Genomic DNA, 54443 nt, shown 5'->3' with positions numbered 1-54443 from the left:
ACATGCCAGCGCCAGCGAGTGCCAAACCGCCACCCATCACCGTGTGCTTGCGCGGCGAAAAGCGGCTCAACAGTGCCGCGATGGGCAGGGAGAAGAGCAAAATGTAGAGCGGGTTCAGGGACTGCATCCAGGATGCCGGCACGGTGAAACTGCCAATGGTTCGGTCTAGGCGCTGGTCCGAATACACCGCAAAGACGCCAGCGGTCTGTGCGAACAGACCCCAGTACGCGGTCGAGCACACAAAGAGCGGAATGAACTGGCGCACGCGCGCTCGCTCCGCCGCGGTGGTGTTCGGGGAGGTCAGCGCTTGGATGAACAATGCGGCTGCAGCCGCGACGGTACATACCAACAGGATGAGAACAAGCCGTGCCGGGGGCAGAAAAACAATTGCAAGCACGACTAGGGCGGTTGTGGACACAACGGCCGAGGCGACGGTGCGTGCTGGGGCAGTGTGGGTGGGGCGGCCGATCGCATCGCGTCCCAGTGCGTCGATAACGCGAGGGCGCAGCGCGGCATAGAAGATCGCGCCGATGATCATCAAGATTGCGGCGGCACCGAAGCCGACGTGGAAGCCGTAGCGTTCGGACAACCAGCCGGTAAGTAGCGGGCCGAAAAGTGCGCCGAGGTTAATACCGAGGTAGAAGATCTGAAACGCAGCGTCACGGCGACCCGAGGACGCCGGATACGCCATACCGAGCAGCGTGATCGCTGCGGTTTTTAGGAAACCGGAACCAAGCGCCACCAAGATGAGGCCCACGCCAACGCCCGTAAAACCAGGGATCAGCGCGAGCGCAACGTGGCCAGCGACCAGCAATCCGCAGCCGGTGAGCAAGGTGCGTTCTGGGCCTAGGACCCGGTCGCCGATCCAGCCGCCCGCAAATGTGCAGAGGTACAAACTTGCACCGTAGGCGCCGATAAGTGCCGTGGCATCGGCCTCTGCCATGCCTAGGTTTCGGTAGAGGTAGTAGACCAAAATTGCCTGCATGCCGTAGAAGCTGAAGCGCTCCCAGGCTTCCACGCCGGCAAGGGCGGCCACCACGCTTGAACGGTGTTCAATTTTTTGCATGAACAGCAGTATGCAACACCTACGGCGGTGTTAGGATCGTTTTTCACAAGAAAGTTGAACAGCGTTCAAGGAAGGCTTTAATGCACGCCCGCGACATCGCCGCCATCGACGCCGCACACATCTGGCACCCCTACGCCGAGCCCGGCCAATTCACCTACCCCGTTGCCAGTGCTGCCGGCACGAGCATCAGGCTTGTCGACGGCCGCGTGCTCATCGACGCCATGTCATCCTGGTGGGCCGCCACCCACGGCCACTCCAACCCGCGCCTGGTTGCCGCCGCAGAATCACAAATCTCCACAATGAGCCACGTCATGTTCGGGGGCCTTACGCACGAGCCTGCGGCAATGCTGACGCAACGCTTGCTCAACCTCACCGGCAACAATTTCAGCCAGGTGTTTTACTCAGACTCGGGCTCAGTTTCCGTGGAGGTGGCGATGAAGATGGCGCTGCAGTACGCCATCGGCCAAGGGCACCCCGAACGCACGACGTTTCTCACGTGGCGTTCTGGCTACCACGGTGACACGTTTGCCACGATGAGTGTGTGCGACCCGGAGGGCGGCATGCACGCCGTGTGGGGGGATGCGCTCAAGCCCCAGGTGTTTGCGGAGGTGCCGCCGGTGCGTGGGGCGTCGGCAAGCGAACATGCCCACTACCTGGATCATCTTGGTTCCCTGATTGATGAGAAGATCGCCGGGATCATTATTGAGCCGGTGGTTCAGGGCGCCGGCGGGATGCGCTTTCACGATGCGGAGCTTGTGCAGGGGGTGCGCAAGCTTTGTGATGATGCTGGCATCCCACTTATTGCCGACGAAATCGCCACCGGGTTCGGCCGCACAGGCCAACTGTTCACCACACTGTCCAACGGTGTTGTGCCCGATATTTTATGCCTGGGCAAAGCGATGACCGGTGGGTTTATGTCACTTGCGGCGACACTTGCCACCGAAACAATTGCACGCGGCATGGAGCCCAAAGCGCTTATGCACGGCCCGACGTTTATGGCCAACCCGCTCGCGTGCGCCGTGGCTGCGGAATCCGTGGCCATGTTTGCTGAAGGGACGTGGCAAATGCAGGTGCCGCGCATCGCAGCCGAGCTTGAGGCCGGGCTGCGGCCGCTGGCTTCGCTTCCGGGGGTTGCTGACGTGCGAGTACTTGGCGCAATTGGTGTTGTTGAGCTGGAACACAACGCGCCCATGCGGGAAGCAACCGAAGCGGCCATGGCCCAAGGCGTATGGATCCGCCCGTTTGGTCGACTGATTTACACCATGCCGCCGTACATCTGCACCAGCGAAGAGATCGCGCAGATCTGCCGCGGTGTTGCAGCGGCAGTGAAGGAGAGCATCGCATGATCATTGCAGTTACTGGGACAAATACGGATGTTGGGAAAACGGTCGCAACGGCTGCGATTGCAAGCGTGCTTGCGCAGCGCGGTGTTGATGTGGTTGCCGCAAAGCCCATCCAAACTGGGGAAGCGCCCGGCCACGGTGATGCATCTACCGTTGGGCGCCTTGCGGGAGTAGCAACGTTTGAGCGTTGGCGCTACCCCGAACCGCTCGCACCGAACCTTGCGGCACGGCGCGCAGGCGTTGCGACGCCAACGCTTGAAGAAGTCACAGACTGGGTGCGCAGCCTGGATGCGCCTGAGCGCGTCGTACTCGTTGAAGGTGCAGGTGGGCTGCTTGTGCGCCTAGCGGATGACTACACGCTTGCAGATATCGCGCAAGCCCTCAAAGCACCCGTAGTAGTTGTGACATCACTGGGTTTAGGCAGTCTCAACCTTGCAGAGCTCACGTGTGTACAGGCGCGAGCCATGGGCCTTGACGTCCTCGGACTGATCGGCGGCGCCATGCCCGAACACCCCGACCTGGCCACGCGCCTGAACGTTGCAGAACTGCCCTGCGTTACCGGCACACCCTACTGGGGCCACCTGCCCGTGAACTGCGGTGGGCTTGACCCGCAACAGTTCGCCGCAACCGCCTGGGAAGCGATTGGTGAGGCGGTTACTGAAGCAATAACCGAAGCGATTAATCCGCAATAAGCGGCTCGATCGTCAGCTCCGGGTGCTCCTTCTCCACGAAGGCAAGCTTCCACTTGTCGCCAAACAGGGCGATGAGCTCGCCGTCGGAACGCGTGAAGATCTCTACGCCACGCTGGCGTCCCAACTCGGGCGCGGAATCTGCGTCGGTGCGGCGTGCAACGGAGTAGGGGATTGGCTCCGTGATGGTCTCCACGTTGTACTCCAACTCCATGCGAGCCTGCATGACTTCGAACTGCATCGGGCCGACCGCGGCCATGACGGGAGCTGCGTCACCACGAGTGTCGTTGCGCAGGATCTGCACAACACCCTCGGCATCCAGCTGATCCAAGCCCTTGCGGAACTGCTTGTACTTGCCAAGGAACTTCGCACGCAGCGTGCGGAAGTACTCCGGCGCGAACTGCGGCATTGGCGGGAACTGGACCTTCTTGCCGGCAAAGATCGTGTCGCCAGGCGCAAGGGAACCCGCGTTGACCAGGCCGATGATGTCACCGGGGAAGGCGGTTTCCACCGTGTCACGGGAACGGCCGAACACCGTCAGCGCGTACTTCGTGGAAAACGTCCTGCCGGACTGGGCGTGCGTGACCTGCATGCCGCGATCAAACTCACCAGTAACCACGCGCATAAACGCCAACGTGTCACGGTGGTTGCGGTCCATACCAGCCTGCACCTTGAACACCACGCCGGAGAACTCATCGTTCAGCTCACGATCTTCTTTGCCAACGGGCGCTGGCGCGATCGCACACAGCGTGTCCAGGATCTGGTGCACGCCAAAGTTCAGCATCGCAGAGGCGAAAATGATCGGGGACGTGATGCACTGTTCGAAGAGTTGCTGGTCGTGCACGGCGCCGTCGGCAAGCAAAAGCTCCGCCTCTTCAAGTGCGGTCTCCCAGGCATCCCCCTCCTTCGCCGCAGCCTCGTCGGGAGAGTAGTGCTCCTCGGGTGCGATGGTGGAACCGCCGGCGGTGCGGATGAAGTGCACATAACCGTCCACCTCGCCATCAGCGGAAACGTGCGCAAGACCGCGGAAGTCGCCAGCTTCACCAACTGGCCAGTACAGCGGGGTCGGCTGCAGATCAATCTCGGTGACAATCTCATCCACCAGCTCCAGCGGCTCACGTCCCACGCGGTCCCACTTGTTAATCACCGTGACAATGGGCAAACCGCGGGCCTTGCACACGCGGAAGAGTTTCAAGGTTTGGGGCTCGAGGCCCTTTGCGGCGTCGATAAGCATGACAGCCGCGTCAACCGCGGAAAGCACACGGTAGGTGTCCTCGGAAAAGTCCGCGTGACCAGGAGTATCCACCAGGTTGATCACGTAGGGTTCGCCCTCGTGACCGTCCGGTGCATACTCAAACTGCAGGGCAGAAGACGCAACGGAAATACCGCGCTCTTTTTCCATATCCATCCAGTCAGAGACCGTGGACTTGCGGTTGCCCTTGCCATGCACCGCACCAGCCTCCGAAATTACGTGTGCGTGCAGCGCCAACGCCTCCGTCAACGTGGACTTACCGGCATCGGGGTGGGCGATGACGGCGAACGTGCGGCGGCGTTTGGCTTCGGCGACAGTGCTCATAAATTAAATACAGTAGTTGGTATGAGTGAAAAGAAAACTATTGGTGTTTTTCTCGGTTCCGTCCGCGAAGGCCGCTTCGGTGAAGTAGTAGCCAATTGGGTGATGGAAAAGGCACAAGACCGCGAAGGTTTTGAGTACACATTGCTGGACCTGCGCGAGTTCGACGTGCCGCACCTGGTAGCCACCATGCCGCCGGGGGCAGCAAACAAGCAATACGAGGATCCAGCGGTAACCCGCTGGTCGGAGGCCGTGGATGCCTGCGACGGCTACATCTTTGTCACCCCGGAGTACAACCACTCGGTGCCCGGCACGATGAAAAACGCCGTCGACTCACTCGGCGCTGAATGGCGAGGCAAGCCGGTGGCGTTCGTGGGCTACGGCGCGGACAGTGCGATCCGTGCGGTGGAGCACTGGCGCGTGATCGTGGCCAACTTCTCCATGTTTGACATCCGCAACCAGGTCGCACTGTCCATCTTCGACGACGTCAAGGACGGCGCATTCGCGCCGCGCGACGTGAAAGTCGAGTCTTTGGAAACGGTGCTGGGCGATATTGAGCAGCAGCTGAGCTAGCCAGGGCCAGTCAGGCCTAGTCGGCCAGCGGCACCTCAAACACAACGTCTGAGCAGGCGATACGCCTATTTGCGTTGCCGTCCCACGCAGGGGAAAAGCCGACCTCTTTGAGCTCTTCAACAACCAGGGCGGCAACTTCGGCATCTGTTTCAAGGCTCGGATTTTCGTAATCCCCAAAGCCGAAGAGGAGATCCCCTGTGTGGATGACACGGTCCACGTCCTGCTGGGTGCAGTAGGTATAGCCTCGGTGGCCGGCTTTTTCGGCCCGCTCGCCGCCATCTTCGACGGCATCGCCCTTGTCATAGCCCTCATCAAATGAGAACGAGAGGTTGCGCTTCGCCAGCGCCTCGTGCAGGGCTTCGATGCGCTTGGCGTCCTCGGAGGCCTCGGGCACAAGGCGCGCGTATTCTTCGCTGACTTCATCAATCAGCGGCGCTGGGTCGGACTCCATCTCGTCCTCCAACCAGGAGCTGATGACATCGGGGCTCCAACCGTGGCAGAGCAGGAGGGAAATCTGGCTGGTGGTTTCATCTTCGGCTTCATAAATGCCGTCGGCGGGTGGGAATGTGCTGTTGGTCATGGCGTGGTAGCTCATGCCCCACAGTCTACTTAGTTGCGTGGATCACATTCTGGGCTTTTTCTAGGCCTTCGCTGATAATCAACTGGACGGCTTTGGCGGCAAGTTCGATTTGGTCGCTCACGTCAGCGCTAATAGGCGAAAGCACCCAGTCCGGCACCGAAACCCCAGCTGGCGGGCGTGCAATGCCCACGCGAACCCGCAGGTAGTCGCGCGTGCCAAGGTGCTCGGTGAGCGATTTTAGACCGTTGTGGCCATTCTCGTTGCCGCCGCGTTTCACGCGCACTTTGCCCACAGGCAGGTCCAGCTCATCATGAACCACAATGATCCGCTCCGCCGGCACACCCAGCTTCTTCGCAAGGGGAGCAACCGCCTCACCGGAGAGGTTCATAAACGTCTGCGGCTTGATCACCGCGGCGCGGTCAATGTCCGGCAGCGCATCGACCACCATGAAACCCACGTTATGCCTTGTCGTCGCATACTTCTCCCCGGGGTTGCCAAGACCAACCACCAGCCACTCGGCTTGCTGGGGCTTCGGGGCTTTCGGGGACTTCGGGGTGCGTTTCCGTCTGAAAAATCCAAACACACCCCATAATGTACGCATGGACTTTCCCCGAGTGATCGCAGCACCCATGGCAGGCGGGCCGTCCACACCCGCGCTGGTCAACGCAGTGAGCTTCGGCTTCATCCCGCTTGGCACGTGTACGGTCGCACAGGCCCGCGAGTGGCTCGCCGCATGCACACCGCCTTTTGGTGCGAACCTCTTTGTGCCGCAGCCGGAGCCTTTGCTTGCCGACGTCCACGCCACCGCCACCCACCTCAACCAACCCATTCCCGAAGTCACCTCTGACTACGCCACTGAATACGCAGAGAAGTTCGCCCTAGTGCTTGAGGCGGCGCCCGCAGTGGTCTCGTCTACGTTCGGCTGCTTCAGTGAGGAGGAGATTGCTCAGCTGCACGCCGTTGGCGCTGAGGCGTGGGCAACCGTGACCAGCCCGGAAGAGATCTCAGAAGCAAAGCGCAGGGGAGTGGACGGCATGATCGTCCAAGGCCCGCTTGCTGGCGGGCACCGCGGCACGTGGAACCAGCACGACGACCCGGATCAACGCCCGCTGGAGGAGCTGCTTGTGTTTGCCACAGGTCCCGTGATCGCCGCCGGCGGCATCAGGTCGGCCGAAGACGTTGCCAGGGTGCAAGATAGGTTCGACGTCCCAGTCGCCTGTGGTACCGCGTTTCTTCTTGCAGATGAAGCCGGGACGAGTGCCCGCAACCGCGAACTGCTGCAAAGTGATGCGCCTGCGGTTACCTCACGCGCCTTCTCCGGGCGCTGGGCCAGCGGGGTGGAAACCGAATTCACTCGCGCCAACCCGAACCTGCCGCCGACGTACCCTTACCTGCGCCCGATGACCAGCGGTAATGACTACTGCTTGGTCGGCGCAGACCGTGGCAAGCTCATGGCCGCACCCGCACGCGAGATCGAGCAGGCGTTAACGCCGAATTAGTACACGATTAGTACACGATTAGTACACGCGCGTGGTGTTTTCAATAGCGCCGAGGCCCTCGATCTCCACGCGCACCGTCTCGCCGTTTTGGATGTAGCGCTTCGGGTTGCGTGCGTGACCCACGCCGTCCGGGGTGCCGGTAGCGATCACATCTCCTGGGGCAAGCGGGTAGATATGCGAAATGAACTCTACAAGCTTCGCCGGAGAAAACACCAGGTCATCGGTGGGGGAGTGCTGCATCTGCTCGCCATCCAGCGTGGTGGTGATGGCAGGCCCCGGGCGCCACTGAGTATCCAACCACGGGCCAAAACCGGCGGTCTTCTCTAGAGACTTGCCCTGGTGCCACTGCTGGGTGCGCTTTTGGTAGGTGCGCTGCGTGTAATCATTAATCACGGAGTAGCCCGCAATGTAGGCATCCCCGTCTTTCACGTGGCGCGCATGTTTGCCCACGATCACGGCGAGCTCGCCCTCAAAATCCAAGGACTCCGCGTTAAACTTCGGCACCTCAACATCGTCATACGGGCCGATCAGCGCCTCTGGGAACTTGATAAACAAGGTGGGCACGTCCGGGCGCTCATGCCCCATCTCCTCGATGTGCTTGGCATAGTTCAGGCCGACGCAAATGATCTTGCCCGGACGCGGGATCACGGGTGCCAGGTCGGTGGGGGTAAAGGGCGTCGGCGCAGCGTCGACAAGCGAAAGCTCTTGCCAGTTCTCCTGGGCGAGCAGCGCGCCAACGTCCTCAAACGGCAGGAGTACCACCTCCGAATCGGAGACAATGCGGGCTGCCGAAGTGCCAGTTTCAGCGCGAAGTGTAGCCAATCTCATGGGGCTACCCTAGCTGGCGAAGCACCTCATCGGCGGCGTTTGCGGCAGCAATTGTGATTTCTATCTGCTCCTTGGCGGCAAACGGCTTCAGCACATAATCCGCAGGCGCCATACGCCCCGGGGGACGGCCAATACCCACTGCCAGCTTGTTATACGTGTTCCCCACGGCCTTGGTCACGGACTTCAAGCCATTATGGCCGTGGTCGCCGCCGCCGACTCGCAGCTTGACCTCACCCAAATCAAGATCCAGCTCGTCATAGACCACGTAGAGATCCTTCGGCTGCACGCGGAAGTAATCCATCAACGCCTTGACCGGCCCGCCAGACACGTTCATGAAACTGCGCGTGCGGGCCAACACCACCTGGTCATTCGCAACCAGGCGGCCGGCGGCCAACTCCGCGATCTCCGTGTTGGTTTTCTTATGTGCAGAAAGCTGCGCAGGCATAGGTAAAACCCTGGTCAGCAGCTCATCAATCACCATCACGCCAGCGTTGTGGCGTGTGGATGCATACTGCGGACCAGGGTTTCCCAGGCCAACAATCAAGATGGTCACGCGACCATCTTAGAGGGCTTACTCAGACTCGGTCTCCTCAGCAGCCTCAGCACCAGCATCAGCGCCGCCTTCCTCAGCAGCCTCAGCCTCAGCCTCGAGCTCCTCATCAACCTGCTCGAAGGTGACGTTGACAACCAGGGTCTCCGGGTCGGAGATGAGCTCTGCGCCCTCCGGCAGCTTCACGTCGGAAGCGTGCAGGGTGTCGCCGATCTCCTTGCCCTCGATGGACACGGTGAGCTCGTCCGGGATGGACAGAGCGTCGATCTCGATCTCGATCACGTCCGCCTCCTGGAGCACAACAGCACCCGGGGCAGCCTCGCCCTCAAGAACAACCGGAACCTCGACGGTAACCTTCTCGCCGCGCTTAATGCCGAACAGGTCGATGTGGTCGATCTCCAGGGTCAGGACGTTCTGGTCCACGTGCTTCACCATGGCCAGCAGCTTCTCGCCGTCGATCTCCAGCTCAACAATGGCGTTGACGCCCTCGTTACGCACAACTGCGGTCATCTCGATGCGGTCAACCGCGAAGTGGACGTTTTCGATGCCCTTTTCGTAGAGGACGCCCGGGATCTTGCCGTCGCGACGCAGGCGGCGGGCGGAACCCTTGCCAAACTCTTCGCGCTTCTCAGCCTTCACAACCGTAGGGGTAATAGCCATCGGTATGCTCCTTTAAACTTTGGTATTCGGGCCGCGAGGACATAAAAAATCTGCGACCACTATGGACGGGTGTGCTCGTCGAGTGATCGCAGGAACGTCTGCTCTACTATCGCGTCGATAACGGCCATGACAGCCCTCGCCGAGACCGTCACATCCTAACAAGTCACCCCCGCCCAGCCAAATGGAGCCTTGCCTCAGAAGTTCCCATAGGGTGGAACGAATTTCCCAAAACCGCCCTTGTAGAATTTTTCATGTTTGAAACATGTTTGAAATAGTTTTTCTCTAAGGAGCGTGTGTTTTCCATGGCTCGCCTTGAGCGCCAGCTGCCGGATCCAAAAGAACTGTTCAGTCTGCTGAACTTCCCCCTGCCCAGCTTGAACCGCAGGGATGCGCGCTTGTCCAAGGCGGCCGACATCCCTGATCTGCGAAAGATTGCAAAGCGCAGGACCCCCACGCCGGCATTTGACTATGTCGATGGTGCCGCCGCGAGCGAATTTACCTATCGACGCTCACGCGAAGCCTTCGACTCCGTCGAACTAACCCCACGCGTGCTAGCCCCAACACCAGACATCGACCTGTCCACCACCATTGCCGGTAAGAAGACGAGCCTGCCTTTCGGCATCGCCCCAACCGGGTTCACCCGCTTCATGCACTCCGAGGGCGAAAACGGGGGAGCGGCAGCGGCTCGCCGCGCCGGGATCCCGTTCTCCCTGTCCACCATGGGCACCCGTTCCCTTGAAGAGGTTGCCGAGGTATCGCAGGAGGGCCGCCGCTGGTTCCAGCTTTACCTGTGGAAAGACAAGGAAGCGTCCCTGGACTTGGTCAAGCGTGCGTGGGACAACGGCTTCGATACCCTGCTGGTCACGGTGGACACCCCGGTGACCGGTCAGCGTCTTCGTGATGCGCGCAACGGCATGACCATCCCGCCAAAGCTCACGCTGAAAACGGTGCTGGACGCCTCCTACCGCCCGGAATGGTGGTTTAACTTCCTGACCACGGACTCGCTGAAGTTCGCGTCGCTGAGCGATTCGGCGACAGACCTGCCGTCTTTGATCAACAACATGTTTGATCCTGACCTGTCCATGGAAGACCTAGAGTGGATCCGCTCCGTCTGGCCGGGCAAGCTCTTTGTCAAGGGTGTGCTCACGCCCGAGGACGCGCTACGCATGATCGACGCCGGCGCAGACGGCCTGGTGGTATCCAACCACGGTGGCCGCCAGCTGGATAAAGCACCGCTATCTATCCAAGCCCTGCCGGGCATCCGAGAAGCGGTTGGCCCAGACGTAGAGATCATCCTGGACTCCGGCATTCTCTACGGCAGCGACATCATCGCAGCCCTTGCCCTCGGTGCAGACTTCGTACTCATTGGTCGCGCCTACCTCTACGGGCTGATGGCCGGTGGTGAGGAAGGCGTGACCCGCGTCATTGAGATCCTTGAGCAGGAGATGCGCACCTCAATGGCGCTGATGGGCATCAGCACTATTGAGCAGCTGAAGGGTTCTGGCCAGGTGAAGCCACAGTGGGATTCACAGGTGAAGTCACAGTGGCGTCCCACGCACGAAGAAACGCATCCGTCTCCTCTGCGTTAGTCACGGTGACGCGGATACCGTCATCAAACGGGCGCACCAGCACGCCGGCTTCGGCGAGGCGTGTGGCAACGTCGCGGGGATCGCTGCCAAGCTGAGCCGCCGGGATCCAGACAAAGTTGCTCTGTGATTCCGGCGTGCCAAACGGCGCAAGTGCAGCAACGACGCGCTCGCGCTGGGCAACGGTTTCTTCCACGCGGCGTGCCAGCTCATCTTCGGCAGCGAGTGAAGCAAGCGCACCCGTTTGGGCGACCATGCCCACCGAAAACGGCACTGCCACCTTGTTCAGCGCCTCAATGATCTCGGCGGGGCCAAACGCGTACCCAATGCGCGCGCCCGCTAGACCGTAGGCCTTGGAGAACGTACGCAGCCCAACCAGGTTCGGGTACTTGAGGATCTCCTCGGTAGCCACCGGGGTGTCAGCAGCCTGGTTGTACTCAAAGTAGGCCTCATCCAACGCCACGAGAACGTCCTTCGGCACCTTCGCCATAAAGTCGGTGAACTCTTGGGTGGTAATGGTGGTTGAGGTGGGGTTGTTCGGGTTGCAGACGAAGATCAGCTTCGTGCGCTCAGTTACTGCGGCGGCCAGCGCATCAAGGTCCAGCCGGTAATCCTCAGTCAACGGCGCGGTTACCGGTGTTGCACCAGCCACCTTGACAAAGATGGGGTAGGCCTCGAAGCTGCGCCAGGGAAAGACCACTTCATCCCCAGGCTGGGCCGTGATGTAGACCAACTGCTGGCACAAGGCAGACGAACCGGTACCAACCGCAATCTGTTCAGCTGGAAGAGCCAAGTGCGCGCCAATAGCCGCACGGATGTCCACTGCGCCCATATCCGGGTAGCGGTTGATCTGTGACAATGACGCCACCATTGCCTCATGAGCGCTGGGTAGCGGGCCCTCTGCAATCTCATTGGAGGACAGTTTTACTGCCTTGTCATTGCGGGCGCCGGGTACATAGGCGGCTACTTGTTCAAGATCTTTGCGGATCACTTGACCCACCTCTTTCTCACATTGCCAATGATGGTTAGTGTCAAAATCCACGCCACAAGCGTGAACAGGCCCATACGGTACTCCGGCAGGTACGCCATCATTGCCAGTACCGCAATAAAGAATACGATGCAGATCCAGTTGGAAACCGGGTACAGCGGCGCCTTGAAGTGCGACTCCTTGCCGGCTGCGTCCATGCGTTTACGAAAGTTCAGGTGCGACACGCAGATACCGGCCCAGGTGATCAGCTCCGTGCCCACGATGATGGCCAACAGCACTGCAAAGATTTTGCCTTCGAAGAAGTAGTTCAAGATGACCACCACGCCCATCAACGCGCCGTTGAACAGCAAAGCGTTGATGGGCAGCCCCTTTTCACTGGTTTTTGCAAGCGCAGCCGGGGCCTGGCCGCTTCGCGCCAGATCGCGCAGGGTGCGTGCGCCGGAATAGGTCATGGTGTTGAGCACGGAGGCGACGGCGATAACAATGACCACGTTGAGCAACGTCGCCGCGCCTTCGTATCCAACGCCAGTGAGCACACGGATGAACGGGCTTTCATTGGACTCCTGCTCATTCCACGGGGCAAGCAGCAAAATAGTGCCAATACCGCCGATGTAGAACACCAGGATGCGCCAAATCACGGAGCGCACAGCGCGGGGAATAGCGTGGTCCGGGTCGTCAGCCTCACCCGCGGCGGTACCGATGGACATGATGCCGCCAAACGTAAACGTCACCGCCACCAGAGCAAACATCACGCCGCTTATCCCATTTGGCATAAAACCGCCGTGCGCGGTGAGGTGCTGCGTGCCAATTGCCGGCTCCGGACCGAGGCCAAACACAAGCAGCAGCCCCAAGATAATCATCAGGACAAGAGCCGTGACCTTAGCCAGGGAAAGCCAGTACTCGGTCTCAGCGAACACGCTTACACGGAGCAGGTTCAGGCCTAAAACAACAATCAGGGACACCAGCGCGGTAATCCAGTGGGGGAAGCCCGGGAACCAAAAATCCAAGAAGGTACCCAGGGCGGTCATTTCCAACATGCCCACCACGATGGTGGTAAACCACCAGTTCCAGCCGGTGATAAACCCTGCCCAGCGGCCGATGTACTCACGCGAATACGCTGCGAAAGAACCAGAGGTCGGGTGCTCTACCGCCATCTCTCCCAGCATGCGCATGAGAAAGAACACGATGACGCCAACGATGGCAAAAGACACAAGCACCGCCGGACCCGCATATTGAATGGAGTCGGCGGAGCCAAGGAAAAGGCCCGTGCCAATTGCTGAGCCGAAGGCGATCATCTGCAACTGGCGGGATTTCACCCGCCGTTGCAACCCTGTTTCTTCGAGAGTGGTCATGGGCTCACTGTAGCGAGCACCCTTGACCACCCTTCGAGCGCCCTAGGGCTTAGGCTTGGCCCTCAAACAAAGTGGTAACAGAACCATTCTCAAAGATTTCATGAATGGTCTTTGCCAGAAGTGGAGCGATCGACAGCACCGTGAGGTTCTTCCAGCCCTCGGTGTTTTGCGGCAGGGTATCGGTGGTGATGACCTCTTCGGCACCGCAATCGCTCAGACGCTCACGAGCCGGGTCGGAGAACACGCCGTGGGTACATGCAATCACCACAGACTTAGCGCCTGCTTCCTTCAGCACGCCTACAGCGCCGGCGATGGTGCCGCCGGTGTCAATCATGTCATCCATAAGGATGCAGTCCTTGCCCTCAACCTCACCGACGACGCGGTTGGAGACAACCTTGTTCGCGGCGTCAATGTCGCGGGTCTTGTGTACGAAGGCCATCGGCGCATCGCCCAGCATGTTGGCCCACTTCTCAGCGGACTTCACGCGGCCTGCGTCCGGGGAGACCACGACAAGGTTGTCCAGCGAGTACTTGGACTTGATGTAGTCCACCAGGATCGGCTGGGCGTGCATGTGGTCCACCGGGCCGTCAAAGAAGCCCTGGATCTGATCCGTGTGCAGGTCCACAGATACGATGCGATCAGCGCCAGCTGCGGACAGCAGGTCTGCCACCAGGCGGGCGGAAATCGGCTCACGGCCGCGGTGCTTCTTGTCCTGGCGAGCATACGGGTAGAACGGCAGGATCGCGGTAATGCGCTTTGCGGAGCCACGCTTCAGCGCGTCAATCATGATCAGCTGCTCCATCAGCCACTTGTTCAGCGGCTGTGCGTGGGACTGCATAACAAAGCAGTCAGAGCCGCGGACAGACTCCTCGAAACGGATGAAGATTTCACCGTTTGCAAAGTCACGGGCGGTGGTGGGGACAAGATCAATCCCCAGCTCCTTGGCCACAGCTTCAGCAAGTTCCGGGTGGGCCCGGCCGGTGAACAGCTTGAGGTCCTTGTGGCTTTCCGTCGAGTATCCAGTCATGTAAGTTATCGCCCTTCCGTAGACGCTTCGCGTGCTCGCTTTGCAGCCTCAGCTGCATCGGTGCCCGGGCGGCGCTTTTCCACCCAGCCTTCGATGTTGCGCTGGCGGCCTTCCTTGATGGCCAGCGCACCTGCTGGCACATCTTCAGTGACCACTGTACCCGCGCCGGTATACGCTCCATCACCAATGGTCAATGGTGCGACAAACATGGTGTCCGAGCCGGTGCGGCAGTAATCCCCGATGGTGGTGTGGTGCTTGTTTACCCCGTCGTAGTTCGCAAACACGGAGCTTGCGCCGATGTTGGTGTGCTTGCCCACGGTAGCGTCCCCGATGTAGGTCAGGTGCGGGACCTTGGAGCCCTCGCCGATCTTGGCGTTCTTGGATTCCACGAAGCCGCCGAGCTTGCCGCGTGCGCCAAGCTCTGTGCCGGGGCGGATGTAGGTAAATGGGCCGACGGTGGCTTCCTCACCAATCACGCCGAGCTCACCCTGGGTGCGAACGACCTTCGCGCCTGCGCCGACCTCCATGTCGGTCAGGGTGGTGTCAGGGCCGATTTCGGCGCGGTCCCCGACCACAGTGGATCCCCACAGCTGCGTATTCGGGTGGATGATCACGTCGCGGCCGATCTCTACCTCCACACCAATCCAGGTGGTGTCCGGGTCGATCACGGTGGCGCCGGCACGCATCGCGCGCTCTACTAAGCGACGGTTGAGTTCTTTACCAGCGGTGGCAAGCTGGACACGGTCGTTGACACCGGCAAGCTCGCGTGCGTCGGGGGCGATGAAGGCGGAGACCTTCCGCCCGTCGTTACGCGCAATGCTCAACACATCCGTGATGTAGAGCTCACCCTGCGCGTTGTCCGTGTTCAGGTGGGTCAGCGCCTCACGCAGCACAGCACCGTCGAAGGCGAACACACCGGAGTTAACCTCGCGGACGCGGCGCTGCTCATCGGTGGCGTCTTTTTCCTCAACGATGCGCTGGACCTCGCCCGCCTCGTCGCGGATGATGCGCCCGTAACCGGTGGGGTTGTCAAACTCCAGGCTGAGCACCGTCACAGCAGCGTGCTCGTGCTCATGCTTTTCAACGAGGCGCTCAATCGTCTCCGCCGTCAACAACGGAACGTCACCGTTGGTAACCACCACGGTGCCGTCGAAATCCGGAATGGCGCTCAGGCCAATCTGGACTGCGTGCCCGGTGCCGTGCTGTTCCTCCTGGACAGCCTGGCGGACCTCAATGCCCATCTGCTGGGCAATGGTTTCCACGGCAGGGGAGACCTGGTCACGCTGGTGGCCAACCACGGCAACGAGGTAGTTCGGGTGCACGCCAGCGGCAGCATGCAGGGAGTGGGACAACAGGCTGCGCCCGCCGATTTCGTGCAGCGTCTTTTGCCGGTCCGACTTCATGCGGGTTCCGGCGCCAGCTGCGAGGACAACTACGGCACGTTGCTTCTTAGAATCCATGCCGCACAGTTTAACGCTTAGAAACATCCTTCAACCGGGATGCGCCAACAACGCCGGCAACACCAACTACTGCCAGGAAGATCAGTGCCGCCTGTGGGCCCAGAAGCGAGATCGCGGAAGACAGTGCACCGACGGCCAGGAGCACGATGCCCATCACCGTGTTGGAAGCACCGGTGATCAGCGTGCGGGTATCCCCCTCCGCCATGTCCACCAGGTATGTCTTGCGGCTGACGCGCACCGAGGTGTGTGCCAGGTTGACCAGGAAGAACCCGAGCGGCATTACCCACGCATTTACGCCGTCTGGAAGCGTTGAAGCACTCAACACCAGCAGCACCAGCACAACAGACGCGACGCCTGCACCCCACGCCATAGTCAGCTTGGAGGAGCGGTCCGACCACAGGCCCGAGATGCGACCACCAAGCAGGCTTGCGCCGCCTGAGGCGATGACAAATGCGCCAAGTCCCCTAAGGTCTGCACCCGCCTGGCTGGCCAACACGACAATAAAAGGCGTAGACAGTGCCGTGACCAGCATCAGGGAACGCACCACCAGGAAGCGCTGGAGGTCTTTGTTTTCCTTGACCAGCCCTAAAATATCGCGAAAACTCGCCGTGTCTTTCTTGGAGTCCTCCGGCTCTGGCTCATCGATGCTTTGAAACACCAAAGACGCCAACGCCCACGTCACCGCGCCTGCAAACAGCAACACGTGCAACGACACGTCAACGAACATGAGCCCCACGCCAACCGCCAGCGTAAACGCGCCGGCAAGGGCGGTTGCACGCCCCGTGATCTCACCACGCTTGCCCTTGGAAATCGTTCTTCCTTGGACGTCTTTGCCAGCAATCGAGCACAACGAGCGGAACGTCGCGTGGACGGCAAGCAGGATGATGGTGAAAAGGCCGAGCAACGTGGCGTCGAAAAGCAAGGCACTGATCGCAATGCCCATGGCTGCCGCAAACTGACCCCAGGAGCCGAGCAGCCATACTCGTTTGCGCGAGCGCTGTGAGGTTACCCACGGGCTCAAAAATGCCTGCGGCAACATCGACAGGGACTCGCGCACCGGTACGAGCAGCGAGGTGAACACGTGCGGAACACCTGCCGCGGAAAACAACCAGGGAAGGACCGTTTTCGGCGCAACAATCTGATCCCCAATGTTTTGCAGGCCGTTGGACCAAATGAAACGACGGGCGTTGCGCTCTTCCGTGTGCTCTTCCGTGCGAGGCTGGTTGTTCATACTGCGGATAGTAGTCCTAGTGCAGAAATGAAAAGGTGCAGAAATGAAAAGCTTCCCCACCAGGACTCGAACCTAGAATGACGGTACCAAAAACCGTAGTGTTGCCAATTACACCATGGGGAATAGCACCGCTGATTGTAGACCACGTGCGGCCGCCGCCAAAGACGGGGTGGTGGGGGGTAACCCTCTAAGCTAGGAAACATGGCTCGAACGCGAATGACTGCACCCCAGCGCAGGGAGCAATTGATCGGTGTTGGGCGCCAGGCATTCGCCGAGCGCGGCTTCGACGGCATCTCCATGGAAGAGATCGCCGCACGAGCGGGTGTGTCCAAGCCAGTGGTGTATGAACACTTTGGCAGTAAAGTGGGCCTCTACCAGGAGGTTGTGCGCTTAGAAATGGCGCGTCTGGAGGAGGCAATTACGTCTTCCATCCAGTCCGGAAGGTGGCGCGAGCGCATTGAGCGCGGCGTGTTGGCGCTGCTGACCTACGTGGAGGATGAGACGGATGGTTTTGTCATCCTGGCGCACGGCCAGTTGCCGGGGGAAGGGCGGACCTATTCCACCATTCTTAACCGTGTGACCGCACAGGTGAGTTACCTGCTGGGGGAGGCGTTTAAGCACCGCGGGCTCGACTCTGCGATGGCTGGCCTGTACGGTCAGGCCCTTGTTGGCACCGTTTCCAACTCCGCGCTGTGGTGGTTGGATGAGCGCAAGCCGGATAAGCACACGGTTGCGGCGCACATTTCCAATTTGTGTTGGAACGGGTTGCGGGGGATGGAAGCACAGCCGCGTGTGTATGGAGAAGAGGAAGCGTAGAACATGACATCGAGCACACCCGCCGCACTTGGTGGGCTTCTCACGGCAGCGTTGACTGACCCGAAACTCAAAGGGGTTGCCGCGCGCGTGGGGGATGAATCCTTGCACATCACTGCGATTGATCAGGCACGTGCGTGGGTTGCTGGCGCGTTGGCTAGGCAGGTGCCGGTGCTGGTAGTTACCGCCACGGGTCACGAGGCCGAGGACCTTGCCGCGGAGCTGAAGGCGCTGGTTGGTGAGCACAAGGTTGCTCACTACCCGGCGCTGGAGACCCTGCCGCATGAGCGTTTGTCGCCTGCCGCGGATGTGGTGGGCAGGCGCGCGAAGGTGTTGTGGGAGAAACCGCGGGTGGTGGTTGCTGCCGCACGTGCGGTGTGCCAGCCGGTGCTGCCTGCCGTTGCACCGATTGAGGTCGCGGTGGATGCGGAGTGTGAGTTCGATGATCTTGTGCGTCGCGTTGAGTACTTCGGCTACTCGCACGTGGACATGGTTGCCACCCGCGGCGAGTTCGCGGTGCGAGGCGGCATCCTGGATGTGTTTCCCACCACGGCGTTAAACCCGGTGCGTATTGAGTTTTGGGGAGACGAGGTTACGGACATCCGCAGCTTCGCGGTTGCGGACCAGCGCACCATTGAAGAACTACCGCAAGTCAGTTTGTTCCCCGCGCGCCAGTTGCTTATCGACGCTGACGTGAAAGCCTCAGCCGACACCCTCGCCCGCCGCTTCCCGTCGAATCCGACCTTGTCGTCCCTGCTTAGCCGCGTGGCTGAGGGAGTACACGCTGCGGGTGAGGAGGCGCTGATGCCTGCGCTGACTTCGCAGCCGTGGCAGGTGATGCCGGAGCTGTTTGAGGGCGGCATTGTCTTGGTGACCAGCCCGGAGAAGGTCCGCACCCGCATCGCGGACCTGGAGGCAACGGACCGCGAGTTCCTGGAGGCAGGGTGGGAGGCCGCCGCCATGGGGGCAGAGGGGCCGGTTGCTGTGGAAGGCGTTGACTTAGAGGCATCGTCGTACCGCTCCTTCGAGTCGCTGGAGATCTCCGCGCGCAAGGCTGGCAACGCCTGGTGGACGTTCGCCCCGCCAGGCATGTTCAGTGCGGACGATACGGCCACGCTGCCGCTGGAGTTTGACGCTGCACCCGCACCGAAGGGAGACCCGAAGGCAATCGAGCAACTGTACGCAACGCTGAAGCTGCACGTGGTGGAAAACCACGGCAAGGTGGCGTTCGTGGCGCCTGCGAAGGGCACCGTGGAGCGCATGGCGGAGCGCCTGCGTGAGCACGGCATCTCCGCGCGCATTGCGACACCTGGCCTGGAGCCGGTCGAAGGTGCTGCCACGCTGTACCAGGCGCTTTCCCACGGCGGACTGGTGTTCAGTGGGCCGAACCTGGTTGTGGTGACGGAAACCGATGTCACCGGCAACCGCGTGGGTGATATTGCGGGGGCGAAGCGTCGTGCACCGAAGCGCCGTAACCGTGTGGACCCGCTGGCACTCAAACCCGGCGACTACGTGGTGCACGAAACCCACGGCATTGGCCGATTCCTCAAGATGGCGGAGCGCACCGTGGCAGATTCGCGCCGCGAGTACATCGTGCTGGAGTACCAGGCCGCCAAGCGTGGCCAGCCCGCGGACCAGCTCTGGGTGCCCATGGAATCGCTGGACCTACTGAGTAAGTACACGGGCGGGGAGAAGCCGAGCTTAAGCAAAATGGGTGGCTCCGACTGGAAGTCCACCAAGCGCAAGGCGCGCGCCGCGGTGCGCGAGATCGCCGGCGAGCTTATTGAGCTCTACGCCAAGCGCCAGGCCGCGCCGGGCCACGCGTTTGCGCCGGATACGCCGTGGCAAAACGAGATGGAAGACGCCTTCCCGTTTGTGGAGACGGAAGACCAGCTCGCCGCGATTGAGGCCGTGAAGCACGACATGGAGCAGCCGGTGCCGATGGACCGCGTCATTGTGGGTGACGTGGGCTTTGGCAAGACCGAGGTTGCCGTGCGCGCCGCGTTCAAAGCGGTCCAGGACGGCAAACAAGTAGCGGTACTGGTGCCAACCACCCTGCTAGCCCAGCAGCATTACTCCACGTTCAGCCAGCGTATGGACGGCTTCGGCGTGACCGTTCGTGAGCTTTCTCGTTTTACCTCCGCGGGCGATGCGAAGAAGATCCTCGCCGGTCTTGCAGACGGTTCGGTGGACGTTGTCATTGGCACCCACCGCCTGTTGTCCACTGGTATGCAGTGGAAAAACCTAGGCCTGATCGTGGTGGATGAGGAGCAGCGTTTCGGTGTGGAGCACAAGGAGCACATCAAGGCGCTGAAATCTCACGTGGATGTGCTGACCATGACGGCAACGCCGATCCCGCGCACCTTGGAGATGTCGCTGACCGGTATCCGCGAGATGACGTCTATCACCACCCCACCGGAAGACCGCCACCCGGTGCTAACGTACGTTGGCCCGCAGGAGGACAAGCAGGTTGCGGCCGCGATCCGGCGCGAGTTGCTGCGGGACGGCCAGGTGTTCTTCATCCACAACAAAGTTGCCGACATTGAAAAAGCTGCCCGACGTATCCGCGACCTGGTTCCGGAGGCGCGAGTGGTAGTCGCCCACGGCCAGATGTCTGAGCAGCTGCTGGAACAAACCGTGCAGGGTTTTTGGAACCGCGAGTACGACGTGTTGGTATGTACCACCATCGTGGAAACCGGCCTGGACATTGCGAACGCGAACACGCTGATTGTGGAAAACGCGCAGAACATGGGCCTGTCCCAGCTGCACCAGCTGCGTGGCCGCGTTGGCCGTTCGCGTGAGCGGGCGTACGCCTATTTCCTGTACCCGAAGGACATCACGCTGACGGAAACCTCCTATGACCGCCTGGCCACGATCGCGCAGAATAACGACCTTGGCGCAGGCATTGCCGTTGCGCAGAAGGACTTGGAGATGCGCGGCGCCGGAAACGTGTTGGGCTCTGAGCAGTCCGGCCACATCGCGGGCGTTGGCTTTGACATGTACGTCCGCCTGGTGGGTGAGGCTGTGGAGACGTTCAAGGCCCTGATGAAGGGCGAGGTTGTGGATGCCACCGACCAGGCGCCGAAGGAGATCCGGGTGGACCTGCCAGTGGACGCCCACATTCCGGAGACCTACATCAACTCCGAACGCCTGCGCCTGGAGGCCTATCGCAAACTTGCGGAAGCTCGCGGTGAAGAAGCGCTTCGCCAGGTTGCCGACGAAATGGTGGACCGATTCGGGCCTCTGCCTACGGAGGTGGAGTTTCTCATGGAGGTCGCTCGCCTGCGTGACCAGGCACGCAGCGTTGGGGTCTCGGACATCTTGAGCCAGGGCAACCGCTTGAAGTTCCACCCGGTTGAGCTGCCGGACTCCAAGCAGGTGCGCCTGAAGCGCCTGTACCCGGGTGCGACGTACCGTGCTGCGGCGAAAACGGTCCAGGTGCCGATGCCGCGCGAGTCGAAGGCTATTAACAGTCCCTCGCTACGCGACACCGAGCTGCTGCAGTGGGTCTCACACTTTCTTAGCGACATGTTTGACGCTCCCGATGCCTCCGGCGTGTTCTCCTTTAAGGGATAAGCGTTAAGGGCTAGCCCGACCTCACACACGAAAAAGCGAAAAACGTACCCCTTGTGTGTGGGGTTGGGGGAGGGGTCGTATTATCGTCGAGAAGCAAAAGCCCCTATAGCCCAATTGGCAGAGGCAGCGGACTTAAAATCCGCCAAGTGTCGGTTCGAGTCCGACTGGGGGCACCAAAGCCGCGCTAGCGCAGGCGCGAGCGCACATTCTCCGCCGAGATCAGGCACATCGGCACGCCCACACCAGGCACCGTGGTGGCGCCGGCGTAGAAAAGATTGTCCAACTTCTTCGACTTGTTCGAGCCCCGCAGAAACGCGGATTGGCGCAGCGTATGCGCAGGACCGATAGAGCCGCCGGACCAGGCGTGGTAGCGCTCCGCAAAGTCAGACGGGCCCAAGGTGCGCTTGACCACAATGCGCGACTGCAGGTCCGGGATTTCGCACCACTGGGCAATCTGGTCGATGGCCGCTTGGGCGATGAGCTCGACTGCGGGGGACGCAGTCTCGCGGTACATATCTCCGTGGCCAAGCGTCTCGCTGGCAGCCACCGGCACGAGTACGAAGAGGTTCTCGTGACCCGCCGGTGCGGTGGAAGGGTCGGTCGCGGAAGGTTTGGACACGTAAATTGAGCGCGATGCGCCAAGCGGGCGGGTCGGTGCGGGTGCGTCAAAGACGGCGTTGAAATCCTGCGACCAGTCTTGGCTAAACAGCAGGTTATGGTGCTCGAGCTGGGGAAGCTCACCCTCGACACCAAGCATGACAAGTACTGTTCCAAGACCCGGATCGCGCGGGGCGAAGTAAGACTCGCGGTAGGTCTGCTTTGCTTTCGGCAGCAGGCGGGTTTCGGTGTGGTGGAGATCCGCGCAGGACACGGTGATATCTGCACGCAGAGGCTCCCCGCCAACCAGCTGGATACCGGTGGCACGCCGGCCCTCGGACGTGATTGCCGCGACCTCTTCGCCCAAGCGGAACTGCACGCCATTTTCCACCGCGAGCTGGTACAACGCGTCAACTACCGCGGCAAACCCGCCCTGCGAATACTGCACGCCCTGCACCAAATCGGTGTGGCTCATCAAGTGATACAGCGACGGCGTGCGCGCCGGATGCGAGGACAAAAATACCGCAGGATAGGTCAGCATTTGCCGCAGGCGAGTGTCCTGGAAACGGTGCGCCACAAACCGCTCCAGCGGCACAGTTAGAAACTTCGCCAGGTCCCCGGCCCGAGTGAGCAGTTGCTTATCGACGAAACCGCGCACCGAATCAAAATTCGTATACAAAAAGCGTTCAACGGCTAGGTCGTAGGCGATGCCCGCGGACTCCAGGTAGGAGCGCAAGGCGTCGCCTGCGCCGGGTTCGATGGACTCAAAAAGCTCGAAGACTTTCGGGCCAGACTCCACGTCAATGGGGGATTGGTGTTCGGGAAAGAGCCGGTAAGCAGGCGAGAGCGGCACAAGGTCAAGCAGGTCTTCCGTGCGCTTGCCAAACAGGGAGAAGAAATGGTCAAAAGCATCCGGCATGAGGTACCAGCTGGGGCCAGTATCAAAACGGAAACCCTCTACTGTCTCCTCGCCAGCGCGCCCGCCGACGGCGTCCAGCTTTTCAACAACCGTGACACGGTAGCCCTCGCGGCCAAGGAGTGCCGCAGTGGCAAGCCCTGCGATGCCAGCGCCGATCACGATCGCAGACTGGGATTTCACTGCCATGGTTACCGTGTACCTCCTCGCGCAAGCGCCTTGGCGGTAATGCGCAGCTTGTGGGTGGTGGGCACGCTGATGCGGGTGGCGGCCAGTTCCTCGACCGGGGTTGCATCAGCGATATCGGTGAGCTCTTCAAATAGGCCGGAAGCGGCAGCAACCGCGGTGCGTGCGGATCGCGGCAACAGCGGGATCGCACGGTTAGCGTGAGCGAGCTCTTCGCGGATCTCAGCCACGATCTGGTCTTTCTTCTCTGCCGTCAGCTCGTAGTACACGCGCCCCAACCGGTCACGGTCCTCGCCGAAATCCCGCAGGAAGTTCACCTTCTGAAAGGCAGCGCCAAGCGCACGAGCCCCAGATTCGAGGGTGGAGCGGGTGGAGGGGGTGACGTCGGCGTCGATAAGAAAAGCCTCCAAGCACAGCAAACCAATCACCTCAGCGGAACCGTAGACGTAGGCATCTACATCACTGGCGGTGTAGACAGTCTGGGTGAGGTCCCTGCGCATGGAAGCGAAGAATGACTCGACGTACTCCCGGGTGAAGTTGCAGCGCCGCGCCGTGTTTGCGTAAGCGTGAACAATCGGATCCGTGTGGAAGCGGATGTGTGGTGCGGCAAGGATCTGCGCCTCATATGCGTCGAGGGCTGTAGCCGGGTCGGCGGCTGCAGCGAGTGCGGTGCCATCCACAATCTCATCCGCAATGCGCACCATGGCGTACAAATTGCGAATATCCCGACGTATCGGCGCTGCTAGCAGGCGTGTGGAAAGCGAAAAGCTCGTAGAGTACCTGGCGATCACCTGTGCGGCTGCGTGGTCACACATGTGGTCATAACGCTGCAGGTAAGACGTGCTCATTTACGCAACCTCATTTACACAACCTTGGCCAGCTCCTGCGCAACAAACCCGGAGCCGGCACGCGAAGGGTGGTACGGCATGTTGTAGTGGGTAGTGGTGGTATCTACCAGGCCGGAAACCCAACGCTCACTATCCTTTGCGCAGGTGTTGTGGCTTGCGGAAGCCGTCTTAATGTCTACAAACGTCGCACCGATTTCACGGGCCGCACGCTCCTGGAAGTTGCGAGTGTTGTTTTCCACCTGCTGCAGCAGCGGCACCGGGATGCCCAGCGGCGCGTTGGGAACCACGTTGATCAGGCAAAAGCGCTGCGCACCGTTGGGCTCAGACATGGCGAGCATGCCCGCAATGATGATTTTGGTGTGAGGTGCGACCTCACGAATTTTCGCCGCCGCCGTGTGCATGTCTGCAACGTAGCGGTCCCCAATACGCCCGAAATCAAAACCGGTGCCAGAGGCACGCGTGTTGCTGGGCCAGTGGTTGTTAAAACCAACAGCGAGCACCACGCTGCGGGTCTGCGGGTTGATGTCTCCGCGCGCAATGGCTTTTTGCACCATGCCGATACTGGACCAGGACGTCAGGCCAGCGCACGACCAGTCCGCCACATTCAGGCCCGTGCGGGCAGCCAGCTGACGAGGGTAGTTGTCAGGGCTTTGCAGGCACGCGCCGTTTGAGGGGTAATCAGCCAGAAACGAGGAGCCATCTGCGCCGGGGATCTTCGCCGCCCAGTGGCGCTGGTTGTCTGGGTTGGCTGCATACGAGTCGCCGATGACGACAACGTTGCCGGCCGGCTGGGCGATCGCTACCGGCGCGGCACCTAAACTGACCGCACCAAGAGACAGGAAAGCAGCAAAACCCTGGAGCAAACCTCGAAGACGCATAAACGTTAGGTTACATTGAGCTGCCCACTTGCTAGAAGTCGCCTACAACGTGCAGCGTTACCAGCGCCGCGCTAAGCCGGTAGGTTCCCGGCAGCGGGTCTACTGTAGCGATGATTTCATTCGCCAAATCCCGAGAGCCATCCAGCTGAATATGGGTCTCATCTGCTTCAAAAATGGCACCCGGGGCCAGCAGCACCCAGACGTTGTTACGCACCAGCGCAAACCTGCGGCCAAACCTGAGCCGGTAGCGCGCCGCACGGATCAAAGCCTTGGCAGCGTTGACATCAAGATCAATGCGGCCGGTGGCATCCACATCTAAAATCTTTGCCTCCACCGCACCAAGGGAGGAACCCTCGCGCAAGGTTGCAGCCTCTACGAGCTTGCGTATCGACGCCACGCCCAACACACTTCCCCTTTCCCCATCACCAACCCCAAGAGGCACGTGTTCCGTGAGTACTTGGGCAAACGCAGCGACATCCCAACACAGCGCTGCCTCCAACTCATCCGGAGTCACCCACAGCGCCTGAGTAAAACGAACGATGCCAGTCGGCGGGTCAATATGGCCCAACACCGGATCCGTAATAAAGAGAAACCCGCCTGGCAAGTTCCTCGCGGTGAAGTGGTGACCCGGCGCGATGTCATTGCCGCTACGCCACACGGAAGCCACCATTGTTGCTAGCTGCTCCGCGGGCCAGGCAAAGGGAACAGGACCCGAGTGCGGCACGCGCATAGTTAATTCCGTCTGCGTGCCCGCAACGGGAACGGAAGAACGCACCCGTGAAAGCCCGAACGTGACGTACAAGTAGTGGGGGACAGGATCCTCCACCAGGTACGCCCGAACTTCTAGCTCATCAAACGCAAACGTGAACGGCTCAGGCGCTTGGCTGAGATCTGAGCTGAGATCTGAGCTGAAATCTTGAGTGCGTGCTGCAATGTGCGCACTGATTGCGTCTCCACCAAGGCGCGGGGCGTGGAACATCCGCTCCGCAAACTCACGAAACCACGACACAAATAACAATCTACGGGAACTAAAACATTGAAACTGACGTTATTGACAGTGACACTAAAAGTGGCACGAGAAGTGACACGTGAAAGCGATATGTAAAAGAAAGGACAGGGTTACGTGAAAAGCTCGAACCCCGTGCTGAAAAACCTGCCGGGCGCCCAGGGGGCGCAGGGCTACCAGGACTATCAGGGTTACCAGGACTACCAGGGGATCCAGACCCTGCCACAGTCTGAGCGCCCGATGACCGTGGACGATGTGATTACCAAGACCGGCATCACGCTTGCCGTGATCGTGCTTGGCGCTCTGATTTCCTTCGGTCTGTTTGCCAGTGGCAATGACGCCGCCGGCACGATCGCAACTGCTGTCGGCGGTGTTGGCGCCTTCATCGTGGTGATGGTGCACTCCTTTGGCCGCAAGTACGGCTCGAAGACGCTGACCTTGATCTACGCCATTCTTGAAGGCCTGTTCCTTGGTGGCTTCTCCCTGCTGATCACTGGAGCCTTCAGCGTTGGCGGATCTGATGCGGGCTCGCTCATTGGTCAGGCAGTGATTGGCACCATCGGCGTGTTCATCGGCATGCTGTTTGTCTACCGTACCGGCGCCATCCGTGTGACCCCACGCTTCACTCGGCTACTGACCGGTGCCATTTTCGGTGTGTTTTTCCTGGCGCTGGGCAACCTGTTGCTGTTCCTGTTCACCGGCATGTCCCCGCTGCGCGGCGGCGGCACCCTGTCAATCGTGTTCGGTTTGGTGTGCGTGGTGCTCGCAGCACTCGCATTCCTGCAGGACTTTGACCAGGTGGACAAGCTGGTCCGCATCGGCGCACCGGAGCAGGCAGCATGGGGCGCAGCCCTGGGCCTGGCTGTGACGCTGGTGTGGCTCTACACTGAGATCCTTCGCCTGCTGGCCATCTTTAATGACCGCTAGCTAAAACGGGGATACGACAAAAGCCCCGCACCTTCAGATTGTGAACTGAAGTGGTGCGGGGCTTTCGCTTTGCGTTTAGTAGTTCGACTCCGGGTTTACCGACTGGCCGTCAACGCTGATGGTGCTGAAGACAACCTCACCATCGACATCCTGCGGAGCGCCCAGCACTACGCTGACGCCCTCAACAACGCGATCCGGATCAACAGTGACGCGGGTAGCGGTGCCGGACGCGCCGTTAGCGGTCCACTCGTCCCAGACGATGTCCTCGAGGCGCTCCTTGCCACCCTCGCAGTCCAGGTTCAGTGCAGCCGGGCGCTGCAGGCCGGTCACGCCGCAGTTGTTCAGCAGCGGCGTAGCGTCAGCGCCAGCGGTCACGGTGGTGGTGGAGGCTGCGGTAGCGGTTGCCTGCGCTGCAGAAGCGTCAGCCACGTTGGTTGCGTCAGCAGTCTTGGCTGCGCCGGTGCTGCCGGAGGAAGCCAAGGAGTCAGCGCTCTGGCTCATCGCCGTGTCCACCTTCTGGTCAGAAGGGTTCTCATTCGGCGGGGAGCAAGCAGTGATAGCAAGAGCAGCGATTGCGGCAATGCCAGCTGCGGCGATACGGGAAGGTGAGGAAGTCACGGGTTACATCCTTAAGGGTTGAAAGCAGTCGAGTGAGATGCTTTGTACTTCTTACTTACTTCTTACGCGGGGTAGAAGCCTTAACCGAATCATAAGGCTCCGCGGAGATAATCGTCACCGAAATCTCGCGACCATTTGGTGCGGTGTAGGTGCGCGTCTCTCCCTCAGATGCGCCGACAACGGCAGCGCCCAGCGGAGAGTTCTCCGAATAGGTCTCAAGATCCTTGTTGCCGGTGGAGGCAGCGCGGGTACCAATGAGGAAGGTTTCCTTATCGTCCTCATCACCGTTGTAGTAGACGTGGACAACGGAACCGACGTGGGCAACGCCCTCAACAATGCCGGTGCGCTCAGTGGTGGAGTTAGCCAGGAGCTCAGAGATCTGCTTAATGCGAGCCTCTTCTTGATCCTGCTGTTCACGCGCAGCGTCGTAGCCCGCGTTCTCCTTCAAGTCGCCTTCTTCGCGGCGCTCGTTGATCTCGGCCGCGATGACCGGACGGTTATCAATCAGCTGCTGAAGCTCGGTCTCCAGCTTCGCCTTCATCTCAGGAGTGATGTACTGCTGTTGGGTCTCAGCCATAAGTCCACTACCTTCCCTTTTACCTCGGGCCCTTTTACCTCGGGTTTACCTCATAGTTGCAGGGCGCAAGCTTAACACGGCAGGCGCCACTATCTGGCACCAAGGTGCGCAGACTGTGGGTCCAGATATGACGGCAGGTCATAAGAACAGCCGTAGACCCTTCCATCTGCTAGCCGCCCGCGAGTGGGCAGCTCCACCTCGAAGCGCAGGACATCCTCCCCGCCAGCAGGAATTACAAACTCGCGGCGTCCAACCTCTGCATGGTCATAATCCACCGCTTGGATGATGCAGTACGCATCCTCATCGGTCTTCTTGCGGGTCACGTCCACCCACACACGTGCGGTGTCATCGCTCACACGCTCTTCACCAACAACCTCTGCACTGATGGGACGAGACTGGCTGCGATAGATTGCCTGGCCAGCAACGACCAGGGTGAACGCCACCAGTACAACGGCCACGATGACAATGATCTTGCCGCTGACAGTGGTGCCTTGCTGCCGCTGTTTTTCAGTAGCAGCGCCATAACGGGGGCGCTGCTTCGGAGAGTTTGCAGATGCGTTCGGCGCTTGCGGCACGGCGTTCAACCTCACTTCACTTCGATGACCCCCACAGGGAGATGTACTCGATCGTACTAATATGGTCGGTTGTTATTGCATGACCCCCTTCCAGGAAAGTTGGATCAAAACAGTGACAGGTTTGCGCCTTATGGCCATCCACGCCCACCCGGACGATGAATCGTCCAAGGGTGCAGCAACTATGGCTAAGTACGCTGCGGAGGGACACCGTGTCAAGGTAGTAACGTGTACTGACGGTCGCCGCGGTGATATTTTGAATCCCGCGATGGACCGACCCGGCGTGTTGGAAAACATTGTTGCGGTTCGGGAACAGGAGATGGCTCGGGCTGTGGCGGCGCTTGGCGTTGAGCACGAGTGGATGGGGTATGAGGATTCCGGGTTGCCTCAGGGCGACCCGATGCCGCCGTTGCCCGAGGGGTGCTTTGCGGTGCAGCCGGTTGAGGAGGTTGCGGGAAAGCTCGTGGCGTCGATACGCAGCTTCAAGCCTCATGTGCTGATTACTTACGACGAGAATGGCGGCTACCCCCACCCTGACCACCTGATGGTGCACGCGATCTCCATGGTTGCTTGGGAACGCGCGGGAGATCCCACCTTCGCCCCGGAAGCAGGGGAGCCATGGACGCCGCTGAAGATGTACTACAGCCACGGTTTCATCCTGAAGCGCATGGAGCTTCTGCATGACCTACTGGTGGCGCGGGGAGAGGTTAGCCCGTATGGGTTGATGATTAAGCGTTGGAAGGAAAACGAGGCCGACATTATGGAACGGGTGACCACCCGCGTTGCATGCGCCGACTACTTCGAACAGCGCGCCCAGGCGCTGACTGCGCACGCGACGCAGATCGATCCTGCCGGTGCGTTTTTGGCAAGCCCTGTTGCAGATCAGCAGCGTGTGTGGCCGACCGAAGAGTTTGAGCTGGCCCAAACCCGCGTTGAAGTCACGTTGCCAGAGCACGACCTGTTTGAGGGCATTACAGAGGGAACCAAGTAACAATGACTGATTTTTCTTTTGCTGAGCCTTCGTTTGCTGAGCTTTCGTACGTAGTCGCCCAGGCACCGCCGGAAACGCCGCGGGGCCCTGACTTTGGCAAGGCCCAGCCGACAGGCCTGCTGCTAATCGTGGTCCTTGGTGTTGCCGTCATCGCCTTGGGTTGGGCGTTTCACCGCAGGTTCTCGCGCTTCAACCGTCGTCGCGCGTTTGCGGAGATGCACGGTATTGATCCATTTGATGAGAAGGCCCTGGATGCGGCGATGGAGGAAGCCGGCGTGCTGGATCGCCGCCGCAAGCGGTTCATCTAAGCGTGCAGTTGTTGGGCGCGGGTAGAGTGAGTTTTGTGACTGTGCTGGAAACTCTGCTTTACCCGTTGTATGAGGCGCGCCTGCGCCGAGAACTGCGTGGTAAGTCCCGCCCGAAGCACATTGGGGTGATGGCGGACGGGAACCGTCGTTGGGCTCGTGAGGCGGGCTATGACGATATTTCGCACGGCCATAGGGTGGGCGCCGCCAAAATTGGTGAGTTGGTTCGTTGGTCTGCAGAGATGCAGATTGATGTGCTGACGATCTATTTGCTGTCCACCGAAAACTTGCAGCGCACCAGCGAAGAGGTTGAGCTGCTGTTCACCATCATCTCTGAGGTGATTGATGATCTGGCGGCGGAGCAGTACTCCTGCCGCGTACGCCTCGTCGGCCACTTGGAGCTGTTGCCGCCTGAGGTTGCGGAGCGCATGCAGCGCTCTGCTGACACGACCACGCAGAAGCACGGCCTAACCGTCAACATTGCGGTGGGTTACGGTGGCCGCCAGGAGATTGTGGATGCAGTGCGCACGCTTATCGACGATGCGGTGTCCACCAACACGCCCCCCGAAGCACTCTCCAGCCTGGTCACGGTGGAGTCAATCGCAGACAACCTGTACACCTCGGGCCAACCGGATCCTGATTTGGTGATCCGCACCTCCGGCGAACAGCGCCTTTCAGGGTTTTTGCTTTGGCAGGCGGCGTACTCAGAAATCTGGTTCACCGATACCTACTGGCCAGCGTTTAGGAAGATCGACTTCCTGCGTGCGTTGCGTGACTACTCGCAGCGGTCCCGCCGGTTTGGCAAGTAGTTTTATTAGATCTTGCGCTAGATCTTGCGCATCCTCACCCGCTGCACGGTGTGATCATATCCCTTGCGCAAGACGAGCGATGCCCGCACACGGGTTGGCAGAATGTTTTCCACCAAGTTGGGCAGGTTGATGGTCTGCCACAGCTCGCGGGCCTTATAGGCGGCCTGTGAGTCATCCAGATTGGCGTAGGACGCGAAGTGCGCACCGGGCTCACGGAAGGCAGTATTGCGCAGCTTCAAGAAACGCTCGATGTACCAGCGTTCAATGTCTTGGGTTTTTGCATCTACGTAGATGGAGAAATCAAACAGGTCGGACACCATGAGTGTGGGGCCGGTTTGGAGCACGTTGAGGCCCTCCAAGATCACAATGTCCGGCTTGCGTACCTCGACGTACTCACCGGGCAGGATGTCGTAGGCCTTGTGCGAGTAAATCGGAGCTTTGACTAACGGCTGGCCGGATTTCACCTCTGTTACGAAGCGCATGAGCTGGCGCCGGTCGTAGGACTCGGGGAAACCTTTGCGCTGCAACAAGTTGCGTTTTTTGAGTTCGGCGGTGGGGTAGAGGAAGCCGTCGGTAGTAATCAGGTCTACTCGGGGGTGAGAATCCCAGCGCTGCAACAGCACCTGCAGTACGCGGGCGGTGGTTGATTTACCTACTGCCACAGAGCCTGCAATACCGATGACGAAGGGAACATGCCCGGGATCACCCCCGATGAAGGCCTCCGTGGAGTTGATCAGCTTCTGGCGCGCGCGAACGTGTAGGTGGATCAGGCGCGAAATCGGAAGGTAGATGTCTTCGACCTCTTGCAGGTCCAAGTTTTCACCGATGCCGCTGAGCGTTTCCACCTCCTCAGCTGTGAGAACTTGCTTCATGGTGGCGCGGCGTTGCTTCCAATCGTCGCGAGAGAAATCGAGGTAGGGACTCGAATCGGCACCATTGGATACGCGGGACATGAGCACCATTGTTGGCATCTGCGCGAATTTAAGCAAAATTGTGTAAGCCGGGCCGCCTATACTTTCATTCGACCGTGCCCAAACTCTGACGAAAGGACCAGGTTTGTCTGCGTCTGTTGACCCCCAAGACCTGCGTTACCAAGATCTAGCAACGTATGACCCTGAGGTGTATGCCGCCATTGAAGGCGAGCTTGCCCGCCAGCGCACCACGCTGGAAATGATTGCTTCCGAGAACTTTGTACCTCGCAGCGTGCTGCAGGCGCAGGGGTCCGTGTTTACTAACAAGTACGCCGAGGGCTACCCGGGGCGTCGCTACTACGGCGGCTGCGAGCATGCTGACGTGGTGGAGGATCTGGCACGTGACCGTGCAAAGGAAGTCTTTGGCGCGAAGTACGCCAACGTGCAACCGCACTCCGGTGCACAGGCCAACGCCGCCGTGCTGATGGCGCTGGCGGAGCCGGGTGACACAATCCTGGGTCTGTCACTGGCTCACGGTGGCCACCTGACCCACGGCATGAAGATCAACTTCTCCGGCCGTCTGTACAACGTTGCGGCCTACGAGGTGGAGGAAGACACCCACCTGATTGATATGGCCAAGCTGCGTGAGCAGGCTCGTGAGGTCAAGCCGAAGGTGATCATCGCCGGCTGGTCCGCCTACCCGCGTCATGAGGACTTTGCGGAATTCCGTTCCATCGCGGATGAGGTAGGCGCGTACCTGTGGGTTGATATGGCTCACTTTGCTGGCCTGGTTGCTGCTGGCCTGCACCCGTCGCCGGTGCCGCACGCGCACGTGGTTTCCTCCACGGTGCACAAGACCCTTGGCGGTCCGCGTTCCGGTTTCATCTTGACCAATGACCTTGAGCTGCACAAGAAGCTCAACTCTGCTGTGTTCCCGGGCCAGCAGGGTGGCCCGCTGATGCACGTGGTGGCCGCCAAGGCGACTGCGTTCAAGATCGCGGGCACGCCTGAGTTCAAGGACCGCCAGCAGCGCACCCTGGATGGTGCCCGCATTTTGGCGGAGCGTCTGACCCAGCCGGATGCGGTTGAGGCCGGCGTTGGCGTGGTTTCCGGTGGCACCGATGTGCACCTGGTGCTGGTGGACCTGCGTAACTCTGAGATGGACGGCCAGCAGGCAGAAGATCTGCTGCATGAGGCGGGTATTACGGTTAACCGCAATGCGGTGCCGTTTGATCCGCGTCCGCCGGCCGTGACCTCTGGTCTGCGTATCGGTACCTCCGCGCTGGCAACGCGCGGTTTCGGCGAGGAGGACTTCCGCGAGGTTGCGGACATCATCGCCGACGCCCTGATCAAGGGCAAGGATGCCGATACTGCGGCACTGGCCAAGCGCTCCGCTGCACTCGGCGAGAAGTACCCGCTCTACCCGGGTATTGAAGACTGGAAGATGCTCTAGGCCCTTGAGTCTTCGCTAGCGGCGTCGCTTGCAGTGTTGCTGGCGTGCTGCGTGCGTGCTGCGCGCAGCCACTCCGGCTGATCTGCAAGCAGCGCCTTGATTTCTTCGGTGGTCAGCGGCTTGTCCATGTCGTTGTTTTTCAACGCGGTGATGGAGATACCAAGCTTGCGGGCCACCTCCGGGCGGGGGTGGGGGCCGTTGCGGCGCAGATCTACCAACCATTGAGGCGGGTTTTCCTGAAGCTCGCGCAGTTGGGCGTGGGTAACAGCGCCGTCTTGGAATTCCTGCGGGGTGGCAGGGAGGTATAGCCCAAGTTTCTTTGCCGCGGTGGACGGCTTCATTGCGGTGCCGGATGGTGCATTCGTGCTCATGGCAGTCCACGCTAGCATTGAGCGCATGCTCACCATCTCCTTTGTTACTGGCACTGAACCGGGCAAGTGGTTTAAGCGGTATGAGGAGCTTTCGGGCACTTGCTTATCAGCGTTGCCGTCAACCAACCCCCTAGCCGAGCCCGCAGACCTTGTGCTGATACGCCTGCCGGATACGCGAGTAGACGAGTCTTTTCACGTTGTCCGCCTCTATGAGGAGGCGCTTGGTGTCGCGGTGCCGAAGGACTCGGTGTACGCCGAGATGTTTGCCGCTACTGGGGAAGCGGTGGATAGAAAAGAGCTGCGCGATGAGATTGTGAACTTTGACTTTTTTGATTGCGTAGAGGCTGCAGGGGAGACCGAGGGGGACGCGATTGAGCAGTTGCGGACGGCGCTGCAGGTTGTCGCGGCGAACGTGGGTGTTGCATATGGGCCACTGCCACTTTTGCGGGCCTTGAGCAAGAAACAAGTTGTGGCGGCGCCGCTTGAGGCGCTGGAGGTAGCGCCGACGGAAATCGCGCTGGTATGGAAGAAAGAGCGCGACAGTGAGGAGGTCCAGGACTTCGTTGGGGTGGCGAAGGGAAGGACGGTGCGTTCGTCGCGGCAAACGGTGAAAGCGAAGAAGGGTGAGAAGCCTAAGAAGGGGGTAAAACCGCAGGCCAAGAAGCGTTCTGCGCAGGGAGTTCGGGGTAAGGTGCAACAGCGCTCAACTCGCAACCGGAAACGGCGGTGATGCCCCCATTAGGGTGTGATGGGAAGTGGTAGTCGGGGCTCCATATGCATAATGGGGAGTTGTTCTACGGAGAATCAGAAAGGTAATATGATTATGAACCGCAAGATTGTTGCTTCCATTGCTGCTGTTGCACTGGCTGGCGGCCTGGTTGCTTGCTCCAACGATGCAGACACCACTGCAGATACCACCGCGGAGACCACCGCTGACGCTACTGCCACCGACGTAGCTACCGAGACGGTTGCCGCTGAGACCGAGACCGCTTCCTCCACCGAGACCGCTACCGAGACCGTGGCGGCAGAAAGCGAGGGTGCTGCGGCTGCTGAGGGCGCAACCGAGGAGCTGGCACTTGAAGGCGGCAAGACCGCAATGGTTCCGCAGGGCGTTAAGGCTGCTATCGACGAGTTTGCTGAGGCTTCCTGGGGCGAGCCGACCGCCGTTGAAGAGGTAGACGGCGGCTGGATCGTAACCTTCGACGGTGAGCACTACATCACCTGGAAGGAGTCCACGGGCGGCTCCCCGATCTGGGGTAAGATCGCGCAGTCCTGGCTCAACGACGTTCACGGTGCACGCGAGATCGGCTTCCCGCTGGCTCCGGAGACCCCGAACACCGACGAGTCTGGCTGGAACCAGGAGTTCGAGAACGGCACCCTCGAGTGGACCCGTGACGGCGGCGACGATGCTGCCTTCACCGCAAAGGTTGAGAAGTAAAAACCCCGTTAAAGCCGTTTTGGTTTGCATCATGGCCGCACCTTCTTCACAATGGGTCTGGTGCAAAACCAAGGGTTTGATATTCGACCGATCCGTGAAGAGGACTATCCGCAGGTCCGTGAAATCTACGAGATGGGCTTGCGTTCCGGTAACGCCTCCTATGAAACTCGTGGGCTGACTTGGGACGAGTTTTCCCGGAGGAAGATTATTGAGACGGTGTTCGTGGCCGTCGATAAGCAAGACGATGCTCGGGTGCTGGGATGGGTGGCTGCCGCGCCGGCGTCGTCACGCAGTGTGTTCCATGGGGTGGTGGAAGACTCTATCTATACTCACCCCGATGCGCGCGGCAAGGGGGTCTCCGGCGCGCTGCTGGACAAGCTGATCGCCACCTGTATTGACCTGCACAAGTGGTCCATCCATGCGTGGATTTTCCCGGAAAATGAGGGCTCTGCTGGCCTGCACCTCTCGCGAGGTTTTGAAAAGGCCGGCACCTTCCACAACATGGGCAAGATGAGCTACGGCGAGCATAAAGGCCAGTGGCGCGACTGCGACATCTACGAGCTGCTGCTGCCGATGAGCAAGGATGATTCCAACTAGCTCAACTAGCTCAACTAGCTCAGGTCTTCCTTGAGCGGTTCTTCCTTGACAGGGAAGAGCAAGATGAGCGCAACGATGGTGAGCGGAACCATAAGCATGAACACTGGGGTCAGGCCGTCGTTGTAGCTGCTCAGAACAACCTCACGCAGGGGCTGTGGAAGCTGCGCAACAAGGTGTGGGGTGAGGCTGTTGGCGCCGTTTTGGAACTTCTCTGCCCACTGCGCGCCCTCAGGTCCGAGCTGGGCAAACGCCTCGGGGAGACGCGTTTCCAGGTGGTCGCGCATGCCATGGATGAACAGGGAGCCTGCGAGCGACGCGCCAATGGCCGAGCCGATCTGGCGGAAGAAATTGTTGGTAGAGGTAGCGGTGCCAACCATGCGCAGGGGAAACGAGTTCTGCACAATCAGAACCAGCACCTGCATAACAAGGCCCAAGCCGAAGCCGAAGACAAACATGTACACGCCGAGGCGGGTCAATGATGTTTGTGGAGTGAGCTGGGAGAACAAGTAGAGGCCAAGGGTAGTCACCGCCATGCCCGCGAGCGGGTAAATCTTGTAACGGCCGGTCCTAGCAATGATGAATCCCACCGCCATACCGGTGCCCAACATGCCCAACACCATCGGCAGCATCATCAGGCCGGCTTCAGTAGGCGTGAGCTCATGGACCATCTGCAGATACGTCGGCAGATAAGCCAGCGTACTAGTCATGGCAAAACCTAACACGGTGCCAGCCAGCGTTGTTAACACCATGTTGCGGTTGCGGAACAGTCCCATCGGGATCAGGGGGTCCTTCACGCGAAGCTCTGTAAACACGAACAGCACAGCGCTGACGGCGGCAACGGCGGCAAGGGTCACAATGATGGGGGAGTTCCACTCATACTGCGTGCCGCCCCACGTGGTGGTGAGGATCAAGCTGGTGGTGGCGATGACCATCAGCGTGGTACCCACGTAGTCGAAATGCATGCCCTTTGCGGAGCCACGACGCAGCTTCAGCACGGTGGCCGAGGCGGTCATGGCCAGCAGCCCCAGTGGGATGTTCATCCACAGCGCCCAGCGCCAACCCGGGCCGTCCGTAAACCAACCACCAAGCACAGGGCCCAGCACGGAAGAGACGCCGAAAACCGCACCCATGACGCCCATGTATTTGCCGCGCTCACGAGCCGGGACAACCTCAGCGATGATGGACTGGGAGTTAACCATCATGCCGCCCGCGCCAAAACCTTGGATGGCGCGCCCAATGATGAGCAGCTCCATGGTCTGTGCGAAACCGCCGATCGCGGAACCGATGACAAACAACACGATGCCGCCGATGTAGAGCCATTTGCGGCCAAGGATGTCCCCAAGCTTGCCGTTTAGTGGCATTGCAATAGTCATGGTGACCAAAAACGCGGAGATCACCCAGCTCATGTGCTCCACACCGCCCAGCTCGCCGACAATCGTTGGCATGGCGGTAGCGAAAATCATCTGCCCCAGCGAGCTCATCAACATGGTGAGCAGAAGGGCAGAAAACACCAGCTTCACGTTGGGTGCCGCCGGCTGAGCTGCGCTCGATGTTGTGGGGTTGTCTACCATGTCATCTCCTTTACGTAACCGGTCAGCTCTTTGGCGTAGGCGAGTAGTTGGGCGGTGGGGTCGGCGTCTTCCGGCGGCTGCCACAGGTAGCGGCTCACCACACCATGGAACAAGACGACGATGAATTGGGTCTCTTCCTCCGAGGATCCGGAGCCTCTTCGGTCCTCCGGAAACTGCTCAAAATGGTCGCGTACCGCGCGTCCAACCTTGGAAAGAAAGCCGCGCTTACGGGCAGCCTCCGCGTGCATCAGACCGGGATTGTTCTCCAGCAATTCACGACGGCACGTCGCCGCCGGCCCGTCGAACGGGCCTGGTTTGACCTCCATGGAACGAATGACCAGCTCCAAGAGGTTATCGCTGGGGGTATCCCGGATTGCGTCCAGAGCGGACTGGCTAAACGCGAAAGGGAAGGAGCCGAGGATCGCTTCATCTTTGGAATCGGCGTAGTTGAAAAACGTGCGCCGGGAAATGCCGGCGGCGCCGCAGATATCTTCAACTGTGACGTTGTCGTAGCCGTGTTGGCTGACAAGCTTGGCGGCTTCGTTGCGAATGTTTCGCAGCGTCTCGCGGCGTTTCTGCTCCCTGATTCCCTCTTTTTGCACGGGGTGCAATATTACACCCCGTGCAAACTAAGGCAAGCCCGCTGAAAGCTCGCCTTCTACCAGGGCAGTGTTGCTCTCCGAGTAGGTCAGTTTGATTACGCCTGGCGCGATCTGATCAACGTCCCAGCGGCCCTGGCCGTTGTTGCAGCCCTTGGTCAGCGGGGTCGACTGGCCGTCTTCGCCGATCAGTGCCGTGCAGCCCGTCAGGGGATAGGTCACCGACGCAGTGCCGCCACCAAACGTGGCCACCGCAGGCCACGCCTGCACCTTCGCGTTTTCCTCAAGGCTATTCAGGGTGCCCGTGAACGTGCCGGTCGGAGCTTCCGGGTCTTGCGCAAGTTGCGGCTGCGCGGTCACCGTCACCGTCTCCGGGACAGCGGAGGTGGGCTCGGGGCGAGGGTTCGCCGACCACCACGCACCAGCAAGCGCAACCAGAATCAGGGCGACAGCAAGCGCCGAGACGCCGGCGGCAATCCAAGGTTTGTTGGAGCCGCCGGCGTCGCGGAGTTCAGAAAATGAATCTGCCACTAGCTAGCTGACACTAGTTGCGGTCAGTGTTTGCCATGGACAGCACGTTGAGGCGCTTGTCCAGCTCTTCCTCGGTGAGCTTCTCGCCGTCCACAAAGCCAAGATCGATCGTGGCCTGGCGGATGGTGATGCCCTCCTTAACTGCGTGCTTAGCAATCTTCGCAGCGTTTTCGTAACCAATCGCGGAGTTCAGCGGAGTCACGATAGACGGGGAAGACTCAGCCAGGGTGCGCATGCGCTCCTCGTTCGGCTCAATGCCGTCCACAAGTTTGGTAGCAAACTGACGTGCCGTGTTTGCCAGCAGGCGGGAAGACTCCAGCACGTTGCGAGCCATCATCGGGATGAACACATTGAGCTCAAACTGGCCCTGGGTGCCGCCGAAGGCGACAGCAGCGTCGTTACCAATGACCTGTGCGGAAACCTGGGTTGCGGTCTCACACAGCACCGGGTTGACCTTGCCCGGCATGATGGAGGAGCCTGGCTGCAGATCCGGCAGGTGGATCTCGGCGAAACCAGCCAGCGGGCCGGAGCCCATCAGGCGGATGTCGTTGGCGATCTTGTAGAAGGAGACCGCCACGGAACGCATCGCGCCGGAGAACTCCACCAGCGCGTCACGGTTGGCCTGCGCCTCGAAGTGGTTCTTCGCCTCAGAGAGCTGCTCGACCCCGGTGAGCTTCACAAGCTCCTCAGTAACCTTGCCGCCGAACTCAGCCGGAGTGTTGATGCCGGTGCCCACAGCGGTGCCGCCGATAGCCAGCTCACCCAGGCGGTGCAGGGTCGCCTCAACACGCTCGATGCCCAGCTCGATCTGGCGTGCATAGCCAGAGAACTCCTGACCCAAGGTGACCGGGGTGGCATCCATCAAGTGGGTGCGGCCCGACTTCACAACCTCGTGCCACTCCTTGGCCTTCTTATCCAGGGACTCGTGCAGCATCTTCAGGCCCGGGATGAGGTCATTGACCGCCGTTTCGGTAGCAGCCACGTGGGTTGCGGTTGGGAAGGTGTCGTTCGAAGACTGGCCCATGTTCACGTGGTCATTCGGGTGTACCTCAACGCCATTGGCCTTTGCAATAGAGGCGATAACCTCGTTGGTGTTCATGTTGGAGGAGGTACCGGAGCCGGTCTGGAACACGTCGATCGGGAACTGGTCGTCGTGCTTGCCGTCCGCAATCTCCTTCGCGGCAGCGATAATTGCGTCAGCCTTCTCAGCATCCAGGTTGCCCAGGTCCTTGTTCACCTGAGCACATGCAGCCTTCAAAAGGCCAAGCGCACGAATCTGCTGAGCCTCAAGGCCGCGGCCGGAGATAGGGAAGTTCTCCACAGCACGCTGGGTCTGTGCGCGCCAGAGAGCATCGACGGGCACCTTGACCTCGCCCATCGTGTCATGTTCGATGCGGTATTCCTGATCAGCCATGATTGTCCTTTACTTCTTTCCCATGCACGCCGTGCACGTGCACTAGCGTTATCGTGCACTCGTGCCTGTCCACTGATCGATTATGCCCCAGATAACAAAAATGAGGAGGGACAATGCCAGATTTGCGCACACAAAACGCCCCCGCATTGAGGGGTGTACTTGTGGCGTTGGCAGCCATGGCGTCTATGTACGCCCTTTTGATCGGACAAGGGCTGCTTCTGGCGCGTTTGGGGGTGTCACGTTCGACGGCCACAGCGCTGATCCCAGTCATCCTTGTGATAGCCATGGCTGTGCCCATGTTTGTGCTGTTTCGCTACATGCGGGGTGCTGGGCTTGGGCTTGGTTTTACAAAACTGGGGCGCCGGGGTTGGCACCTGCTGTGGCAGACGCCGGCGGTGGTTGTTGCCGCGGCGACTTTGAGCGCAATCGTTGGCACGCTTATAGGGCTTGCCCCCGATAAAGAATCGGCAACGGGCGTGCTGGCTTCGGATGCGAAACAGGCCGCCCCCGTCCTGCTTCTCTTGATCGCATACCTACTGGTAGGGCCGTTGATTGAGGAGGTTGTGTTCCGTCGCGTACTCATGGGCTACTTTGACACCCGAATGTCGGCGGTGGTGAGCGTCCTGCTCACCTCCGCCATTTTCGGCGCCGTACACATTGCGCCAGTAGTAATCCTCTACACTTTTTTCCTGGGCATCGGACTAGCGCTGGTGGCGCGGTTCCACGGCAACATCACCGCCAGCTTCATTGTGCACGCGGCTAACAACTTGCTGGCCAGCGCGGCAACGTTCGCAGCGTTTATAGCGCTGCTGTAAGTGAGGCTTACTGCTTCGGCCTACTGCTTCGGCTCGGAGTAGTCCACCACGGAGTACTCCTGCAGCTTGGCCAGCTGGTGCAGGGACTCGACGTAGCGCACGGTGCCGGACTTGGAACGCATGACCAGCGAGCGCGTAGTCGCACCGTTCTTGCGGTAGGACACGCCGCGGAGCATGTCGCCGTTGGTCACGCCGGTTGCTGCAAAGTAGCAGTTGTCGGAAGTAACCAGGTCGTTGATGCCCAGCACGCGATCCAGGTCGTGGCCAGCGGCTAGGACGCGCTCGCGCTCTTCGTCGGACTGCGGAGCGAGCATGCCCTGGATCTCACCGCCCAGGCACTTCAGCGCACATGCGGTGATGACGCCCTCAGGGGTGCCACCGATACCCATTGCCATATCGATGGAGTTGGTGTCTTGTGCGGCAGCGATGGCGCCAGCCACGTCGCCGTCCATGATGTAGCGAACCTTGGCGCCGGCCGCGCGGATATCACGCACAAGCTGATCGTGGCGCGGGCGATCCAAAACAACCACCGTCACCTCATGTGGGCGGACGCCCTTGGCCTTCGCAACCACCTCAATGTTGTGACTGACCGGGGCAGTGATGTCGATCTTGCCGGCAGCTTCCGGGCCGACGGCGATCTTGCTCATGTAGAACGCGTCCTGCGGGTTGAACATGGAGCCACGGTCGGCAGCGGCGATCACAGAGATGGCGTTCGGGCGGCCCTCTGCCATCAGGCGAGTGCCGTCAACCGGGTCCACGGCCAGGTCAACCGATGCGCCCAGGCCGTTGCCAACCTGCTCGCCGTTGTACAGCATTGGGGCTTCGTCCTTCTCGCCCTCGCCAATAACAATGACGCCGTCCATGTTTACGGAGTTGATCATCTTGCGCATCGCGTCCACTGCGGCGCCGTCGCCTTCGTTCTTCTTGCCGCGTCCCACCCAGCGGCCGGAAGCCAAAGCGGCTGCCTCCGTCACGCGAACCAGTTCCATTGCAAGGTTGCGGTCCGGGAAGTATTCGTTGGGTGATTCAGTCATCGAGGCCAGCCTCCTCAAGGCGATAAAGCAAAGACAAAATAATGGGCTCTTCCATTCTGTCACTAAATGCTTCATGGAGCCTGAGCTTTCACACCCTAAAAAGGGGATTCGAGGCCAAAGCGGGAACGTGCCATACTGTTGCGCGTGGCCAACAAAGGAAAACCCCGCGTCTTTCAAGACGGCCGGGACATGCTCATCAACGTCGTTGTCATCGTCGTCCTCATGCTCGTGGGGGTGGGCGCGACAGGATTGTGCACCTACAATCCGGGCACGCCGAAAAACGGTCCGGTGCAGGAAGTTGATGCTGAAACGTTCCTTGGCATGGAGGCTCGCGCCACGAACTTCCCGGTTCGTTTTCCGCACGCTCCGGAAGGCTGGGTGACTAATTCCGCGCGCCGCACCATGATCGACGGCCAACCGGCGCCCGTGGTGGGCTGGGTGACCAAGGACGGCGGTTTCCTGCAGCTCACGCAGACCGGTGCCGACCTTGACACGGCCGTTGCATCAGTGGACGGCAAGCTACGCCCGGAGGAGCGCACCGAGCAGGTTGACGGGCACGAGGTGCGCATCTTGCTTAGCGACGATGCCGATACCCGCCCCATCTGGGCCCTCGACGCCGGCGACGCGCGCTTCATTCTCACCGGCGCCGGCACGGACGCCGAGTTCACCGAGCTTTTGCGCGCCGCATTGCAGGCGCAGCCGCTGCAGTAGTTATTTCTCTTCTTCCTCGCGGCTGCCGATGGCAGCCTCGACTCGCTCGGAGGCGTTGTGTAGGAGGACCTCGCAACGCTTCGCCAGTGCTTCGCCACGCTCCCAGTACTTCAGGGACTCATCCAGGCTCATCTGACCCAGCTCCAGGATTTTTACCGTTTCCACAAGCTCGGCACGTGCTTGCTCGTAGCTCAAGGTCTGCGGGTCCGGAAACGCGTTGTCACCGGCCTGGCCTGCGCCGAAAGTGTTCTCTGCCATTGTCTTTATCCTTTGCTGTCTGAGTTTTAGTGATTCAGTGTTTTGGTTGGGTTTTGTCTAGTCGGCTTGGGTGACACCCATAGCTGCTGCGGTAATGGATCCGTCGCCGACGCGGATGCGCAGCTGGGAGCCGGGAGGGGACTGCTCGATGGAGGTCACAACTTCGGGCCCGGAGCCGTCGCGCGGCAGCATTTGGACCACCGAGTAGCCACGCGCCAAGGTTGCCGAAGGCCCAAGCGCCGAGACCTGGGCCCGCAACGCAGAAACCACCGACGTTTGTTGCTGCACAAAATAGGTGATCTCCCGGCGCATCCGCTGCACATCGCGGGCGACCTCTTCCCGGCGCTGGCTGATTGCGCCCATCGGGTTTGCCAGGGCGGGACGGGAGCGCACGTTGGCCAGCCCTTGGCGCTCACGCTCCACCCAGGCGCGCAGTGCGGCAGCGCTGCGGGCACGAGCTTCTGCAACCAAGGCAAGCTCTTCTTCCATACTGGGCACGACGCGCTTTGCGGCGTCCGTAGGCGTGGCGGCGCGTAGGTCAGCGACGTTATCCAGCACCGGATTGTCCGGCTCGTGGCCGATTGCGGACACCACCGGGGTGCGTGCGGCTGCGACGGCGCGCTGCAACGCCTCCTCAGAAAACGGCAGCAAGTCTTCTACGGAGCCGCCGCCGCGGGCGATGATGATCACGTCCACCTCAGGATCCGCATCCAGGCGCTCGAGAGCCGCAATGACCTCAGGCACGGTGCGCGGGCCTTGGACTGCGGTGTTGACCACCTCGAAGCGCACCGCAGGCCAACGATCCTGCGCCACAGAAAGCACGTCGCGCTCCGCGGCGGATCCGCGGCCGGTGATCAGCCCGACCTTGTTCGGCAGGTAGGGAAGCCGCCGCTTACGCTGCGGGTCAAAGAGGCCCTCGGCCGCCAGGCGGTGGCGCAGCTGCTCGATACGCGCCAACAACTCACCCACGCCCACATGCCTAATCTCCGTGACCTTCATGGAGAAGGATCCCCGCTGCGTGAAGAAGTTGGGTTTGCCGTGGATGATGACGTGGTCGCCGTCGTTAAGCGGGGTGCTCATGCTGGTAAGCAGCCTGGTGTCAGCGATGAGCTCCACCGATGCCTCAGCCTGCGTATCGCGCAATGTGAGGTACGAATAGCTCCAGTTGGGCTTGGTTTTTACCTGGGTGAGCTGGCCTTCGACCCAAAGGTAGCCCAGGCGCTCAATCCAGCCCTTGACGCTGGTGTTGAGTTTGGAGACGCTCCACGGCGTCTCCGCTGTACTTTTCGGCGCTTGCGCCCCATGTGGCTCTGCCACGAGAAAACCTCCAATTCCGCCCCGCAGGGGCCAATCCGCTCCTTAGGCACCACAAGCGTACGCGGTAGCCCTCTATGTAATTAGACGTAGCTTGGGTAGGGTCGGTTCCATGTCGGATGAGGGAAAAAATATTCTTCTCGCTTCCCCGCGCGGATACTGCGCTGGCGTAGACCGTGCGGTGGAAACCGTTGAGAAGGCACTTGAAAAGTACGGCGCACCCGTTTACGTGCGTAAAGAGATCGTGCACAACAAGTACGTGGTGAAAACGCTTGAGGAGCGCGGCGCCGTGTTCGTGGAAGAAACCGACGAAGTGCCCGAGGGTGCCCACGTTGTGTTCTCAGCACACGGTGTGTCGCCGGAGGTTCGTGAATCCGCGCTGCAGCGCAACCTGCTGGCCATCGACGCGTCCTGCCCGCTGGTGACCAAGGTGCACAACGAGGCGAAGCGTTTCGCTCGTGACGGCTACCAGATCCTGCTGGTGGGACACGAAGGCCACGAGGAAGTGGAAGGCACCGCCGGAGAGGCTCCGGAAGTTACCCACCTCGTGGACGGGATCGAGGGCGTTGACGCGCTGCCAGACTTCCCGGAGGACCAGCCGCTGGTGTGGCTGTCTCAAACCACGCTGAGTGTGGACGAGACGCTGGAGATCGTAGAGAAGCTCAAAGCGCGCTTCCCGCACCTGGAGGACCCGCCGAGCGATGACATTTGCTACGCCACCCAGAACCGCCAGGCTGCGGTGAAGAACATCGCGCCGCGCTGTGAACTGGTAATTGTGGTGGGTTCGCAAAACTCCTCCAACTCCAAGCGCCTGGTGGAGGTTGCGCTGGAGGCAGGTGCGAAGGCGTCCTACCTGGTCGATTACGCCCACCAGATCGATGATGCGTGGCTGGAAGGCGTGACCACAGTCGGCCTGACCTCGGGCGCATCCGTACCGGAGATCCTGGTCCAAGAAGTAGTTTCCCACCTGGGTGAGCGCGGCTTTACAAACGCCGAAGAGGTCACCACCACGGTGGAGACCATCACGTTCGCGCTGCCGCGTGACCTGCGGGTGCGCAGCTAGTTCTCGCAGCTAGTTCGAATACAGGTCATCTCCCAGGCGGCGTGAGAGCCGCCTGCTGGTAGAGCCGCCAGTAGAGCCGCTGGCAGAGCGTTTTGCGGTGCGCTCCCGCTTGAGCAACTCATCCACTGACACCGTGCGCTGCTTGCCTGCGGCGCGCTCACGTGCGCGTCGGCCTTGCGTGGTGGTTTTGCGGTTGCTTGCCGCGGTCTGGATGCGCTGGCGGGTTTCTCTGCGTGCAAGCGCCTGGTTTTGGCGCCTGATCAGCTGTACTCGGCCCCACCCGAGCGCTGCAGCGAGCGCGGTTACTGTAGCAAGCCAGGGAAACAGCTGCACAAGCGGATACACCACAAGTAATTGCGCCGCGCGTGAAGACGCCCCACCTGCTGACAACTGGTCGCCAGCGCCAAAAACGCCAATTGCAGTAGCGGCAGCGGCAAAAAGCAGTGGGGCGGTGGCAACCGTTAAGAAAATCCCGCGCGGGTTCACCAGCAACGTGGTGGCGATGAGTGAGAGTGCGAAAAATAACCCGCATGGCCAAAGGGCGCCGCCTGAGAACGTGGACACAGCCACCGCCGTCAGCAGCGCGGCAAAGTTGATGCCGATAGCGGAGCCGGTGGGCAGGCCAACGAATTCTTTCGACGCGTAAGACACGGTTGGTAAGTCTAGCGGTTACGTTTCACGCCGAGGCGACGTAGCTTCGCACTTTGCTCACGGAGTTTTTTCAAGCTTGGGTTCAAACCCTTGTTGAATCCCGGTGGTTTCGAGGTGGGTTCGGCGGGGTCCGACACTTCATCTATGAGCGGTGTTGCTGACCAATCCCGTTCCTTGTGCCATTCTTCGCGCTCGTGAGCCGACTCTTCCTCCGCGATCTTGGCAATGGTCAGGCCTTCTGGGGTGACAAAATCCAACTCTTCTGCGGTGCGCTCACCGGAGTGGATCCGCAGCATGTCCAGCACGTAGCGGTACGCGACAGCGATCATAGCTGCGACAGGTACGGCCAGGAAGGCGCCGACGAGGCCGAAGAGGCCGCCGCCCACGGTCACCGAGATCAACACGATCACCGGGTGCAGATCCATGGCGCGCGACTGCAGCATGGGGGAGAGGATGTTGCCCTCAAGCTGTTGCACCACGATGACAATCGCCAGCACGATCAATGCCTTGGTGAACCCGAGGGAAACCAACGCCACCAGCACAGCAAGGGTGCCAGCCACCACCGCGCCCACGATTGGGATGAAGCCCGCGACAAACGTGATCACGGACAAGGTGAACGCCATTGGCACTTGCAGAAGGGCGATGCCGAGGCCGATAAACGTGGCGTCGATAAGAGAAACGATCGCTTGGGCACGAATGAAACCTGAAAGGGTGATCCAAGCTCGGGTGAGGAGCTCCGTGGCGTGCAGGCCGCTGCGGCCGCCGGTGGCGGAGCGGAGCCAGGGAAGGAAACGGTGGCCGTCTTTCAGGAAGAAGAAGGTCAACACGATGATCACCATGAGCGTGACCGCCAGGCCGGCCGCCGAGCTGATACCGGAGAACACGCCGCCCGCGATCGCACCCGCCTGGTTTTGTACCCAGTGGGCGATGTCGTTGGCGGCTTCGTTGATCTTCTCCGGGTCAATGTTGAGAGGCGGGCCCTGCAGCCACAGCTGGAGGCGCTGCACGCCCTCAAACGCTTGGAGATACAGCACCCGAGAGTGGTTGACTATATCTGGGGCGATGAGGCTAAAAATGGCGCCAAGCAGGCCAATGAAACCCAGCATGGTCAGGATGGCTGCCAGGCCAGCGGGCACCTTATGGCGCCGCAGCCACGTAGCAATCGGTGCCAGCACGGTGCAGATGATCAGCGCCAAAATCACTGGCAGTATGCCGGCCCAGAACGTGCCGATCATCTTGCCCAGGGCAAACAGGAACACCGCGATGACAATCAGCCGAATGGTGAGCATGGCGGTGTTTTTTAGCCATTTGTTCATCACCACGCCGCGGTCAACACGGTTGTTAGTGTTGGTTTCCGCGGTCTCGCCGGTGGTGTTCGTGGTGTCGGTGGTCGTGCTCACGATGCCTATTGTGCCCGATGGGGCTTCTGGGTGTTGCGGGTGGGAGTGGGCTAGGATAGCGCAGCGTGAGCCTTACTCTTGGAATTGTCGGTTTGCCCAACGTTGGCAAGTCCACACTGTTTAATGCACTGACTCGTAACGACGTCTTGGCGGCGAACTACCCCTTCGCCACGATCGAGCCGAACGTGGGCTTGGTTGAGCTGCCGGACCCGCGTCTGAAGCGCTTGGCCGAGATCTTCAAGTCTGAGCGCATTTTGCCTGCGACGGTGTCTTTCGTTGACATCGCCGGCATTGTTAAGGGCGCGTCTGAGGGCGAAGGCATGGGCAACGCGTTTTTGGCCAACATCCGTGAGGCCGACGCGATCTGCCAGGTGGTGCGCGCGTTTAGCGACGAGAACGTTATCCACGTTGACGGCAACGTCGACCCCGCAAGCGACATCTCCGTGATCAACACCGAGCTGATCCTGGCGGACCTGCAGACCATTGAGAAAGCCCTGCCGCGCCTGGAAAAGGAAGCGCGTAAGGACAAAGACGTTGCAGCGCAGGTGGAGGAAGCCAAGAAGGCGCAGGCCATTCTTGAGGACGATCGCACGCTCTTCGCCGCTGCCAAGAGCGGGGAAGTAGACCTTGGTCTTCTACACCACCTGCACCTGATGACGGCCAAACCCTTCCTCTACGTGTTCAACTCCGATGAGGCGGTGCTCACGGATGAGGACCGCAAGCAGGAGCTGCGCGACCTGGTCGCACCCGCCGAGGCTGTGTTCCTGGACGCGCAGACGGAGACAGAGCTTCTCGAGCTTGACGACGAAGATGCCGCCGAACTGCTTGCCGCCGTCGGCCAAGACGAGCCAGGTTTGCAGACGCTGGCCAAGGCCGGCTTTGACACCCTTGGCCTGCAGACCTACCTGACGGCGGGCCCGAAGGAGGCGCGCGCATGGACCATCCGCAAGGGTGACACCGCGCCGAAGGCTGCAGGCGTAATCCACACCGACTTTGAGAAGGGCTTCATCAAGGCCGAGATCGTCGGCTTTGAAGACCTGGATGAGTTGGGCTCTATGGCCGAGGCCCGTGCCGCCGGCAAGGTCCGCCAGGAGGGCAAGGACTACGTCATGGTCGACGGCGACGTGGTGGAGTTTCGTTTCAATGTAACCTAAATGCGCTATGAATAGCGTATGACTACACGTGCTGCTATTTACCTCCGTATCTCGTTAGATGCTGCCATGGACGGCCTCGCCATCGACCGGCAGCGTCAGGACTGCGAAGCCCTCGCCGAGCAACGCGGCTGGGACGTCGTGCATACCTACGTCGATCAATCGATCTCCGCGTCGAAGAAGGACGTGGACCGTCCCGACTACGACGCGATGGTGGCGTCCTTTGAGCGCGGCGAGATCGACGGATTCTGGGACGCTAAGGCGCGTTCTTATTTCACCGTGAATCGGTGCCATACTTCGACTGTGATCGTCAACGACAGAACGCAACGAAGCATCGACACCCGCGGCGGCCAGAAGTCGATCGCCGAGCTTTGGGCAACGAATTTGCCGGGCACTAAGGACAGCTACTACTACGACTTCTGCTAGAACTCATGCGTATTCGACCCCTAGTACTTGGGCTTTTGAGCCTACTTCTTGCTGCAGTCATCGCGACTACTGGGTGGCTGCTGACAGCCCTGGTTGACTCCACCAAGCCCTTGTCCTTAGGGGTCGAATCAACCTTTAGTCTTGACTACGTCGAGCCTAAGACTTCACTCGCGGAGGAACTTGAGTCAGACTACGCACCGACGGTAATCCGTAACTCACTGGTTTCATTGGCCGAGCAGAACGGCTACTCCATCTACCGGCTGACTGGCACCGATGACGCAAGCGGGACTTCCCACGAGGTTTTCATCCCGCTGGAGGAAAATTATCCAGCACCGGAACGCATTCCCCGGCTCAACCGGCCGGATGCCTTGAGCCAAGCGGCCAGTGAGCTTGGGTCGCTGGATTACCACGGTGACTACGTCTTGGTTCCCAAAGCAACGGGTGGCAATGCGAACCACTTCTACGAATCGGCCAGGAATGACGGGCTCAGGCTAAGCGAAAAGACGCAGTTCCTTCACCTCATCCAATCGGTCGTATTCCGCCTGCCCGCGTTGGTGGCGATCCTGTTTCTATTTGTCGTTTCCCTTTTTGCCCTGGTATTTGTTCTTCGGGTTTCCGGTCTTAGATTGGCAGCGCTGCGCACAATAAATGGAGGGCACCGCAGTCAAAAAGGCAATTGGCGGCAATGGACCTTTGTCATCCTCCCGCACCTAGTTCTCATTGGCCTTGCGAGTACATTCCTCGCCCGCCAAGGGAGCTATTCTTTTGCCCTCCTGTTCCTCAGGTTCTACGCCGCCGGGATAGGCTTGGCCCTGGCTACCACCGGTTTGGCCGTAGCCGTCACCGCCCCATTGTTGCGCCGCGCAGTAGCGCTGCTGGGGCAGCGTGCCCCCGCAGAGAAGGCGGCGGGAAAAGCGCTGAAAGTAATTTCGGTCTTTACCTGCGTGACCTTTGTAGCAGCGGGTCTTAGCTCAGCGGCTGCGCTCCGCTCCTACCAGCAGGAATCCGAGGCCCAGCAGACCTGGAAATCTCTCGCGGAGTTTGGAGCCTTGCATTTTTCAGCCAACTTCGACGGCCCTGCTGGCCGCGTGGAAGGAGGCGAGCTCTTGCCGCCCAGTCTGCAGCAGAACTTCCGCGACTTCGCGCTCAGCTGGGAACGGGAGCACGGGGCTGTCCTCAGCCATACTTTGCCGAAAGAAGGTACCGGTGTGCCGGACTCCTGCCCCGTGGCACTTGCCAACCGCCAATGGCACGATCTGCAGGATTATCAGTTCCGTCCCGGAGACGACAACCACTCGGTCGACTATTCCGCAGCCCAAGAGCATTTCGCAGCTTCCGTGGATCTGTGGGCTCAGGAATCCGGCGACCTGCTCCTTAAATCTGCGCAAATTGGTCCGGTCAGTGCCGATCATGCGGTCGGATTCATTAGTGGAACAATGTCGGGGGAACTGGTTCCCGGCGATTGTTTTTACGTGCTTGAAACGGACGATCTATCCGGCTTCGACGCAGACTTCCTAAGCTCCACAGCTTCGAGTGAAAATTTGCTCTTCGCGGATTTCTCGGAACTGGGTCCAGAACTTACCGCTGCCGGCCTCGAAGGCTACGTCTACCCGGTACGCGCCGCCGATCGCGGTCTGGCCGAACTAGTAGCCAGCACGGCGCTGTTCTGGCTGAGTATCCTGAGCGCCCTCGGAGCTTTGCTCGCCACGCTTGCGGCCTTGATAGTCCAGGCGCGCATCCAGCTCCGAGTTCACCGTCGCCTCCTGGTACTCCTCCACAGCGCTGGGCAATCACCGGACAAAACGATGTGGCGACTATTCAAAAGCCAACTGGTCAGCCTGACAGTTGTCGTCATATTGTCCGTCCTGGCTCCGCTACTGCTTCCCAACCCGTTCCTCTACACCTTCACCGCGCTAAGCTGCCTTGTCTTAATCGTCTACCTCGGTTTTGTCCGTCTCAGTATTTCTCAGCACATGTCCGCCTCCCCTAGGAGTCACAATGTCATTGGCTAGCCCCAATCAGTCCCCCACTCTGCCGCCGGAGATTTCCACCTCTCATCTCTGTCTCGCCGCGGAGTCGACTTTTTCTGTGGGGCGCAGCACGCGGATGGTGAAGAAGTCCCTCGTGGAAAATGCAACGTTTTCCCTACCCGGGCCAGGCTTTGTCGCCATCTGTGGAGCCAGCGGTTCCGGAAAGACTTTGCTGCTCAACACCTTGGCCGGGCTCCTGCCGCCGGCGGACGGCCTCCTCCGGATAGACGGTGAGAATGCCTCCGCGTGGAGGATGAAGCGGAGGCGGAGGTTCTGGCGAGAACGCGCAGCGATAATCCACCAAGACCACGGAATCATTCCCGAACTAAGCTGCGAAGATAACCTCACCCTCGGGCTATCCAGGAAGCAATACTCCAAAGAAGAATTGCTGCACTCCCTCGGCGAAGTCGGTCTTGATGTCCCCTTCGACGGGCCGGCAGCTATTCTCAGCGGAGGCGAGCAGCAGCGGCTGGCGATCGCCCGAGCCCTGCTCCGCGGCGCGGCTTATGTGTTCGCTGACGAGCCGACCGCCTCCCTCGACCCCACTAACCGCGACCAAGTTATCGCGCTCCTGCGGCGAGCTGCGGACGGGGGCGCACTCGTTCTGGCCGCCACGCACGATGCCGCAGTTATTGCTGCCGCTGACAGCACCTTGCGCATCAATGATCGCCAGGTCACAGTCTCCGGCTCTGCGCGGGATTAAATCGCGATGCCCGCGGCCTTGGCCACCTTCCGGTACCCGGCCGCATGGTCCGCGACGCTGGCGTGGGCGTTGAGTCCGCTGGGGTTGTCGAGCACGGGCCTGACCCCCGGAAAGTAGACACGTCGGGGGTTAGCTATGCTGCTTGGGTCAGCGTAGCTGATGTGAGTGCTTCGAAGTCATTGGGGGCTAGAAAGTTGCACCAGGAGTGCTGTCTGCGGGTGTTGTAGCGCATGCACCACCGGAAGACTTCTTGGCGACTGATGTCGAAGTGGTCGGGTTTTAAGTTCAATGTTAGCTAAGGGCTTTATTAAAAGCGTTTGGCAACACGCGCTCCTATTTACCTTCGTATCTCGCGAGACGCTGACGTGGATGGCCTCACCATCGACCGGCAGCGTCAGGACTGTGAAGCCATTGCAAAGCAGCGTGGCTTGGACGTTGGACATAGGACATAACTACGTCGATCAGTCCATTTCCGCGTCAAAGAAGAATGTGGCTCGCCCCGACTACGACGCCATGGTGGCATCCTTTGAACGCGGCGAAATCGACGCGATCATCTGCTGGGACCTCGAACTACCCGCCCCACGTCGGTGGGTAGTCCGATCAGTCGGACAAAACTACTCCCGCACCACAGCGTAATAAGGGGTGCACCTTAAAAACATCCGGAGGTGGGGGTAACTCCCCCTCGTTGCCCAGAGACAAAATACGCCAGTGGCGTCTGTACGACGAGCCGAAGGTAGGACAAATTCCAATCCAGAGAGGTCTTGCACTGTTGCGGTGCGGTTGTCTTCTTTCTCACCGTATTGGACCCTGCGAAATTAATTGGATACGATAGGCCCATGTTGATTTCAGGTTCCGTTTTCATGCGGCCGCTCACCAGCCGCTAAGGCGGTTTTCTCCCTCCCGCAGGTTAGAAACCGCTCCGGTCCTTTAGCCGGGCGGCCATTTGCCATGCCCGGCTCCGTTTCAACTCCACGGAGCACACCTGATGTCTACATACGGATACGGCCGTCACGAACATGGCCAAAATTTTCTCACAGACCACAAGATCATCAACTCCATCGTCGATCTTGTAAAACAAACCTCCGGCCCCATCATTGAGATCGGGCCAGGAAGCGGTGCCCTCACCCACCCGATATCCCACTTGGGGAGGGCAATAACGGCAGTTGAGGTAGACGCAAAACTAGCTGCCAAACTCACAAAAAAGACCGCCTCGGCGTCGGTCGAAGTGGTCCATGATGATTTCCTCAACTTCCCGTTACCCGCCACTCCCTGCGTCATTGTGGGAAACATTCCCTTTCACCTCACCACTGCCATTCTTCGAAAGTTGTTGCATGCGCCGGCATGGACTGACGCTGTACTCCTCATGCAGTGGGAAGTCGCTCGCCGCCGGGCCGGGGTAGGTGCAAGCACGATGATGACAGCTCAGTGGTCCCCATGGTTCACGTTTCACCTTGGTTCCCGAGTACCAAGGTTTGCTTTCCGGCCACAGCCAAACGTTGACGGGGGGATCTTAGTGATCCGCCGGGTGGGTGACCCGAAGATCCCGATAGAGCAACGCAAAGCCTTTCAGGCGATGGTGCACACCGTTTTCACCGCCCGGGGACGCGGGATAGGGGAAATTCTCCGAAGGGCAGGGTTGTTTTCATCACGTTCAGAGACACAATCATGGTTGCGCTCGCGAGGAATCGACCCCGCAACCCTACCTCCCAGATTGCACACCAGCGACTGGATCGATCTCTTCCAGGTGACTGGTTCCTCTTCACCGCGCCATCGGCCCATTTCACAATCGGGAAGTAGTCAACGCCCTCCTCAACGGAAAAATCGAGGCCGGCGGCGGTAATCCCCCCACCACCAAAACCGAAATCCACCAGTAGTAGTGAACGACCCATGTTCGTCTACCGTGAGCCGCGTTATGGCAGTGACGTGTTCTCGTCGGGCACAGTCATAGTTCCCGGCGTTGCCAGCGACAGGGTTCTACACCCAGCAGCGGGACCGATCAAAATCACCCGCACGGGGAACGACCCTGCTGGTGGTTTCGATTTTGATGAAAGCGAGGAGACATAGCCCCTCGCCAACTCCCCGTAGCTGGCGAACAGTAGCTCCTGGCGCTGGCGCTCGTTGGTGAGTTTGCGTGCCACATCGAAAGCCTTATCGACTTCCCGGTCCAAGTTGTTGTGAGCCTTGAGCAGAATTGGGTCCATCGATAACGGGTTGTAGTGCTCCGCGAGTGACCGCTGGGGGTGCCGCTCGCGTGCCCGCAGCACCAACTGTCCAGCGTCGATGATTCGCTGCTGCGCCTTCTCATCTAGTTCACACAGAGCTGGTCCGCAGTTGTAGCTCCCGATGTACTCCGAAAAACGGAAAAAATAAATAGTGGGGATACATCAACCTTCCACTTTCCATTCTTCCGGCTCAGAGTATTGAGGGGTCTGGGACCGGGTCCGTAAACCCTTTATGTTTTTCGCGCACAGCGGTTCTTAGCGACGCACCCTATAGGTTTTCCGCAGAACCTATATGTGTTTCTGTGCACCCCCATATGTTGTCTGTTTCTAGCGGTATTTCGTTGTACTTTGCGCATCGAATAGTTATTTATCGACGACACTCCGTGGAGTTCAAATTTAACGTGTAGCGTTATTGACGCTTCGCGTTATGGGGGATAGGGTGAAGCATGATCCAGTCGTTCGCTGACAAGGACACTGAGCGTCTGTGGAATCGAGAGCGGGTTCGCTCGATCGATTCCCGCATTCACTCAGTAGCGCTGCGCAAGCTTCGCCAGCTTGGGTACGCGCAGACTCTTGATGAGTTACGGATTCCCCCGGGAAACCGGCTCGAGGCATTGAAAGGTGATCGGCGGGGTCAGTTCAGCATTCGAATCAACGACCAGTGGCGGATCTGTTTTCGGTGGTCCGCCGCGGGGCCAGAGGAGGTTGAGATCGTTGACTACCACTGACAAGCTCCCTCCGGTTCACCCCGGTGAGATCCTCATGGAGGACTTTCTCAAGGAAATGGGGATCACCCAGCACAAGCTCGCCGTCTCCATCGGCGTTCCGCCCCGCCGGATCAACGAAATTGTTCACGGAAAGCGAGCTGTAACCGCGGACACTGCTCTTCGCTTGGCTAAGTTCTTCGGAATGAGCCCCCAGTTCTGGCTCGGGTTACAGGCTCAATATGACTTGGACGTGGCGGAAGACAAGATCCTCTCGGAAATCGAGCGGATTCAACCGGTCCAAGCTGTCTCAGCGTAGCGGTTAACCGAACCAGGTCCGTCAGCGTGAGGATATGCACGCGGATGGTTCGAACTAGGGAATTTGGGGCCGCCGTCGCGTGGACTTGAGTTCCGAGCACCGCTTCTTCGCTTCGAGACGGCGCCGCACCGAG

General features: G+C 60.2%; 57 protein-coding genes, 1 tRNA gene and 2 pseudogenes (1 of these 60 cut by a window edge). 27 read left to right on the top strand and 33 right to left on the bottom strand.

Translation table 11 applies throughout. The features are described 5' to 3' along the window. On the bottom strand, positions 1-1066 hold the 5' portion of the coding sequence (locus tag HMPREF3104_RS09745; RefSeq protein WP_070495506.1) for a peptide MFS transporter. The gene continues 332 nt to the left of window position 1, outside the view; 1066 of the gene's 1398 nt are visible here — the first part of the coding sequence; the start codon lies at positions 1064-1066; its stop codon lies off the left edge, out of view. A gap of 80 nt (positions 1067-1146) precedes the next feature. On the opposite strand from HMPREF3104_RS09745, the gene HMPREF3104_RS09740 reads away from it, so the two are divergent. Next, entirely contained in the window at positions 1147-2412 is a 1266-nt protein-coding gene (locus HMPREF3104_RS09740) for an adenosylmethionine--8-amino-7-oxononanoate transaminase (RefSeq protein WP_070495503.1), read from the top strand. Then, positions 2409-3101 (top strand): dethiobiotin synthase, encoded by a 693-nt coding sequence (bioD, locus tag HMPREF3104_RS09735; RefSeq protein ID WP_070495500.1) that lies wholly within the window; start codon positions 2409-2411, stop codon positions 3099-3101. Before HMPREF3104_RS09740 ends, bioD begins: the two co-directional genes overlap by 4 nt. On the opposite strand, the gene HMPREF3104_RS09730 is transcribed toward bioD, so the two are convergent. Continuing rightward, on the bottom strand, positions 3088-4674 hold the full coding sequence (locus HMPREF3104_RS09730; protein WP_070495497.1) for a peptide chain release factor 3: 1587 nt from the start codon (positions 4672-4674) through the stop codon (positions 3088-3090). The genes bioD and HMPREF3104_RS09730 overlap by 14 nt on opposite strands. A gap of 21 nt (positions 4675-4695) precedes the next feature. Between HMPREF3104_RS09730 and HMPREF3104_RS09725 the strand changes: the two genes are divergently transcribed. Beyond that, a complete protein-coding gene (locus tag HMPREF3104_RS09725) occupies positions 4696-5244 on the top strand; it encodes an NADPH-dependent FMN reductase (protein WP_070495494.1) in 549 nt (182 codons plus the stop codon). Positions 5245-5260: 16 nt separating this feature from the next. On the opposite strand, the gene HMPREF3104_RS09720 is transcribed toward HMPREF3104_RS09725, so the two are convergent. Together HMPREF3104_RS09720 and pth (HMPREF3104_RS09715) are read right to left on the bottom strand one after the other, a co-directional pair. Further along, positions 5261-5839, bottom strand: coding sequence for a DUF6891 domain-containing protein (locus tag HMPREF3104_RS09720; protein WP_083279053.1), 579 nt, complete (start codon positions 5837-5839; stop codon positions 5261-5263). 10 nt (positions 5840-5849) lie between these two features. After that, positions 5850-6425 carry an aminoacyl-tRNA hydrolase gene (gene pth, locus HMPREF3104_RS09715; protein WP_070495492.1) on the bottom strand — a complete coding sequence of 192 codons (576 nt, stop codon included), beginning with the start codon at positions 6423-6425 and terminating at the stop codon, positions 5850-5852. Between pth (HMPREF3104_RS09715) and HMPREF3104_RS09710 the strand changes: the two genes are divergently transcribed. Then, the gene (locus tag HMPREF3104_RS09710) at positions 6424-7323 is read left to right on the top strand and encodes a nitronate monooxygenase (RefSeq protein WP_070495489.1); all 900 of its coding nucleotides are present in this window, start codon (positions 6424-6426) and stop codon (positions 7321-7323) included. The genes pth (HMPREF3104_RS09715) and HMPREF3104_RS09710 overlap by 2 nt on opposite strands. Before the next feature lie 18 nt (positions 7324-7341). On the opposite strand, the gene HMPREF3104_RS09705 is transcribed toward HMPREF3104_RS09710, so the two are convergent. From HMPREF3104_RS09705 to HMPREF3104_RS09695, 3 genes are read right to left on the bottom strand one after another with little or no spacing between them, the layout of a single operon-like run. Further along, entirely contained in the window at positions 7342-8151 is an 810-nt protein-coding gene (locus tag HMPREF3104_RS09705; RefSeq protein ID WP_070495487.1) for a fumarylacetoacetate hydrolase family protein, read from the bottom strand. A gap of 4 nt (positions 8152-8155) precedes the next feature. Further along, complete coding sequence (gene pth / locus HMPREF3104_RS09700) at positions 8156-8704, bottom strand: aminoacyl-tRNA hydrolase (RefSeq protein WP_070495484.1); 549 nt, start codon at positions 8702-8704, stop codon at positions 8156-8158. A gap of 18 nt (positions 8705-8722) precedes the next feature. Further along, entirely contained in the window at positions 8723-9361 is a 639-nt protein-coding gene (locus HMPREF3104_RS09695) for a 50S ribosomal protein L25/general stress protein Ctc (protein WP_070495481.1), read from the bottom strand. Between the two features lie 302 nt (positions 9362-9663). Here HMPREF3104_RS09695 and HMPREF3104_RS09690 point away from each other — a divergent pair, with 302 nt between their 5' ends. Continuing rightward, positions 9664-10950, top strand: a complete 1287-nt coding sequence (locus HMPREF3104_RS09690) for an alpha-hydroxy acid oxidase (protein WP_083279067.1) — start codon at positions 9664-9666, stop codon at positions 10948-10950. Here the strand turns inward: HMPREF3104_RS09690 and hisC are convergent. The 5 genes from hisC to HMPREF3104_RS09665 are packed head-to-tail and all read right to left on the bottom strand — an operon-like array spanning position 10841 to position 17005. Continuing rightward, positions 10841-11938 carry a histidinol-phosphate transaminase gene (gene hisC / locus HMPREF3104_RS09685; protein WP_052204975.1) on the bottom strand — a complete coding sequence of 366 codons (1098 nt, stop codon included), beginning with the start codon at positions 11936-11938 and terminating at the stop codon, positions 10841-10843. The genes HMPREF3104_RS09690 and hisC overlap by 110 nt on opposite strands. Beyond that, a complete protein-coding gene (locus HMPREF3104_RS09680) occupies positions 11935-13287 on the bottom strand; it encodes an amino acid permease (RefSeq protein ID WP_070495478.1) in 1353 nt (450 codons plus the stop codon). Before HMPREF3104_RS09680 ends, hisC begins: the two co-directional genes overlap by 4 nt. A gap of 49 nt (positions 13288-13336) precedes the next feature. After that, positions 13337-14314, bottom strand: a complete 978-nt coding sequence (locus HMPREF3104_RS09675; RefSeq protein ID WP_052204972.1) for a ribose-phosphate diphosphokinase — start codon at positions 14312-14314, stop codon at positions 13337-13339. A gap of 5 nt (positions 14315-14319) precedes the next feature. Beyond that, on the bottom strand, positions 14320-15774 hold the full coding sequence (gene glmU, locus HMPREF3104_RS09670; RefSeq protein WP_070495475.1) for a bifunctional UDP-N-acetylglucosamine diphosphorylase/glucosamine-1-phosphate N-acetyltransferase GlmU: 1455 nt from the start codon (positions 15772-15774) through the stop codon (positions 14320-14322). A 10-nt stretch (positions 15775-15784) separates the two neighbouring features. Next, positions 15785-17005 (bottom strand): MFS transporter, encoded by a 1221-nt coding sequence (locus HMPREF3104_RS09665; protein ID WP_070495472.1) that lies wholly within the window; start codon positions 17003-17005, stop codon positions 15785-15787. A gap of 201 nt (positions 17006-17206) precedes the next feature. Between HMPREF3104_RS09665 and HMPREF3104_RS09655 the strand changes: the two genes are divergently transcribed. The 3 genes from HMPREF3104_RS09655 (at position 17207) to HMPREF3104_RS09645 (ending at position 21570) form a co-directional block, all read left to right on the top strand. Continuing rightward, positions 17207-17821, top strand: a complete 615-nt coding sequence (locus HMPREF3104_RS09655; protein WP_052204968.1) for a TetR/AcrR family transcriptional regulator — start codon at positions 17207-17209, stop codon at positions 17819-17821. Positions 17822-17824: 3 nt separating this feature from the next. After that, positions 17825-21394: a transcription-repair coupling factor gene (gene mfd / locus HMPREF3104_RS09650; protein WP_070495469.1), complete on the top strand. Its 3570-nt coding sequence runs from the start codon at positions 17825-17827 to the stop codon at positions 21392-21394. A gap of 99 nt (positions 21395-21493) precedes the next feature. Next, positions 21494-21570 (top strand) — tRNA-Leu (locus HMPREF3104_RS09645). Positions 21571-21578: 8 nt separating this feature from the next. Here HMPREF3104_RS09645 and crtI read toward each other — a convergent pair. Genes crtI through HMPREF3104_RS09625 form a run of 4 tightly spaced genes read right to left on the bottom strand, consistent with a single transcriptional unit; the run spans position 21579 to position 25828 of the window. Further along, positions 21579-23096, bottom strand: coding sequence for a phytoene desaturase family protein (gene crtI, locus HMPREF3104_RS09640; RefSeq protein ID WP_070495466.1), 1518 nt, complete (start codon positions 23094-23096; stop codon positions 21579-21581). A gap of 2 nt (positions 23097-23098) precedes the next feature. Next, positions 23099-23941, bottom strand: coding sequence for a phytoene/squalene synthase family protein (locus HMPREF3104_RS09635; RefSeq protein ID WP_070495464.1), 843 nt, complete (start codon positions 23939-23941; stop codon positions 23099-23101). Positions 23942-23955: 14 nt separating this feature from the next. Beyond that, positions 23956-24819 (bottom strand): GDSL-type esterase/lipase family protein, encoded by an 864-nt coding sequence (locus HMPREF3104_RS09630; protein WP_070495458.1) that lies wholly within the window; start codon positions 24817-24819, stop codon positions 23956-23958. Positions 24820-24850: 31 nt separating this feature from the next. Continuing rightward, on the bottom strand, positions 24851-25828 hold the full coding sequence (locus tag HMPREF3104_RS09625) for a suppressor of fused domain protein (protein WP_070495457.1): 978 nt from the start codon (positions 25826-25828) through the stop codon (positions 24851-24853). A gap of 114 nt (positions 25829-25942) precedes the next feature. Between HMPREF3104_RS09625 and HMPREF3104_RS09620 the strand changes: the two genes are divergently transcribed. Then, positions 25943-26752, top strand: coding sequence for a Bax inhibitor-1/YccA family protein (locus tag HMPREF3104_RS09620; protein ID WP_070495453.1), 810 nt, complete (start codon positions 25943-25945; stop codon positions 26750-26752). Between the two features lie 75 nt (positions 26753-26827). Here HMPREF3104_RS09620 and HMPREF3104_RS09615 read toward each other — a convergent pair whose 3' ends face one another. The 3 genes from HMPREF3104_RS09615 to HMPREF3104_RS09605 form a co-directional block, all read right to left on the bottom strand. Further along, a complete protein-coding gene (locus HMPREF3104_RS09615; protein ID WP_052204949.1) occupies positions 26828-27370 on the bottom strand; it encodes a hypothetical protein in 543 nt (180 codons plus the stop codon). A 55-nt stretch (positions 27371-27425) separates the two neighbouring features. Then, on the bottom strand, positions 27426-27947 hold the full coding sequence (greA, locus tag HMPREF3104_RS09610; protein ID WP_052204947.1) for a transcription elongation factor GreA: 522 nt from the start codon (positions 27945-27947) through the stop codon (positions 27426-27428). An 89-nt stretch (positions 27948-28036) separates the two neighbouring features. Further along, the gene (locus tag HMPREF3104_RS09605) at positions 28037-28522 is read right to left on the bottom strand and encodes a DUF4307 domain-containing protein (RefSeq protein ID WP_052204945.1); all 486 of its coding nucleotides are present in this window, start codon (positions 28520-28522) and stop codon (positions 28037-28039) included. 112 nt (positions 28523-28634) lie between these two features. On the opposite strand from HMPREF3104_RS09605, the gene mca reads away from it, so the two are divergent. The 3 genes from mca to HMPREF3104_RS09590 are packed head-to-tail and all read left to right on the top strand — an operon-like array spanning position 28635 to position 30624. Then, positions 28635-29510 (top strand): mycothiol conjugate amidase Mca, encoded by an 876-nt coding sequence (gene mca / locus HMPREF3104_RS09600; RefSeq protein WP_070495450.1) that lies wholly within the window; start codon positions 28635-28637, stop codon positions 29508-29510. Between the two features lie 2 nt (positions 29511-29512). Further along, entirely contained in the window at positions 29513-29818 is a 306-nt protein-coding gene (locus HMPREF3104_RS09595) for a hypothetical protein (protein ID WP_070495441.1), read from the top strand. A 35-nt stretch (positions 29819-29853) separates the two neighbouring features. Continuing rightward, positions 29854-30624 (top strand): isoprenyl transferase, encoded by a 771-nt coding sequence (locus HMPREF3104_RS09590; protein WP_070495688.1) that lies wholly within the window; start codon positions 29854-29856, stop codon positions 30622-30624. 17 nt (positions 30625-30641) lie between these two features. Here the strand turns inward: HMPREF3104_RS09590 and coaA are convergent, their stop codons facing one another. Next, complete coding sequence (gene coaA, locus HMPREF3104_RS09585) at positions 30642-31577, bottom strand: type I pantothenate kinase (RefSeq protein WP_070495686.1); 936 nt, start codon at positions 31575-31577, stop codon at positions 30642-30644. Positions 31578-31680: 103 nt separating this feature from the next. Here coaA and glyA point away from each other — a divergent pair, with 103 nt between their 5' ends. Further along, on the top strand, positions 31681-32988 hold the full coding sequence (glyA, locus tag HMPREF3104_RS09580) for a serine hydroxymethyltransferase (protein ID WP_070495437.1): 1308 nt from the start codon (positions 31681-31683) through the stop codon (positions 32986-32988). Here glyA and HMPREF3104_RS09575 read toward each other — a convergent pair. After that, on the bottom strand, positions 32985-33359 hold the full coding sequence (locus HMPREF3104_RS09575; RefSeq protein WP_141738207.1) for a DUF5997 family protein: 375 nt from the start codon (positions 33357-33359) through the stop codon (positions 32985-32987). The genes glyA and HMPREF3104_RS09575 overlap by 4 nt on opposite strands. Here HMPREF3104_RS09575 and HMPREF3104_RS09570 point away from each other — a divergent pair. The 3 genes from HMPREF3104_RS09570 to HMPREF3104_RS09560 all read left to right on the top strand — a co-directional run bounded on the left by HMPREF3104_RS09570 (position 33358) and on the right by HMPREF3104_RS09560 (position 35394). Then, positions 33358-34089, top strand: coding sequence for a LysR family transcriptional regulator substrate-binding protein (locus tag HMPREF3104_RS09570; protein WP_246816410.1), 732 nt, complete (start codon positions 33358-33360; stop codon positions 34087-34089). The two genes, HMPREF3104_RS09575 and HMPREF3104_RS09570, sit on opposite strands and share 2 nt — an antisense overlap. A 93-nt stretch (positions 34090-34182) precedes the next feature. Continuing rightward, positions 34183-34797 (top strand): LGFP repeat-containing protein, encoded by a 615-nt coding sequence (locus HMPREF3104_RS09565; protein WP_141738205.1) that lies wholly within the window; start codon positions 34183-34185, stop codon positions 34795-34797. A 51-nt stretch (positions 34798-34848) separates the two neighbouring features. After that, on the top strand, positions 34849-35394 hold the full coding sequence (locus HMPREF3104_RS09560; protein WP_052204930.1) for a GNAT family N-acetyltransferase: 546 nt from the start codon (positions 34849-34851) through the stop codon (positions 35392-35394). A 14-nt stretch (positions 35395-35408) separates the two neighbouring features. On the opposite strand, the gene HMPREF3104_RS09555 is transcribed toward HMPREF3104_RS09560, so the two are convergent. The 4 genes from HMPREF3104_RS09555 to HMPREF3104_RS09540 are packed head-to-tail and all read right to left on the bottom strand — an operon-like array spanning position 35409 to position 39509. Continuing rightward, complete coding sequence (locus HMPREF3104_RS09555) at positions 35409-36965, bottom strand: MDR family MFS transporter (RefSeq protein WP_070495424.1); 1557 nt, start codon at positions 36963-36965, stop codon at positions 35409-35411. Then, entirely contained in the window at positions 36959-37567 is a 609-nt protein-coding gene (locus HMPREF3104_RS09550) for a TetR/AcrR family transcriptional regulator (RefSeq protein WP_052204924.1), read from the bottom strand. The genes HMPREF3104_RS09555 and HMPREF3104_RS09550 overlap by 7 nt, the downstream gene beginning before the upstream one ends. Positions 37568-37594: 27 nt before the next feature. After that, complete coding sequence (locus tag HMPREF3104_RS09545; RefSeq protein ID WP_070495421.1) at positions 37595-38095, bottom strand: hypothetical protein; 501 nt, start codon at positions 38093-38095, stop codon at positions 37595-37597. A 13-nt stretch (positions 38096-38108) separates the two neighbouring features. Further along, positions 38109-39509: a class II fumarate hydratase gene (locus tag HMPREF3104_RS09540; RefSeq protein WP_070495418.1), complete on the bottom strand. Its 1401-nt coding sequence runs from the start codon at positions 39507-39509 to the stop codon at positions 38109-38111. Between the two features lie 113 nt (positions 39510-39622). Between HMPREF3104_RS09540 and HMPREF3104_RS09535 the strand changes: the two genes are divergently transcribed. Beyond that, positions 39623-40324, top strand: coding sequence for a CPBP family intramembrane glutamic endopeptidase (locus HMPREF3104_RS09535; RefSeq protein ID WP_083279050.1), 702 nt, complete (start codon positions 39623-39625; stop codon positions 40322-40324). 20 nt (positions 40325-40344) lie between these two features. Here HMPREF3104_RS09535 and glpX read toward each other — a convergent pair whose 3' ends face one another. Beyond that, positions 40345-41358: a class II fructose-bisphosphatase gene (gene glpX, locus HMPREF3104_RS09530; RefSeq protein ID WP_070495410.1), complete on the bottom strand. Its 1014-nt coding sequence runs from the start codon at positions 41356-41358 to the stop codon at positions 40345-40347. A 144-nt stretch (positions 41359-41502) separates the two neighbouring features. Here glpX and HMPREF3104_RS09525 point away from each other — a divergent pair, with 144 nt between their 5' ends. Then, positions 41503-42069 carry a DUF4245 domain-containing protein gene (locus HMPREF3104_RS09525; protein ID WP_083279064.1) on the top strand — a complete coding sequence of 189 codons (567 nt, stop codon included), beginning with the start codon at positions 41503-41505 and terminating at the stop codon, positions 42067-42069. Here HMPREF3104_RS09525 and HMPREF3104_RS09520 read toward each other — a convergent pair whose 3' ends face one another. Together HMPREF3104_RS09520 and xseA are read right to left on the bottom strand one after the other, a co-directional pair. Then, a complete protein-coding gene (locus HMPREF3104_RS09520) occupies positions 42070-42327 on the bottom strand; it encodes an exodeoxyribonuclease VII small subunit (protein WP_052204907.1) in 258 nt (85 codons plus the stop codon). Between the two features lie 57 nt (positions 42328-42384). Further along, positions 42385-43644, bottom strand: a complete 1260-nt coding sequence (xseA, locus tag HMPREF3104_RS09515) for an exodeoxyribonuclease VII large subunit (RefSeq protein ID WP_070495407.1) — start codon at positions 43642-43644, stop codon at positions 42385-42387. A gap of 109 nt (positions 43645-43753) precedes the next feature. Between xseA and HMPREF3104_RS09510 the strand changes: the two genes are divergently transcribed. Then, complete coding sequence (locus HMPREF3104_RS09510; RefSeq protein WP_070495405.1) at positions 43754-44704, top strand: 4-hydroxy-3-methylbut-2-enyl diphosphate reductase; 951 nt, start codon at positions 43754-43756, stop codon at positions 44702-44704. Between the two features lie 9 nt (positions 44705-44713). On the opposite strand, the gene HMPREF3104_RS09505 is transcribed toward HMPREF3104_RS09510, so the two are convergent. Beyond that, the gene (locus tag HMPREF3104_RS09505) at positions 44714-45355 is read right to left on the bottom strand and encodes a DUF6542 domain-containing protein (RefSeq protein ID WP_070495403.1); all 642 of its coding nucleotides are present in this window, start codon (positions 45353-45355) and stop codon (positions 44714-44716) included. A gap of 11 nt (positions 45356-45366) precedes the next feature. Beyond that, complete coding sequence (locus HMPREF3104_RS09500) at positions 45367-46755, bottom strand: AI-2E family transporter (RefSeq protein ID WP_371441054.1); 1389 nt, start codon at positions 46753-46755, stop codon at positions 45367-45369. Between the two features lie 65 nt (positions 46756-46820). Between HMPREF3104_RS09500 and ychF the strand changes: the two genes are divergently transcribed. From ychF to HMPREF3104_RS09480, 4 genes are all read left to right on the top strand, one after another. After that, positions 46821-47909, top strand: coding sequence for a redox-regulated ATPase YchF (gene ychF, locus HMPREF3104_RS09495; RefSeq protein WP_070495401.1), 1089 nt, complete (start codon positions 46821-46823; stop codon positions 47907-47909). 66 nt (positions 47910-47975) lie between these two features. Continuing rightward, entirely contained in the window at positions 47976-48332 is a 357-nt protein-coding gene (locus HMPREF3104_RS12800) for a recombinase family protein (RefSeq protein WP_232305794.1), read from the top strand. Positions 48333-48559: 227 nt separating this feature from the next. Beyond that, positions 48560-50344 (top strand): hypothetical protein, encoded by a 1785-nt coding sequence (locus HMPREF3104_RS09485; RefSeq protein WP_231376317.1) that lies wholly within the window; start codon positions 48560-48562, stop codon positions 50342-50344. Then, a complete protein-coding gene (locus tag HMPREF3104_RS09480) occupies positions 50331-51065 on the top strand; it encodes an ATP-binding cassette domain-containing protein (RefSeq protein WP_016456434.1) in 735 nt (244 codons plus the stop codon). Before HMPREF3104_RS09485 ends, HMPREF3104_RS09480 begins: the two co-directional genes overlap by 14 nt. A 133-nt stretch (positions 51066-51198) precedes the next feature. Here HMPREF3104_RS09480 and HMPREF3104_RS12795 read toward each other — a convergent pair. Beyond that, positions 51199-51321: pseudogene (locus HMPREF3104_RS12795) on the bottom strand (IS3 family transposase); the annotation flags it as partial. Positions 51322-51467: 146 nt separating this feature from the next. On the opposite strand from HMPREF3104_RS12795, the gene HMPREF3104_RS09475 reads away from it, so the two are divergent. Both HMPREF3104_RS09475 and erm read left to right on the top strand, forming a co-directional pair. After that, positions 51468-51701 carry a recombinase family protein gene (locus tag HMPREF3104_RS09475; protein ID WP_224784272.1) on the top strand — a complete coding sequence of 78 codons (234 nt, stop codon included), beginning with the start codon at positions 51468-51470 and terminating at the stop codon, positions 51699-51701. Positions 51702-52050: 349 nt separating this feature from the next. Next, positions 52051-52905, top strand: a complete 855-nt coding sequence (erm, locus tag HMPREF3104_RS09470; protein ID WP_049172293.1) for a 23S ribosomal RNA methyltransferase Erm — start codon at positions 52051-52053, stop codon at positions 52903-52905. 70 nt (positions 52906-52975) lie between these two features. On the opposite strand, the gene HMPREF3104_RS12975 is transcribed toward erm, so the two are convergent. Then, positions 52976-53329, bottom strand: coding sequence for a type IIL restriction-modification enzyme MmeI (locus HMPREF3104_RS12975; RefSeq protein ID WP_016423158.1), 354 nt, complete (start codon positions 53327-53329; stop codon positions 52976-52978). Between the two features lie 404 nt (positions 53330-53733). On the opposite strand from HMPREF3104_RS12975, the gene HMPREF3104_RS09460 reads away from it, so the two are divergent. Together HMPREF3104_RS09460 and HMPREF3104_RS09455 are read left to right on the top strand one after the other, a co-directional pair. Further along, a complete protein-coding gene (locus HMPREF3104_RS09460) occupies positions 53734-54015 on the top strand; it encodes a type II toxin-antitoxin system RelE/ParE family toxin (RefSeq protein WP_005290974.1) in 282 nt (93 codons plus the stop codon). A gap of 34 nt (positions 54016-54049) precedes the next feature. Next, positions 54050-54310: a HigA family addiction module antitoxin gene (locus HMPREF3104_RS09455; protein WP_070495680.1), complete on the top strand. Its 261-nt coding sequence runs from the start codon at positions 54050-54052 to the stop codon at positions 54308-54310. Between the two features lie 54 nt (positions 54311-54364). On the opposite strand, the pseudogene HMPREF3104_RS12790 reads toward HMPREF3104_RS09455, so the two are convergent. Then, positions 54365-54443 (bottom strand): annotated as a pseudogene (locus HMPREF3104_RS12790) (aminoacyl-tRNA hydrolase); the annotation flags it as partial.

This window comes from Corynebacterium sp. HMSC30G07 (genome assembly GCF_001806945.1).
Taxonomy (GTDB): Bacteria; Actinomycetota; Actinomycetes; order Mycobacteriales; family Mycobacteriaceae; genus Corynebacterium; species Corynebacterium riegelii.
Note: the sequence above shows the minus strand (reverse complement) of the source record. Positions and strands in the feature narration are given on the sequence as shown.

Excerpts from the sequence above, each read along its gene's own strand:
- HMPREF3104_RS09740 (WP_070495503.1), top strand. The coding sequence starts at position 1,147 with ATGCACGCCCGCGACATCGCCGCCATCGACGCCGCACACATCTGGCAC.
- bioD (WP_070495500.1), top strand. The coding sequence starts at position 2,409 with ATGATCATTGCAGTTACTGGGACAAATACGGATGTTGGGAAAACGGTC.
- HMPREF3104_RS09730 (WP_070495497.1), bottom strand. The coding sequence starts at position 4,674 with ATGAGCACTGTCGCCGAAGCCAAACGCCGCCGCACGTTCGCCGTCATC.
- HMPREF3104_RS09725 (WP_070495494.1), top strand. The coding sequence starts at position 4,696 with ATGAGTGAAAAGAAAACTATTGGTGTTTTTCTCGGTTCCGTCCGCGAA.
- HMPREF3104_RS09720 (WP_083279053.1), bottom strand. The coding sequence starts at position 5,839 with ATGAGCTACCACGCCATGACCAACAGCACATTCCCACCCGCCGACGGC.
- HMPREF3104_RS09710 (WP_070495489.1), top strand. The coding sequence starts at position 6,424 with ATGGACTTTCCCCGAGTGATCGCAGCACCCATGGCAGGCGGGCCGTCC.
- pth (WP_070495492.1), bottom strand. The coding sequence starts at position 6,425 with ATGCGTACATTATGGGGTGTGTTTGGATTTTTCAGACGGAAACGCACC.
- HMPREF3104_RS09705 (WP_070495487.1), bottom strand. The coding sequence starts at position 8,151 with ATGAGATTGGCTACACTTCGCGCTGAAACTGGCACTTCGGCAGCCCGC.
- HMPREF3104_RS09695 (WP_070495481.1), bottom strand. The coding sequence starts at position 9,361 with ATGGCTATTACCCCTACGGTTGTGAAGGCTGAGAAGCGCGAAGAGTTT.
- HMPREF3104_RS09690 (WP_083279067.1), top strand. The coding sequence starts at position 9,664 with ATGGCTCGCCTTGAGCGCCAGCTGCCGGATCCAAAAGAACTGTTCAGT.
- HMPREF3104_RS09680 (WP_070495478.1), bottom strand. The coding sequence starts at position 13,287 with ATGACCACTCTCGAAGAAACAGGGTTGCAACGGCGGGTGAAATCCCGC.
- HMPREF3104_RS09675 (WP_052204972.1), bottom strand. The coding sequence starts at position 14,314 with ATGACTGGATACTCGACGGAAAGCCACAAGGACCTCAAGCTGTTCACC.
- glmU (WP_070495475.1), bottom strand. The coding sequence starts at position 15,774 with ATGGATTCTAAGAAGCAACGTGCCGTAGTTGTCCTCGCAGCTGGCGCC.
- HMPREF3104_RS09665 (WP_070495472.1), bottom strand. The coding sequence starts at position 17,005 with ATGAACAACCAGCCTCGCACGGAAGAGCACACGGAAGAGCGCAACGCC.
- HMPREF3104_RS09655 (WP_052204968.1), top strand. The coding sequence starts at position 17,207 with ATGGCTCGAACGCGAATGACTGCACCCCAGCGCAGGGAGCAATTGATC.
- mfd (WP_070495469.1), top strand. The coding sequence starts at position 17,825 with ATGACATCGAGCACACCCGCCGCACTTGGTGGGCTTCTCACGGCAGCG.
- crtI (WP_070495466.1), bottom strand. The coding sequence starts at position 23,096 with ATGGCAGTGAAATCCCAGTCTGCGATCGTGATCGGCGCTGGCATCGCA.
- HMPREF3104_RS09635 (WP_070495464.1), bottom strand. The coding sequence starts at position 23,941 with ATGAGCACGTCTTACCTGCAGCGTTATGACCACATGTGTGACCACGCA.
- HMPREF3104_RS09630 (WP_070495458.1), bottom strand. The coding sequence starts at position 24,819 with ATGCGTCTTCGAGGTTTGCTCCAGGGTTTTGCTGCTTTCCTGTCTCTT.
- greA (WP_052204947.1), bottom strand. The coding sequence starts at position 27,947 with ATGGCTGAGACCCAACAGCAGTACATCACTCCTGAGATGAAGGCGAAG.
- HMPREF3104_RS09595 (WP_070495441.1), top strand. The coding sequence starts at position 29,513 with ATGACTGATTTTTCTTTTGCTGAGCCTTCGTTTGCTGAGCTTTCGTAC.
- coaA (WP_070495686.1), bottom strand. The coding sequence starts at position 31,577 with ATGTCCCGCGTATCCAATGGTGCCGATTCGAGTCCCTACCTCGATTTC.
- HMPREF3104_RS09570 (WP_246816410.1), top strand. The coding sequence starts at position 33,358 with ATGGCAGTCCACGCTAGCATTGAGCGCATGCTCACCATCTCCTTTGTT.
- HMPREF3104_RS09575 (WP_141738207.1), bottom strand. The coding sequence starts at position 33,359 with ATGAGCACGAATGCACCATCCGGCACCGCAATGAAGCCGTCCACCGCG.
- HMPREF3104_RS09565 (WP_141738205.1), top strand. The coding sequence starts at position 34,183 with ATGAACCGCAAGATTGTTGCTTCCATTGCTGCTGTTGCACTGGCTGGC.
- HMPREF3104_RS09560 (WP_052204930.1), top strand. The coding sequence starts at position 34,849 with ATGGGTCTGGTGCAAAACCAAGGGTTTGATATTCGACCGATCCGTGAA.
- HMPREF3104_RS09555 (WP_070495424.1), bottom strand. The coding sequence starts at position 36,965 with ATGGTAGACAACCCCACAACATCGAGCGCAGCTCAGCCGGCGGCACCC.
- HMPREF3104_RS09540 (WP_070495418.1), bottom strand. The coding sequence starts at position 39,509 with ATGGCTGATCAGGAATACCGCATCGAACATGACACGATGGGCGAGGTC.
- HMPREF3104_RS09535 (WP_083279050.1), top strand. The coding sequence starts at position 39,623 with ATGCCAGATTTGCGCACACAAAACGCCCCCGCATTGAGGGGTGTACTT.
- glpX (WP_070495410.1), bottom strand. The coding sequence starts at position 41,358 with ATGACTGAATCACCCAACGAATACTTCCCGGACCGCAACCTTGCAATG.
- HMPREF3104_RS09520 (WP_052204907.1), bottom strand. The coding sequence starts at position 42,327 with ATGGCAGAGAACACTTTCGGCGCAGGCCAGGCCGGTGACAACGCGTTT.
- HMPREF3104_RS09510 (WP_070495405.1), top strand. The coding sequence starts at position 43,754 with ATGTCGGATGAGGGAAAAAATATTCTTCTCGCTTCCCCGCGCGGATAC.
- HMPREF3104_RS12800 (WP_232305794.1), top strand. The coding sequence starts at position 47,976 with ATGGACGGCCTCGCCATCGACCGGCAGCGTCAGGACTGCGAAGCCCTC.
- HMPREF3104_RS09480 (WP_016456434.1), top strand. The coding sequence starts at position 50,331 with ATGTCATTGGCTAGCCCCAATCAGTCCCCCACTCTGCCGCCGGAGATT.
- erm (WP_049172293.1), top strand. The coding sequence starts at position 52,051 with ATGTCTACATACGGATACGGCCGTCACGAACATGGCCAAAATTTTCTC.
- HMPREF3104_RS09460 (WP_005290974.1), top strand. The coding sequence starts at position 53,734 with ATGATCCAGTCGTTCGCTGACAAGGACACTGAGCGTCTGTGGAATCGA.
- HMPREF3104_RS09455 (WP_070495680.1), top strand. The coding sequence starts at position 54,050 with ATGGAGGACTTTCTCAAGGAAATGGGGATCACCCAGCACAAGCTCGCC.